This is a genomic window from Sphingopyxis sp., from assembly GCF_035944815.1.
Lineage (GTDB): Bacteria > Pseudomonadota > Alphaproteobacteria > Sphingomonadales > Sphingomonadaceae > Sphingopyxis.
In genome coordinates this window covers 1-57501 of sequence record NZ_DASZAU010000010.1, presented here as the reverse complement: position 1 = coordinate 57501, position 57501 = coordinate 1, and the positions used below count along the sequence as shown (strand labels likewise).

At 63.7% G+C, this 57501-nt stretch carries 54 protein-coding genes and 2 tRNA genes (1 of these 56 only partly in view); 43 read left to right on the top strand and 13 right to left on the bottom strand.

The window, feature by feature from the left end; genetic code table 11:
* The 3 genes from VGU00_RS15180 to VGU00_RS15170 all read right to left on the bottom strand — a co-directional run.
* Window positions 1-418: the 5' portion of an autotransporter assembly complex protein TamA gene (locus tag VGU00_RS15180; protein ID WP_327469973.1), read on the bottom strand. 1832 nt of this gene lie to the left of the window's left edge; the window shows 418 of its 2250 coding nt (coding positions 1-418); its start codon is at window positions 416-418; its stop codon lies off the left edge, out of view.
* 251 nt (window positions 419-669) lie between these two features.
* A complete protein-coding gene (locus tag VGU00_RS15175) occupies window positions 670-1854 on the bottom strand; it encodes a nucleotide sugar dehydrogenase (RefSeq protein ID WP_327469971.1) in 1185 nt (394 codons plus the stop codon).
* 91 nt (window positions 1855-1945) lie between these two features.
* Window positions 1946-3409, bottom strand: coding sequence for a protein adenylyltransferase SelO (locus tag VGU00_RS15170; RefSeq protein WP_327469969.1), 1464 nt, complete (start codon window positions 3407-3409; stop codon window positions 1946-1948).
* A 308-nt stretch (window positions 3410-3717) separates the two neighbouring features.
* Between VGU00_RS15170 and VGU00_RS15165 the strand changes: the two genes are divergently transcribed.
* The 25 genes from VGU00_RS15165 to VGU00_RS15045 all read left to right on the top strand — a co-directional run bounded on the left by VGU00_RS15165 (window position 3718) and on the right by VGU00_RS15045 (window position 31031).
* Complete coding sequence (locus VGU00_RS15165; protein ID WP_327469967.1) at window positions 3718-4731, top strand: NAD-dependent epimerase/dehydratase family protein; 1014 nt, start codon at window positions 3718-3720, stop codon at window positions 4729-4731.
* A gap of 105 nt (window positions 4732-4836) precedes the next feature.
* Window positions 4837-6099: an exopolysaccharide biosynthesis polyprenyl glycosylphosphotransferase gene (locus VGU00_RS15160; RefSeq protein WP_327469965.1), complete on the top strand. Its 1263-nt coding sequence runs from the start codon at window positions 4837-4839 to the stop codon at window positions 6097-6099.
* Between the two features lie 18 nt (window positions 6100-6117).
* Window positions 6118-7137, top strand: a complete 1020-nt coding sequence (gene pseB, locus VGU00_RS15155; RefSeq protein WP_327469963.1) for a UDP-N-acetylglucosamine 4,6-dehydratase (inverting) — start codon at window positions 6118-6120, stop codon at window positions 7135-7137.
* Window positions 7124-8290: a UDP-4-amino-4,6-dideoxy-N-acetyl-beta-L-altrosamine transaminase gene (gene pseC / locus VGU00_RS15150; protein ID WP_327469961.1), complete on the top strand. Its 1167-nt coding sequence runs from the start codon at window positions 7124-7126 to the stop codon at window positions 8288-8290. The genes pseB and pseC overlap by 14 nt, the downstream gene beginning before the upstream one ends.
* Window positions 8287-9156, top strand: coding sequence for an aldo/keto reductase (locus tag VGU00_RS15145; RefSeq protein ID WP_327469959.1), 870 nt, complete (start codon window positions 8287-8289; stop codon window positions 9154-9156). Before pseC ends, VGU00_RS15145 begins: the two co-directional genes overlap by 4 nt.
* 4 nt (window positions 9157-9160) lie before the next feature.
* A complete protein-coding gene (locus tag VGU00_RS15140; protein WP_327469957.1) occupies window positions 9161-9691 on the top strand; it encodes a GNAT family N-acetyltransferase in 531 nt (176 codons plus the stop codon).
* A 30-nt stretch (window positions 9692-9721) separates the two neighbouring features.
* Window positions 9722-11065 (top strand): hypothetical protein, encoded by a 1344-nt coding sequence (locus VGU00_RS15135; RefSeq protein ID WP_327469955.1) that lies wholly within the window; start codon window positions 9722-9724, stop codon window positions 11063-11065.
* A complete protein-coding gene (locus VGU00_RS15130; protein WP_327469953.1) occupies window positions 11062-11829 on the top strand; it encodes a glycosyltransferase family protein in 768 nt (255 codons plus the stop codon). Before VGU00_RS15135 ends, VGU00_RS15130 begins: the two co-directional genes overlap by 4 nt.
* A gap of 37 nt (window positions 11830-11866) precedes the next feature.
* Window positions 11867-12607 carry a class I SAM-dependent methyltransferase gene (locus VGU00_RS15125; RefSeq protein WP_327469951.1) on the top strand — a complete coding sequence of 247 codons (741 nt, stop codon included), beginning with the start codon at window positions 11867-11869 and terminating at the stop codon, window positions 12605-12607.
* Between the two features lie 139 nt (window positions 12608-12746).
* Window positions 12747-13604 (top strand): hypothetical protein, encoded by an 858-nt coding sequence (locus VGU00_RS15120; RefSeq protein WP_327469949.1) that lies wholly within the window; start codon window positions 12747-12749, stop codon window positions 13602-13604.
* On the top strand, window positions 13601-14569 hold the full coding sequence (locus tag VGU00_RS15115) for a GNAT family N-acetyltransferase (RefSeq protein WP_327469947.1): 969 nt from the start codon (window positions 13601-13603) through the stop codon (window positions 14567-14569). Before VGU00_RS15120 ends, VGU00_RS15115 begins: the two co-directional genes overlap by 4 nt.
* Window positions 14570-14638: 69 nt before the next feature.
* The gene (locus tag VGU00_RS15110) at window positions 14639-15925 is read left to right on the top strand and encodes an aminotransferase class III-fold pyridoxal phosphate-dependent enzyme (RefSeq protein WP_327469945.1); all 1287 of its coding nucleotides are present in this window, start codon (window positions 14639-14641) and stop codon (window positions 15923-15925) included.
* A gap of 2 nt (window positions 15926-15927) precedes the next feature.
* Entirely contained in the window at window positions 15928-17472 is a 1545-nt protein-coding gene (gene pseG / locus VGU00_RS15105; protein WP_327469943.1) for a UDP-2,4-diacetamido-2,4,6-trideoxy-beta-L-altropyranose hydrolase, read from the top strand.
* 4 nt (window positions 17473-17476) lie between these two features.
* Entirely contained in the window at window positions 17477-18523 is a 1047-nt protein-coding gene (gene pseI / locus VGU00_RS15100) for a pseudaminic acid synthase (protein ID WP_327469941.1), read from the top strand.
* 71 nt (window positions 18524-18594) lie between these two features.
* Complete coding sequence (locus VGU00_RS15095; RefSeq protein ID WP_327469939.1) at window positions 18595-19341, top strand: class I SAM-dependent methyltransferase; 747 nt, start codon at window positions 18595-18597, stop codon at window positions 19339-19341.
* A gap of 3 nt (window positions 19342-19344) precedes the next feature.
* Window positions 19345-20664 (top strand): oligosaccharide repeat unit polymerase, encoded by a 1320-nt coding sequence (locus tag VGU00_RS15090; RefSeq protein ID WP_327469937.1) that lies wholly within the window; start codon window positions 19345-19347, stop codon window positions 20662-20664.
* Window positions 20665-20666: 2 nt separating this feature from the next.
* On the top strand, window positions 20667-21194 hold the full coding sequence (locus VGU00_RS15085; RefSeq protein ID WP_327469935.1) for an acyltransferase: 528 nt from the start codon (window positions 20667-20669) through the stop codon (window positions 21192-21194).
* A complete protein-coding gene (locus VGU00_RS15080) occupies window positions 21194-22117 on the top strand; it encodes a hypothetical protein (protein ID WP_327469933.1) in 924 nt (307 codons plus the stop codon). The genes VGU00_RS15085 and VGU00_RS15080 overlap by 1 nt, the downstream gene beginning before the upstream one ends.
* A gap of 35 nt (window positions 22118-22152) precedes the next feature.
* Window positions 22153-22812, top strand: a complete 660-nt coding sequence (locus VGU00_RS15075; RefSeq protein WP_327469931.1) for a hypothetical protein — start codon at window positions 22153-22155, stop codon at window positions 22810-22812.
* Window positions 22813-22832: 20 nt separating this feature from the next.
* Window positions 22833-24101, top strand: coding sequence for a hypothetical protein (locus VGU00_RS15070; RefSeq protein ID WP_327469929.1), 1269 nt, complete (start codon window positions 22833-22835; stop codon window positions 24099-24101).
* Window positions 24102-24129: 28 nt separating this feature from the next.
* The gene (locus VGU00_RS15065) at window positions 24130-25284 is read left to right on the top strand and encodes a glycosyltransferase (RefSeq protein ID WP_327469927.1); all 1155 of its coding nucleotides are present in this window, start codon (window positions 24130-24132) and stop codon (window positions 25282-25284) included.
* A 97-nt stretch (window positions 25285-25381) separates the two neighbouring features.
* On the top strand, window positions 25382-26137 hold the full coding sequence (locus VGU00_RS15060) for a polysaccharide biosynthesis/export family protein (RefSeq protein ID WP_327469925.1): 756 nt from the start codon (window positions 25382-25384) through the stop codon (window positions 26135-26137).
* A gap of 6 nt (window positions 26138-26143) precedes the next feature.
* Window positions 26144-28339, top strand: a complete 2196-nt coding sequence (locus VGU00_RS15055; protein WP_327469923.1) for a polysaccharide biosynthesis tyrosine autokinase — start codon at window positions 26144-26146, stop codon at window positions 28337-28339.
* A 68-nt stretch (window positions 28340-28407) separates the two neighbouring features.
* Window positions 28408-29637: a hypothetical protein gene (locus VGU00_RS15050; RefSeq protein ID WP_327469921.1), complete on the top strand. Its 1230-nt coding sequence runs from the start codon at window positions 28408-28410 to the stop codon at window positions 29635-29637.
* Window positions 29634-31031 (top strand): O-antigen ligase family protein, encoded by a 1398-nt coding sequence (locus VGU00_RS15045; RefSeq protein WP_327469919.1) that lies wholly within the window; start codon window positions 29634-29636, stop codon window positions 31029-31031. Before VGU00_RS15050 ends, VGU00_RS15045 begins: the two co-directional genes overlap by 4 nt.
* A gap of 5 nt (window positions 31032-31036) precedes the next feature.
* Here the strand turns inward: VGU00_RS15045 and VGU00_RS15040 are convergent, their stop codons facing one another.
* The gene (locus VGU00_RS15040) at window positions 31037-31810 is read right to left on the bottom strand and encodes a metallophosphoesterase family protein (protein WP_414713549.1); all 774 of its coding nucleotides are present in this window, start codon (window positions 31808-31810) and stop codon (window positions 31037-31039) included.
* A gap of 202 nt (window positions 31811-32012) precedes the next feature.
* Here VGU00_RS15040 and wecB point away from each other — a divergent pair, with 202 nt between their 5' ends.
* The 13 genes from wecB (at window position 32013) to VGU00_RS14975 (ending at window position 44306) form a co-directional block, all read left to right on the top strand.
* Window positions 32013-33149, top strand: a complete 1137-nt coding sequence (gene wecB / locus VGU00_RS15035; protein WP_327469915.1) for a non-hydrolyzing UDP-N-acetylglucosamine 2-epimerase — start codon at window positions 32013-32015, stop codon at window positions 33147-33149.
* Entirely contained in the window at window positions 33139-34434 is a 1296-nt protein-coding gene (gene wecC, locus VGU00_RS15030) for a UDP-N-acetyl-D-mannosamine dehydrogenase (RefSeq protein ID WP_327469913.1), read from the top strand. The genes wecB and wecC overlap by 11 nt, the downstream gene beginning before the upstream one ends.
* A gap of 45 nt (window positions 34435-34479) precedes the next feature.
* The gene (locus VGU00_RS15025; RefSeq protein ID WP_327469911.1) at window positions 34480-35283 is read left to right on the top strand and encodes a class I mannose-6-phosphate isomerase; all 804 of its coding nucleotides are present in this window, start codon (window positions 34480-34482) and stop codon (window positions 35281-35283) included.
* A gap of 47 nt (window positions 35284-35330) precedes the next feature.
* Window positions 35331-35897: an ATP-dependent protease subunit HslV gene (hslV, locus tag VGU00_RS15020; protein WP_327469909.1), complete on the top strand. Its 567-nt coding sequence runs from the start codon at window positions 35331-35333 to the stop codon at window positions 35895-35897.
* A gap of 4 nt (window positions 35898-35901) precedes the next feature.
* Window positions 35902-37203 (top strand): ATP-dependent protease ATPase subunit HslU, encoded by a 1302-nt coding sequence (gene hslU, locus VGU00_RS15015; protein ID WP_327469907.1) that lies wholly within the window; start codon window positions 35902-35904, stop codon window positions 37201-37203.
* 155 nt (window positions 37204-37358) lie between these two features.
* Window positions 37359-37493: an entericidin EcnA/B family protein gene (locus VGU00_RS15010; RefSeq protein WP_327469905.1), complete on the top strand. Its 135-nt coding sequence runs from the start codon at window positions 37359-37361 to the stop codon at window positions 37491-37493.
* A 323-nt stretch (window positions 37494-37816) separates the two neighbouring features.
* Window positions 37817-38683, top strand: coding sequence for a helix-turn-helix domain-containing protein (locus VGU00_RS15005; protein ID WP_327469903.1), 867 nt, complete (start codon window positions 37817-37819; stop codon window positions 38681-38683).
* A 114-nt stretch (window positions 38684-38797) separates the two neighbouring features.
* Complete coding sequence (locus tag VGU00_RS15000) at window positions 38798-39745, top strand: tetratricopeptide repeat protein (protein ID WP_327469901.1); 948 nt, start codon at window positions 38798-38800, stop codon at window positions 39743-39745.
* Window positions 39699-40703: a tRNA lysidine(34) synthetase TilS gene (gene tilS / locus VGU00_RS14995; RefSeq protein ID WP_327469899.1), complete on the top strand. Its 1005-nt coding sequence runs from the start codon at window positions 39699-39701 to the stop codon at window positions 40701-40703. Before VGU00_RS15000 ends, tilS begins: the two co-directional genes overlap by 47 nt.
* 84 nt (window positions 40704-40787) lie before the next feature.
* Window positions 40788-42731 (top strand): ATP-dependent zinc metalloprotease FtsH, encoded by a 1944-nt coding sequence (gene ftsH / locus VGU00_RS14990; protein WP_327469897.1) that lies wholly within the window; start codon window positions 40788-40790, stop codon window positions 42729-42731.
* Between the two features lie 58 nt (window positions 42732-42789).
* Window positions 42790-43176 carry a hypothetical protein gene (locus tag VGU00_RS14985; protein ID WP_327469895.1) on the top strand — a complete coding sequence of 129 codons (387 nt, stop codon included), beginning with the start codon at window positions 42790-42792 and terminating at the stop codon, window positions 43174-43176.
* A 35-nt stretch (window positions 43177-43211) separates the two neighbouring features.
* Window positions 43212-43691, top strand: a complete 480-nt coding sequence (locus tag VGU00_RS14980; protein WP_327469893.1) for a hypothetical protein — start codon at window positions 43212-43214, stop codon at window positions 43689-43691.
* A gap of 9 nt (window positions 43692-43700) precedes the next feature.
* On the top strand, window positions 43701-44306 hold the full coding sequence (locus VGU00_RS14975; protein WP_327469891.1) for a DUF3800 domain-containing protein: 606 nt from the start codon (window positions 43701-43703) through the stop codon (window positions 44304-44306).
* A 56-nt stretch (window positions 44307-44362) separates the two neighbouring features.
* Here the strand turns inward: VGU00_RS14975 and rpoZ are convergent, their stop codons facing one another.
* On the bottom strand, window positions 44363-44707 hold the full coding sequence (gene rpoZ / locus VGU00_RS14970) for a DNA-directed RNA polymerase subunit omega (protein ID WP_327469889.1): 345 nt from the start codon (window positions 44705-44707) through the stop codon (window positions 44363-44365).
* A gap of 138 nt (window positions 44708-44845) precedes the next feature.
* Here rpoZ and VGU00_RS14965 point away from each other — a divergent pair, with 138 nt between their 5' ends.
* On the top strand, window positions 44846-46036 hold the full coding sequence (locus VGU00_RS14965; RefSeq protein WP_327469887.1) for a phosphatidylserine/phosphatidylglycerophosphate/cardiolipin synthase family protein: 1191 nt from the start codon (window positions 44846-44848) through the stop codon (window positions 46034-46036).
* Here VGU00_RS14965 and VGU00_RS14960 read toward each other — a convergent pair.
* Window positions 46033-46671 (bottom strand): class I SAM-dependent methyltransferase, encoded by a 639-nt coding sequence (locus VGU00_RS14960; RefSeq protein WP_327469885.1) that lies wholly within the window; start codon window positions 46669-46671, stop codon window positions 46033-46035. The two genes, VGU00_RS14965 and VGU00_RS14960, sit on opposite strands and share 4 nt — an antisense overlap.
* A 146-nt stretch (window positions 46672-46817) precedes the next feature.
* On the opposite strand from VGU00_RS14960, the gene VGU00_RS14955 reads away from it, so the two are divergent.
* The gene (locus VGU00_RS14955) at window positions 46818-48116 is read left to right on the top strand and encodes an MFS transporter (RefSeq protein WP_327469883.1); all 1299 of its coding nucleotides are present in this window, start codon (window positions 46818-46820) and stop codon (window positions 48114-48116) included.
* Here VGU00_RS14955 and VGU00_RS14950 read toward each other — a convergent pair.
* Complete coding sequence (locus tag VGU00_RS14950; RefSeq protein ID WP_327469881.1) at window positions 48113-50434, bottom strand: CDC48 family AAA ATPase; 2322 nt, start codon at window positions 50432-50434, stop codon at window positions 48113-48115. The genes VGU00_RS14955 and VGU00_RS14950 overlap by 4 nt on opposite strands.
* A 143-nt stretch (window positions 50435-50577) precedes the next feature.
* Between VGU00_RS14950 and VGU00_RS14945 the strand changes: the two genes are divergently transcribed.
* Window positions 50578-51456, top strand: coding sequence for a LysR substrate-binding domain-containing protein (locus VGU00_RS14945; RefSeq protein WP_327469879.1), 879 nt, complete (start codon window positions 50578-50580; stop codon window positions 51454-51456).
* A 52-nt stretch (window positions 51457-51508) separates the two neighbouring features.
* Here the strand turns inward: VGU00_RS14945 and VGU00_RS14940 are convergent.
* Window positions 51509-51583: transfer RNA gene (locus VGU00_RS14940), tRNA-Thr, on the bottom strand.
* 101 nt (window positions 51584-51684) lie between these two features.
* On the opposite strand from VGU00_RS14940, the gene VGU00_RS14935 reads away from it, so the two are divergent.
* Window positions 51685-51831 carry a hypothetical protein gene (locus tag VGU00_RS14935; RefSeq protein WP_327469878.1) on the top strand — a complete coding sequence of 49 codons (147 nt, stop codon included), beginning with the start codon at window positions 51685-51687 and terminating at the stop codon, window positions 51829-51831.
* Here the strand turns inward: VGU00_RS14935 and VGU00_RS14930 are convergent.
* Entirely contained in the window at window positions 51821-52135 is a 315-nt protein-coding gene (locus VGU00_RS14930) for a DUF1905 domain-containing protein (protein WP_327469876.1), read from the bottom strand. The genes VGU00_RS14935 and VGU00_RS14930 overlap by 11 nt on opposite strands.
* Before the next feature lie 5 nt (window positions 52136-52140).
* Entirely contained in the window at window positions 52141-53154 is a 1014-nt protein-coding gene (locus VGU00_RS14925; protein ID WP_327469874.1) for a peptidylprolyl isomerase, read from the bottom strand.
* Window positions 53155-53228: 74 nt separating this feature from the next.
* Between VGU00_RS14925 and VGU00_RS14920 the strand changes: the two genes are divergently transcribed.
* Window positions 53229-53319 (top strand) — tRNA-Ser (locus VGU00_RS14920).
* Window positions 53320-53354: 35 nt separating this feature from the next.
* Here the strand turns inward: VGU00_RS14920 and VGU00_RS14915 are convergent.
* From VGU00_RS14915 to VGU00_RS14905, 3 genes are all read right to left on the bottom strand, one after another.
* The gene (locus tag VGU00_RS14915; protein WP_327469872.1) at window positions 53355-54713 is read right to left on the bottom strand and encodes an HlyD family type I secretion periplasmic adaptor subunit; all 1359 of its coding nucleotides are present in this window, start codon (window positions 54711-54713) and stop codon (window positions 53355-53357) included.
* Window positions 54710-56467 (bottom strand): type I secretion system permease/ATPase, encoded by a 1758-nt coding sequence (locus VGU00_RS14910; RefSeq protein WP_327469870.1) that lies wholly within the window; start codon window positions 56465-56467, stop codon window positions 54710-54712. The genes VGU00_RS14915 and VGU00_RS14910 overlap by 4 nt, the downstream gene beginning before the upstream one ends.
* 100 nt (window positions 56468-56567) lie before the next feature.
* A partial coding sequence (locus VGU00_RS14905; protein WP_414713547.1) for a calcium-binding protein occupies window positions 56568-57501 on the bottom strand: 934 nt, incomplete at its 5' end.

Below are 57501 nucleotides of genomic sequence, written 5' to 3'. Positions count from 1 at the left end.
CGAGTGGCGGAAGCGGTGCGGCCAGTTCGCTGTCGCTGATGGGCGCGTCGCCGATCGCTTCGACGGCATCGCCGTCGGCAAGCGCGGGTACGGGGACGCCGTCGACCTTTGGCGGCTGGGCTTCGACGGTCGCCTCGCCGCTGGTCGCGGCGCTCTTGGCCGCCTCGGCGGCCTGTCTCTTTTCGAAATCCGCGATCGATTCGAGCGGGCGATCGAGCTCCGCATCGTCCTCGGCGCTGATCGGCGGAATCGCCTTTTCGAACTCGTCGTCTTCGATGATCGGCTCGACGGCCGGCAGCTGCGCGTCGGGCGGCGGCGGCGTGGGCGTCGCGATCGGCTCATCGATCGCGGTTGGAAGTGTCCGAACGACGGCCGGCGGTTCCACCTGCTGCGCCTGCGCCGACGCAGCCCAGCCCATGCCCAGAACGGAAGTTGAAACGATCAGCAAACGCCGCGCCTGGTGCGACCGGCGGGAGTGGCTTTCACAGGGTGTTTCAAGATCATGCATCTGTGGCCCGCCAATGATGCGTGTGTGGCTTGCCCGCTGCGATGGCGCAACCCGTTTCTATGGCTGAAAGGTCCCCGAGCCCCATCATTTCGTCGCATTTCCCCTGCCCGCTCGATGGGTTACCCATCCTCAACGAGCCCGCGGCGATCAAGTTCCACCGATCAGGAATCGACCCCGAACAGGTCGCGGCTGTAAACCTTGTCGATCACATCGGCCAGTTCGTCACCCACCCGGTTGGCGATGATCACATCGGCCTCGACCTTGAATGCGGCCAGATCGTTCACGACCCGAGAGTTGAACAGCGTCGGTTCGTCGAGCAGCGGTTCATAGATGATGACCTCGATGCCCTTGGCCTTGATCCGCTTCATCACGCCCAGGATGCTGCTGGCACGAAAATTGTCCGACCCGGCCTTCATCGCCAGCCGATGGATCCCGACGACGCGCGGGTTGCGCTTCAACACCTCGGACGCGACGAAATCCTTGCGCGTCGTGTTCGATGACACGATCGCCTGGATCAGGTTTTGCGGCACGTCCTTGTAGTTCGCGAGCATTTGCTTCGTGTCCTTGGGCAGGCAATAGCCGCCATAGCCGAAGGACGGATTGTTATAAAATTGGCCGATCCGCGGATCGAGGCCGACCCCGTCGATGATCTGGCGCGAATCCGCACCGTGCATCGCGGCATAGGTGTCGAGCTCGTTGAAGAAGGCGACGCGCATCGCGAGATAAGTGTTGGCGAACAGCTTGATCGCCTCGGCCTCGGTGTTGCCGGTCTGCAGCACCGTTGCATCGGGCTTTAGCGACGCATTCAGCAGCAGGTTGGCGAATTCCGCGGCGCGCGGATGCGTGTTGCCGATGATGATCCGCGACGGGTGGAGATTGTCGAACAGCGCGCGCCCTTCGCGCAGGAACTCGGGCGAAAAGACGATTGCATCGCTGTCATGCTCGGCGCGCATCCGGTCGGTGAAGCCGACGGGAACGGTCGATTTGACGACGATCATCGCGCCCTGCGCCATTTTCAGCGCATCGGCGATCACCGATTCGACCGATCCCGTGTTGAAATAATTGCTCTCGGGATCATAATCGGTCGGCGTTGCCACGACGACGAAATCGGCGCCGTCATAGGCGGTCCGCCGGTCGGTCGTCGCGACAAGGTCGAGCTCACGGTTCGCCAGATAATCCTCGATCTCCGGATCCGCGATCGGCGACACGCGCGCGTTGATCTGGTCGACCTTGCGGCTATCGATATCGAGTGCGACGACACGGTTGTGCTGCGCGAGCAGCACCGCGTTCGAAATGCCGACATAGCCGGTACCGACGACTGCGATTTTTACCGGAGAGTTCGGCACCTTCATTGTTCCTTCGTCACGCGAGGGCTGCTCCCTAACAGTCGGAACCCGTTCGCTCAACTCCGGCAACCATCAATGCGCGGAGGTTCTTTCAGGTGCCGCAGAAAGTGGTGTACGGCCCCGCATCGGCGGGAGCGGGTTCGGCATAACCGGCCCAGTCGGCCCGTGCGACATAAGGATTGCGGACGACCTCGAGCAATTCGAGCCACGGCGCCATATCGCCGCCCTCCGCAGCAGCCAGCGCAGCTTCGACCTGATGGTTGCGCGGGATATAGAGAGGGTTCACCGCGTCCATCGCGTCAGCGCGCTCCAGCGGCGCGATCGTTTCGCGCTCGAGGTGCGCCCACCAGTCGGCGATCCATGGCGCCATCGCGTCGGCGTTCGGCAGCAACGCCTCCAACATCGAACCGTCGCCGCGCAGCAACTGCGCGAGCGCGCGGAAAAAGGAGGTGAAATCGACCGCATGCTGCTCGAGTTCGGCGAACAGCGCGTCGATCAGCGCGACATCGGCTTCATCGGCCTGCGCCAGCCCCAGCTTGGAGCGCATCCGGGTGAACCACGCGCTCCGGAAGCGCTCGGGGATCGCATCGACAAGCGCCTTGGCGCTATCGACATCGCCAGGATCGACCGCATGGATCGCGGGCAGCAAGGCCTCGGCAAACCGTGCCATGTTCCAGTGCATGATCTGCGGCTGGCGGCCATAGGCGTAGCGGCCGTTCGCATCGATCGAGCTGAACACCGTTTCGACCGCAAAGCGATCCATGAAGGCGCAGGGGCCATAATCGATTGTCTCGCCGCTGATCGCGACATTGTCGGTGTTCATCACACCATGGATGAACCCGGCGCCCAGCCAGTGCGCGACCAGCTCGCACTGCAGTGCGATGACGCGATCGAGCAGCGCCAGATGCGGGTTGGGCGCATCGGCCAGATCAGGAAAATGGCGCCCTATGCTGTAATTCGACAGCTGGGTGACATGCTCGACCCCGAAATGGGCGGCAAAGAACTGAAAGGTGCCGACGCGGATGTGGCTGCTCGCGATCCGCGTCAACACCGCGCCGGGGTGAGCTCGCTCACGCTGCACGCGGTCGCCGGTAGCAACCGCCGCCAGCGAACGCGTCGTCGGAACTGCCATCGCCGCCATCGCTTCCGATACGAGGAATTCGCGCAGCACCGGCCCGATCGCCGCCTTGCCATCGCCATTGCGCGAGAAGGCAGTCGGTCCCGATCCCTTCAGCTGGACATCGAACCGCGCCCCGTCGGGCGCGACGATCTCGCCGATCAACAGCGCACGGCCGTCGCCGAGCTGTGACGAAAAATGGCCGAATTGGTGCCCGGCATAGGCAAAGGCGAGCGGTTCGGCGCCCTCGGGAAGCTCCTGCCCTGAAAAAATGCGCGCCAGCCGTTCGTCGGTTGCGCCCGCCGTATCGATGCCTAGTCGTTCGGCAAGCGCCTGATTGAAAATCAGGAGGCGCGGCGCGGATGGTCGAGCGGCCTCCGCCGGCGCGTAGAAGCCGTCCATCGCATCGTGAAAACTATTATCGAAGGCAAAATCCATCACGGCTCCCCAGACGCCCTATGTCGAGCGTTGATGCCATGAATGCAAGGCCGGACAGGTTGTAGCCAGCCGGCGTCGCGGTTAGCTACGATTCATCTCGGGATCATCCGTCGAGATCGAGACCAAGCGCCAGGCGGCCGCTGGGCTCGCGCTGCGCGGACCCGCCCCCAAATTTGATAGCCCTTTGACAGCGCCGAATTTCGTCTCCAGTGATCCCGATCACAAGGCGATGGCAGGACATCGGCCATTCAGCCTGCCGAAGCGCGTTATCGTGACCGGCAGCGACGGCAACAGGGGACCGAATTGACATGACCGTTCTGGTTACTGGAATCGCAGGCTTCATCGGCATGCACACCGCGGCGCGGCTTCTCGCGCGCGGCGAAACGGTGATCGGGGTCGACAATTTCAACGACTATTATCCGGTGGCCCTGAAAGAGGCACGGGTGGCCGAGCTCGAGCGGATCGCAGACGACCGGTTGACGATCCACCGCGTCGATATCGGTGACGCCGACGCGCTCGACAGCGCTTTGAAAAATGACGAATTTGACCGGATCGTCCATCTCGCGGCACAGGCGGGCGTCCGCTATTCGATTGACAATCCCCGAGCCTATGTCCGCTCGAATGTTGCCGGCCATGTAAATATTCTGGAACTCGCGCGGCATCGGCGCGTTGCGCATCTCGTCTATGCGTCGTCTTCCTCGGTTTACGGCGCCAACAAGGCTATGCCGTTTCGCGTGGAGGATAGAGTTGATCACCCCGTTTCGCTCTACGCCGCCACCAAGCGCGCCGACGAGCTGATGAGCGAAACCTACGCGCATCTTTTCCGCGTCCCGCAAACCGGACTGCGGTTTTTTACCGTATATGGGCCATGGGGGCGCCCCGACATGGCGCTCTGGAAGTTCACTACGAACATCCTCTCCGGCAAGCCGATCGACGTTTACAATCGCGGCGATATGAAGCGCGATTTCACCTATATCGACGACATTATCGACGGCGTGATCGCCAGCCTCGACAGCCCGCCCACAGACGACGGGCAGCCGAAACCGGGCGGCTTCACGACGCCGCACCGCCTCTACAATATCGGCAACAGTCAACCCGAGCCGCTGATGGACCTGATCGCCGCGATTGAACAGGCTTGCGGTCAATCGGCAAAATTGAATCTGCTTCCCATGCAAGACGGGGATGTATATGAAACATATGCAGATATAACCGATATTTCATCGGACCTGGGTTTCGCGCCGCGTGTGTCTATCGTCACAGGAGTGAAAGAATTTCTGCGTTGGTACCTGCGTTATGAAGAACGCGGTGCGGCTCCGAGTTAGCCTGAACGCAGTCGGGGGTATCAATATCTTAAAGTGAAGAATTTCCACGCCCAATCAATCGCTCTGTTTTTCGACACAGCGAGCAAGAGTCATGCGGACTAATTGATGAAACTCGTCGCCAGCATTTTCAGGAACGGCCTTGTACAGGTCGCGGTTGCCATTGCGCTTGGCGCCGTGGTGCCCTCGCTCGCCTATGATGCGCTGTCGCCTACCGTGTCGATCCACTCCGACAACATCGTGAACGCGATGACCTATATCGTGATATCGATCCTTCTCGCGCGCTTCGTCCTGCACGAAATGAAGAAATTCGCTATCGTTCGCGGTGTCGAGGTGATCTTGCCGATCTATTCGGCGAGTTTTGCGACAAGCGGCGCGGTCATCCTCTTTTTCCGTGAAAATTACAGCACCATCATTTTTGCGCTCGGATTCGTGATATCGACGCTGCTCGCGATGCTTTTCGAAGTCTTTTTCAAGCCGAGCGACAAAGGCAAATATATCCTCGTCCCAAGCGAAAAGGTCGACCGGATCAAGAGCGTCCTGCGTGCGCCGGTGATCGCCGCCGACCTGAGCCGCATTCCGGATTCCGACGACACGATCATCGTCGCGGACCTGCACGCGCAGCACCCGGCGAGCGTTGACGACTATTTCGCCAAGGCCGCGCTCGGCGGCGTAAAGGTCTATCATTACAAGAATTTGATGGAAACGCTCACGGGCCGCGTCCGCGTCGAGCATCTGTCCGAGAATAGCTTCGGAACGCTGACGCCGAACAGCATCTACGCCCGGGGCAAGGATGCGGTCGACCGCGTCGTCGCGCTGATCGCCCTCGTCATCCTCGCCATTCCCATGCTGCTGGTCGCGGTGATCATCCGCCTCGACAGCCCCGGCCCGGCGCTCTTCACGCAGCAGCGCATCGGCTATCGTGCGCGGTCGTTCAAGGTCTACAAGTTCCGCACCATGTATCATGGCGCGCCTGCGGCCGACGAACAGGAATCCGCCGCGGTCACGCGCGACCGCGATCCACGCATCACCCGTCTGGGCTCGTTCCTGCGGCGCAGCCGCATCGACGAACTGCCCCAGCTCATCAACATCCTGAAAGGCGAGATGAGCTGGATCGGGCCGCGGCCCGAGGCCATCGAACTCTCCGAGCTTTACCAGCAGCGTATTGCCTTTTATGCGTACCGCCACATCATCAGACCGGGGATTACCGGCTGGGCGCAGGTCCATCAGGGGCACGTGACCGAACTCGACGCGATCCAGAGAAAGCTCGAATACGACTTCTACTACATCAAGAATTTTTCGCTGTGGCTTGATGCGCTGATCGCGATCAAGACCCTGCAAGTCATGCTCAACGGCTATGGGGCCAAATAAGTGGGTGATCCTGTGAATATGTCGAAATTCAACTACAAGTCGATTTTGGTGACCGGCGGGACCGGTTCGTTCGGCAAAGCCTTCATCAAGCGTATCCTCGAGACGACCGACGTCCAGCGCGTGATCATCTTCAGCCGCGACGAGCTGAAGCAGTTCGAGATGGAGCAGCTCGACTGGGTGAAAACGCATCGCAAGCGCCTGCGCTTTTTCATCGGCGACGTGCGCGACGCCGAGCGGCTGCGCCTTGCTTGCGAAGGCGTCGACGTCGTCATTCACGCCGCGGCGCTGAAGCAGGTTCCGGCGGCCGAGTACAACCCGTTCGAATGTATCAAGACGAATGTTCTCGGCGCGCAGAATGTCATCGAAGCGGCACGGGCCAACGGCGTGAAGCGGGTCGTGGCGCTGTCGACCGACAAGGCCGCAGCTCCGATCAACCTCTATGGCGCGACCAAGCTGTGCTCGGACAAGCTGTTCGTCGCCGCGAACAACTATGTCGGTGGACGCGACCTGCGCCTTTGCGTCGTCCGTTACGGCAATGTGATGGGCAGCCGCGGCAGCGTCATTCCCTTTTTCCGCGAAAAGGCGCGCGCCGACAGCCCGGTCATGCCGATCACCGACGAAGCGATGACGCGTTTTTCGATCACCCTCGAACAGGGTGTCGACTTCGTTCTCAACTCGCTCGACTGCACCTGGGGCGGCGAAATCTTCATTCCCAAGATCCCCTCCTACCGCATCCTCGACGTCGCCGAAGCCATCGCGCCGGGCGTGCCCACAAACATCGTTGGCATCCGTCCGGGCGAGAAGCTGCACGAGGAGATGATCACGGTCACCGACGCGTTGAGCACGGTCGAATTCGACAATTATTATGTGATCCTTCCGGCAACGCCGCTCTGGGATGTCGAAAAGTTCATCGGCGAGAGCGCGACGAACGCCGGAAAGATGGTCGCGCCCGATTTCCATTATGAAAGTGGGTCGAACCCGGACTTCCTGACCGTCGAAGAAATCAGGGCGCTGGCCGACGAACATGCACCCGACTGAGACGTTCATTCCCTATGGACGGCAGGCGATCTCGGACGACGATGTCGCCGCGGTCGTCGCAGTTCTCCAGTCCGACTGGCTGACGCAGGGACCCGCGATCGAGCGGTTCGAGGCGGCGCTCAAGGACGCGACAGGCGCGGCGCACGCGATTGCCGTGTGCAACGCGACCGCCGCGCTGCACATAGCCTGCCTCGCGCTTGGCGCAGGCCCCGGCGATACGGTCTGGACGTCACCGAACAGCTTCGTCGCATCGTCCAATTGCGCGCTCTATTGCGGTGCGCGCGTCGACTTTGTCGACATCGATCCCGTGTCGCTCAACATGAGCGTGAGCAAGCTGGCCGGGAAGCTCGAAGCGGCTAAGCGCGACGGCACGCTACCCAAGATCGTCATCCCCGTGCATTTCGCCGGTGAGCCGGCCGATATGGCCGAAATAGGCGCGCTCGCGAAGCGATATGGCTTTCGCGTGATCGAGGATGCCAGCCACGCGATCGGCGGCAGTTATGGCGCAAAAATGATCGGCGCCTGCGAACATAGCGACATAGCGGTATTCAGCTTCCACCCGGTAAAGATCGTCACGACGGCCGAAGGCGGCGCGACGATGACCAACGATCCCGATCTGGCGGCTAAACTCGCACGCCTGCGTACGCACGGTATCACGCGCAATGCCGCCGAGATGAGCGGGGAGTCCGAGGGCGCCTGGTATTACCAGCAGATCGATCTTGGCCTGAACTATCGCATGACCGATATGCAGGCCGCGCTTGGCGCGTCGCAGATGAACCGGCTTGCCGAATTCATCGATCGGCGGCATCGCATCGCCGATCGCTATGGCACGGGTCTTGCCGGTCTTCCGCTTCGCACGCCCGTTCGGGCATCGGGGCGGCGCAGCGGGCTTCATCTCTATCCAGTACAACTCGACGATGCGAGCCGGCGCAAGGCGGTATTCGACGGCATGCGCGCCGCGGCCATTGGGGTGAATATCCACTATATTCCGATCCACACCCAGCCCTTCTACCTTCAGCAGGGCTTCCGACCGGGCGATTTTCCTGCGGCGGAGGACTATTACGCCCGTGCGCTCTCGCTCCCGATGTTCCCGACGCTCACCGATGCCGATCAGGATCGCGTGATCGCGACCTTGGCCGCTTTGCTGGCATGAAGCTGGCGCTCGGCACGGTCCAGTTCGGGCTCGATTACGGCGCCTTCAATCCGGGCGGCCAGGTGGGCGACGACGAAGTCACTGCCATCCTGCACAGCGCCGAAGAGTCGGGTATCGACACGCTGGATACGGCGCGGGCCTATGGCACCAGCGAAGCGGTTCTCGGTCGTCACGGTGCACCCAGCCGGTTTCGCGTCGTCACCAAGATCCGCGCGCTGGCTGGCGAACCCGATGTCCCCGCGGCGGTCGCGGCAAGTATATCCGCCAGCCGCAACGCGCTCGGTACCGACCGCCTCGATACGCTGCTGTTTCATTCGGCACCGGACCTCCTTGGCGAGACGGGAAGCGCGGCATGGCATGCAGCGGAAGCCGCACGGGATCGCGGCGAGGTACGCGCGCTCGGCGTATCGGTTTACGATCATGAAGAGGCGCTCGCGATCGCGGCCCGTTTTCCGATCCGTGCCGTGCAACTCCCGGTCAATATCTTCGACCAGCGCGCCATTTCGACCGGCGCCCTCGCCCGGCTGAAGGACCAGGGTGTCGAAATCCACGCGAGGTCGATATTTCTGCAGGGCTTCGCATTGTCGAGCCCCGATAGCCTTCCGGAGAATCTGCAGCGGTTTCGCCCGGCTCTGGAACAATTTCGCGAATTTGTGGCAAGATGCGGAACCACGCCGCTTGCTGCGGCGTTGGAGTTCGTCCTCGGGCAGGACGCCATCGACCGGGTGGTGGTTGGCGTCCAGAAAAAGTCCGAGCTCGACGAGGTTGTCGCGGCATCGCTGCGACACCCGGAATTGATGGGGGCTCATCATATCGGTTCGAACGATCCGATCCTGATCAATCCGGCCAAATGGGGGACTATTTAAGAAAATGACCGATTCAAATCGCGTTTCGCTGCGCCTGATGACCGAAGACGATATCACCGAGGAATATGTCAGCTGGTTTCGTGATGCGACCGTCACCGAATACCTCGATTCGCGCGGATTTTCGGTACAGGACGCCCGTGACTATCTGCGTCAGGGCTTCGAAACCCGCGCCTATTTCATGTATGCCGTGATCGACAACGAAAGCGGCCTGCATATCGGAAATGTCAAACTCGGCCCGATCAGCTGGATGCACGGCACCGCCGATCTCGTCACCGTGATCGGTCGCCGCGAATTCTGGGGCAAGGGCCTTGCAACCGAGGCGATCAAGGCGGGTAACCAGATCGCCTTCAAGGAATATGGAATCCGCAAGCTCAGCGGCGGCATCGCCGACGGCAACGAAGGATCGGTCAAGGCCTATACCCGCGGCGGATGGGTGATCGAAGGGCGGCTGAAGGGGCACCATATGATCGACGGGACCCCGCGCGATCGCATCGTGGTGAGCTGCTTCAACCCGGACTTCTTTCCCGACGCGTGACAGCGATATCGACCCCGCTATAGCGGCGCCATGCGAATCCTATTTATCGAGAATCGGGAAAAGACCCGCTTCTGGTCCGCCATCGCGGCGCGGCTGGAAGCCAACGGGCATGTCGTGGCGTGGGCGGTCCAGAACCCGATGTTCGCCGACGGCCTGCCGGGGCAGGTTTTCGTCATGCCCTTCCCCGCCCCGGCCCCGGCCGTTGCGGCATGGGACCCCGAGGAATGGCCGCTGCTTGCGACCGATCGCGGCCGTCAGTATTTCGAGAGCGGTCACGCGCATTATTCGCATTACGAAGCGCAGTATCGGGCCATCTTCGACAGCTTTCAGCCCGGGCTCGTGCTTGGTGAAGGAACCTTGTTCCACGAACTGCTCGCCGTGGCCGAAGCCCGGCGGCGCAGCATTCCCTATTTCCATCCCTCCGCCGAACGCTATCCGCAGGACCGCTTCTGCTTTTTCCGCGATGTGACGCAGGAAGCCTATGCAGGCGAGGGCTACCAATATCCAGAAGAAGAGGCGCTGAGCTACGCGCAGCGCGTCGCCGAAGGTCGCGAAGCATTGGTCTACATGCGCAAGCGCGGCCGTATCGGGCTCATGCTGCGCAAGCTCGAGTGGGCGTGGACGCGGGGCCGCGTCTTTTTCGCGCGGCTGCGCGGCGAACGCTACAACACGCCCGGCCCTCTCCTCAAATGGCGTCTCGAACGGCGAGTCAAGCAGCGGCTGGCGCAGTGGCACTCGCTCGAACGGCCTGTGGAGGCGGGCGAACAGGCGATACTCTATCCGATGCAAATGGCGCCCGAAGCCAATATCGATGTCTGGGGCCGCCCCTACAACGATCAGGTCGACGTCATGCGCCGGATCGTCGCGGCGGCACCCGCGAACGTGAAGCTCGCGATCAAGTGCAACCCGAAGCCGAAATATGAGATGTCCGACGAGCTGCTTGCGTTTGCGCGCAGCGAACCGCGCGTCATCCTGCTCCCCGCCGCGATGCGCATGCCCGACGCGATGGCCCAATGTATCGGCGCGATTACCATTTGCGGGACCGTCGGCTTCGAGGCCGTTTTCGGTCGCGGGAGATGCATTTCCGTGCGCCATCCGGTGATCACCGAAAATTGTCCGGACCATGCCGCGGCGACCCCCGAAGAGGCGGTTCGAAAACTTCTCGGCGAACCCCGGTCGGGCATTGGTTCGCCGGTATTGGGCGCGCGCTTGCTGCAAGCGATCGCCCGCCGTTCCTATCCAGGCTACATCAGCGATCCCTTTTCGTCCCGTGCATGTCTGGCGCCCGAAAATGTCGCAAAGGTGGCGCAGGGGGTCGAGCAGCTTGTGATACATATCGAACGTGCCGAAGCTCCAGGAGCAAACCCGTCATGACCGACGTCACCCGCCCACGCAGCGTTGCCATATTGCAGGCGCGCATGTCGTCGAGCCGGCTGCCGGGAAAGGTCCTGATGCCGCTCGCGGACCGGCCGTTGATCGCATTCATGATCGAACGCGTCCGGCGCGCTACCGCCATCGACGAACTCGTCGTCGCGACCAGCGTCGAGGCATCCGACGATCCCCTGGTAGATGCCGTCGAACGGCTTGGCGTTCGTGTGGTTCGCGGCCCGCTCGACGACGTCCTTGCCCGGTTCGGCATGGCCGCCGAACTCGCAGGTGCCGATATCGTCGTGCGGCTAACCGGCGATTGCCCGTTGATAGATCCGGTGCTCATAGACCGGGTGGTCGCGAAAATTGCTTCGGGCGAAGCGCTCTATGCGTCGAATTGCGTGCCGGCGACCTATCCCGACGGGCTCGATTGCGAGGCGTTCGGTGCCGACCTGCTGAACCGGGCGGTAAGGGAAGCGAAGCTTGCGTCCGAACGCGAGCATGTGACGCCGTGGATCAGGCAGTTCGCCGGCGACCGCTCGGCCAGTATCGAATGCGCGATCGATCTCTCGGGGCTTCGCTGGACGGTGGACTATCCGGAAGACCTGCAAACCGTTCGCGCGATGGTCGATTATCTGGGCCGCCAGGCCTTGTCTGCCGACCTCTTCGACCTGTTGCGCGCCTATGATGCGCTGGGTGGCGCGACGACCGGTCACGATCGCAACGAGGGCTACGCCAAGTCGCTGGCAGCGGACAATAAAAACGTCTAATTGCCGGGGCAACGGGGCGATAGAAACGGGCGATTCGATGGCGCAAGCCTTTAACAGTTCTCAGGAAGTTTTCGGGACAATTGCGGGGCAGGCGGAGGATCGGACGATCCGTGCCGGGCGCTACAGCTATCAGAAAGCAGCCGAACGGCGCATTCTGGGGGACCTTTTGCCCAAACTGCAGCTCCAGCCGCATCACCGCGTCCTCGATATCGGGTGCGGGTCGGGGCTGCTGGTGATCCCGTTCGCCCAGCTTGCCGAACAAGTCGTCGGTCTCGATCATCCCGATGTGGTCGCCGCGCTGGGTCGGACGATCAACCTTCCCAACATCGAACTGATCGGCGGCAGCTTCCCGGCAACCATATTGTCTGGAACGTTCGACCGGATCGTCGCTTATTCGGTCATGCAGTGCAATCCCGACTATGCGAGCGCGCTCGCGTTCGTTCGTGCCGCCGCCGGGTTGCTTTCGCCCGAGGGGCGGCTCGTCATTGCGGATATCCCCAACGCCGATCGCCGCAGCCGCTTTCGCGCCAGCGCGCGGGGGCAGGCGTTCGAGACCGAATGGATCAAGCTTCGCGACAGCAGCGAGGCAACCGCCGAAGAAACCGAAGCTTTCGGGACCCTTGCGACGGCGGGCATGCTCGGCCAGCTGACCGATGCGCAGATCTTCGATATGGCATCGACCTTGCGCGCCGATGGCTATGATGTGTGGATCATGCCGCAGTCGCCGGACCTGCCCTTCGGCAATACCCGCGAAGACATGGTCATCGTCAAGCCATAGCCCGGCAATGAGCCCCATCGGATTCTCTCCGCCCGTCGCAACGCCGGCCCGATCGTCCCTGTCGGTCGCCGAAGGCGAAGCCCTGCTTGGCGAATGGTTCGGCCGCCCCGTCGTGCTCACTTCTTCGGGGCGCGCGGCATTGCTGCTCGCGCTGCGCCATTCCGGGCTGAACCGCTATCGCAGCCGCGTCGCCATCGCGCCGCGCACTGCGCAGTGCGTGCTCGATGCGGTGATCCGCGCCGCCTTCCCCGTCGACCCGGTCACCGACCGAGGCGAAACACAGGCAACGGTGCTGATCCATCAATATGGCTTTATTCAGATCGGCACGCCGGAAGGTCCGGTGATCGAGGATATCTGCCACAGCTTTTTCGCAGATCCGGCAAGCGGAAAACGCGCATGGCGTTCGCCGATGGCGATCTTCAGCCTGCCCAAATTCCTGGGTATGACGGGCATGTGCGGCGGCCTCGCCGTCGAAAGCGATGCCCTGGCCGTCGCGCTTCGCGAGCAGCGCGATCAGGCCGCGGCCATGTCTGACGCGGCAAGGGAGGATGACCGGCAGGGCTGGCTGTCCGGAGCAGCCGAACAACTCGAAGAAATCTATCTTCGCGCGCTTCTCCACCCGGCCTGCAATCCGGCCGCACTAACCGGCCTGCCCGACACGGTCGACGGCCTCTCGTCGATCGGCGAGAGTCGCGCCGAATCCACCCGCCGCCTTGTCGACTCGATCCCCGAGGCCTGGCTCGAACCGGGCTGGCGGGCGATGTGCCGCGGAACGCTGCCCTATGCACTGCCGGTCTTCGCCGACGTAGAAGCGGCGAAGCAACTGGTGGGCGCCGCGGCGGCCCTGGGGTTCGAAACCGGCGTCTATCAGGTCGACCGGAACCGGAACATGTTCGATCCGCGATGGGAACAGGCAGTGTTGTTGCCGTGTCACCACGCCATATCCGGACAATCGATCGACGATCTGGTCGTCGTCATTGCCGGAGCGCGCCGATGAAACTGGTCCATCCCATCAACGTCGTGACCAGCCTGCCCGATTTCGCGCATACCGGTTTCGGCCTGCCTTTTTCGAAGCGCGGTGTCCGCTATTATCAGGCGGCGATCGATCGCGAGATCGACGACCTCAGCTTCGGCTTCGCCGACCATCAGGGACTCGCGGCGGTCGTTCCGTGCAATACGGCAAAGGCGGATGTCCTCAGCTGGTATGAGTTCGCGATCGAGCTGTGGATCCGCCAGGGGTTGTCCGACGAGGTACAGCGCCGACTGGCGGGCGACCTGCTGGGAACATTGTTCGAACGGGCGCGCGAAGCGGGCGCGAAAAAGATCGTGCTGCGTCAGGCCGGCGATGCCCGGTTCAACGCATTCCTGACCGCGCGCCTTCTCGAACGGGGCGTCTGGCCCGAAAGCAGCTTTCCTATTCTGGTCGACCTTGCGCATGACGATGCAACCCTGATGGGGGCGCTGCGGAGCGGTCACCGGCAACAGGTCCGGCAAGGCAGCCGGATCCTCGACCTGGCCTTTGTCGATCAGTCGCGACCCGATGCGGCCGCCTTCAACAGTTTTCGCGAATTGCACGCACGCGTTGCGGGGCGTGCGACGCGGTCACGCGAAAGCTGGGACCGGATGTTCGACCTTGTCGCGGCGGGCGAAGGCGACCTTGCGCTCGCTTATTGGCAGGGCGAACTGCTCGGGGGCACGCTCATGCTCGATGCCGGGCAGATGTCCTATTATGCTTCGGGCGCCTACCTGCGCGAGCATTTTGACAAGCCGATCACGCATTTCCCGTTGTTCCAATGTATTCTGCGTGCGCGCGAACGCGGCCGAACCCATGCCCACCTCGGCGAAATCCTGCCGCTCAGCCTCGCAGATTCCAAAAAGGAACTGTCGATCAACAATTTCAAGCTGGGTTTCGCGAACAGCGTAACATCGAGCCGCATCTGGACAATTCCGGTCGGCGAGTGATAGGCGACTGTCGCCTTCATGAAACAGAGCGCGTATAGCGCCCCCCTCCCCCGACAGACCGAGGCATTGATGCGAGATTTTACCAATTCGACGGCGTATCTGGAACGAGCCGAAGCCGTGATTCCGCTCGGCAGCCAGACTTTCTCGAAAAGCCGCACCCAATTTCCCGTCGGCGTGTCGCCGCTCTTTCTCGCACGCGGCAAGGGTGCGCGGGTGTGGGATATCGACGACAATGAATATGTCGATTTCATCAGCAGCCAATGCTCGATCACGCTCGGCTATGCCGACCCCGATATCGACGGCGCGGTTCGCGATCAACTCGACGGGGGCGTGATCCTCTCGCTTCCGCATATGATCGAGGCGGAAGTGGCGGAGCGCATATGCGCCATGGTTCCGTGCGCCGAAATGGTGCGCTTCGGCAAGAACGGCTCTGACGCCACGGCGGGCTGTATCCGCATCGCGCGTGCCTTTACCGGGCGCGAGCATGTCGCGGTGTGCGGCTACCACGGCTGGCAGGACTGGTACATCGGATCGACCGCGCGCAATCGCGGCGTGCCGCAGGCGACGCGCGACCTGACCCATGGCTTCGCCTATAACGACCTTGGGTCGCTTGAACGCATATTCGCCGAAAATCCCGGAAAGATCGCTGCCGTCATCCTCGAACCGATGAATGTCGAATGGCCGGCTCCGGGCTTCCTCGAAGGTGTTCGCGAGATATGCGACCGCGAAGGCGCCGTACTTGTTTTCGACGAGACGATTACCGGCTTTCGCTACGCCAACGGCGGGGCGCAGGCCCTGTTCGGCGTCACGCCCGATCTCGCCTCGTTCGGCAAGGGCATCGCGAACGGTTATCCCGTGTCCGCCGTCACGGGGCGCCGCGACATCATGAAGGAAATGGAGGAGGTCTTCTTCTCCTTTACCTTCGGCGGGGAATTGCTCTCGCTCGCGGCCGCGAATGCCACGCTGCAAAAGCTGGAACGTGAACCGGTGCTGGCGAAAATCGCGCAGACCGGCGAGAATGTGATCGAAGGCGTGCGCGCACTCGTCGCCGAAAACGGCCTCGACGAAGTTTTGTCGGTCAAGGGGCACCCAAGCTGGTCTTTCCTGATCATGACCGACCAGCCGAATGCCAGCGCATTCGAGATGAAGACGCTGATGATGCAGGAGTTTCACCAGCAGGGCGTGCTCGGATACGGAACGCACAACATCAGCTATTCGCACGGGGCGGCCGAGGTCGCGGCGCTGATCGAGGCCTATCGGCAATTCCTGCCGATGCTGCGCCGCACGATCGAGGCAGGCGACATCCGTAAACAGCTGCGCTGCGACCCGTTGGTGCCGCTATTCAAGATCAGGTAGCCATGCGCGTCGCCATTCGTGTCGATGCGTCGGCCGACATCGGCACCGGGCATGTGAAACGCTGTCTGTCGCTGGCCGAAGCGTTGGCGTCGATTGGCGCCGAGGTGCGGTTTATTTGTCGCGATCACGGGCTCTCCTATGAATCGATGTTCGCCGGGCGGCCTGAACCGCTCGTCCTGCTGACGCCGCCCGCGCCGGGCTGGACTCGCGCGGACGGCGATCCGGCGCATGCCGAATGGGCCGGCCTGACCGCCGAAGCCGACGCGGCCGAAACCGTCGCGGCGCTTGAGAATTGGGTGCCGGACTGGATTGTCCTCGATCATTATGGTTTCGATCGCCGCTGGCACGACACGGTGCGCGACGCGCTGGGCTGCAAGCTCGCGCAGATCGACGACCTTGGCGATCGGCCGCTGGCGGTCGACCTGCTCGTCGACCACAATCCGGCGCCCGATCACCGGGCAAAATATGCCGCCAGCGGCCCGATGCTGGGACGCCTGCTCGGCGGCCCGCGTTACGCCCTGCTTGCGCCCGCTTATCGCGACCTCGCGGTTCCGGAAAGGGCACAATCGGTCCGAAGCATCGGGATATTTCTCGGCGGAGTCGATCTCGACAACCGAACCCCCGGCGTGTTGGCGGCGTGCCGCGCTGCAGGCTTCCATGGGCCGGTCGCGATCGTATCGACCTCGGCCAATCCTCACCTTGCCGCGCTCGAAAGCGCGATCGCAGTCGACGGCAGCGCAATCCTGCTGACCGACCTCCCCGACCTCGTATCCTTCTTTCTCGCCCATGACATCCAGATCGGCGCTGGTGGCGGCGCGACCTGGGAGCGGTGCCGGACCGGCGCAGCGGCCATCGTCCTGTCGACGGCGAGCAATCAGCGCATCGTCGTCGACGGCCTGATCGCGGCCGACGCGGCGGTGGGGCTCTACGCCGGGGAAGCGGGCGCACTTCCCGATGCGATCCGCCGGCTGCTCGGCGACCCCGCGCTGCGCGCACGGCTTTCGGTGAACGCCGCCCAGCTCGTCGACGGCCGCGGATGCGAACGTGTCGCGCTGGCGATGGCGGCAGAAAGGGTGGCCGTTCGCCCGGCCACCATGTCCGACGCGCAAAAGATTCTCGTCTGGCGCAACCATCCCGAAACGCGCGCGATGTCCATCGACTCCTCCGAAATCGACCTCCACAACCACCTGGCATGGTTCGAGCGGAGCCTGGCGATGCAAGATGATCGCCGGATCTTTATCGGTATGATCGGCGTTGTCGATGTCGGCGTGGTCCGGTTCGACCGCAGTGGCGCCGGCGAATGGACCGTATCGATTTTCCTAGATCCGGGGCTTCCTGGTCTCGGGCTCGGCACCCGGTTGCTGCGCGCGGGAGAGCAGGCGATGCTCGCGGCGGCTGGACCGCAAATCCGGTTTCATGCCGAAACGCTGCCGGGGAACCTCGCCTCACGGACGATGTTCCTGTCATGTGGCTATCGGGGGGACGTCAACTTCGTTAAGGATGCCGGCACGGATTCGGCGAGCAATGAACGGTCAGGAAATGGTTGATATCATGAAGATTGGCGACAAGTTGATCGGGCCGGGCCACCGCCCGTATCTGATTGCCGAAATGTCGGGCAATCACAATAATTCGCTCGATCGCGCGCTCGAAATCGTCGACGCCGCCGCAGCGTCGGGCGCCGATGCGATCAAGCTGCAGACCTATACTGCCGACACGATGACGTTGAACCTCCGCGCGCCGGGTTTCGTCATCGACGATCCAAAGAGCCTCTGGAACGGCCGCCAGCTCTACGAACTCTACGACGAAGCGCATACGCCATGGGACTGGCATGGCCCGATCATGGAGCGCGCCGCGTCGCACGGCATCCATTGTTTTTCTTCGCCGTTCGACGCGACGGCGGTCGATTTCCTCGAAACGCTGAACGTCCCGGCGTACAAGATCGCCTCGTTCGAAATGACCGACGTCCCCTTGATCCGCAAGGTCGCGGCGACCGGGAAGCCGATGATCATATCGACCGGCATGGCGAGCGCGGCCGAGATCGGTCAGGCCGTTGCGACAGCGCGCGAAGCCGGCGCCGAGCAGATCGTCCTGCTGAAATGCACCAGCACTTATCCGGCGACGCCAGAGAACAGCAATCTTGCGACCATTTCCAACATGCGCGATACCTTCGACTGCGCGATCGGATTGTCGGACCATACGATGGGTTGCGGCGTGGCTGTGGCGAGCGTCGCGCTCGGCGCATGCCTGATCGAGAAGCATTTCACCTTCGCCCGCGCCGATGGCGGCGTCGACAGCGCATTTTCGATGGAACCCGCCGAATTCAGCCTGATGCGTGAGGAAGTCGATCGCGCCGCTATGGCGATCGGCCGCATCACTTATGGCGGGACCAAGGCCGAAGAGGCGTCGAAGCAGTTCCGCCGATCCCTCTATATCGCGCAGGATATGAAGGCGGGCGACGAACTGACAACGAGCAATCTCCGGCTTGTCCGCCCGGGTTTCGGTTTGCCGCCGAGCTTCTTCGATGCACTGGTCGGCAAGCGCGTCGCGCGCGACCTCGTCGCCGGAACGCCCGCCAGCTGGGACATTCTGGTACCATAACGGTGGCATGCCGCGCGCTGCGTGGCTAAGAGAGCCGTGGTTTAGCCGCGATCAGGCGCACAGGGGCCAACATGTCGAATACGAACGAGCATTGGAAACGCTGGGCCGAGCAGGACCCTTATCATGGCGTATTGGGTCGCGGCTTCGGTGTCGGCGACATCGAAAAGCCCGAAGTGCGCGACTTGTTTTTCGCGCAGGGCGAACGGCACATCGACCAGGTGCTGCACACTGCTCGCGAACTGGGTGACGTGCGTATGCAGTCGGCGCTCGACTTCGGCTGCGGCGTCGGGCGCCTGCTTCGCCCGCTGTTACAGCGCTTTGAGGCCGTTGCCGGCGTCGATATCGCGCCGCGGATGCTCGAACTGTCGCGCGAAAATTGCGGAGAGGGCGATAGACTGACACTCGTCGACAATCTCGACGCGCTTGAACGCGAAGGCCGGCAGTTCGATCTGGTCCACAGCTATATCGTCCTCCAGCATATCAAGCCCGCCGTCGGCCTGACGATCATGGAACAATTGATCGGGCTGACCCGACCGGGCGGCGTCGTCGCCCTGCACTTCACCGTCGGGGATATCCGCAAGCGGCGGAGGCTGCTCAACCGGTTCCGCTACCGGCTCCCTCCGCTGCACTGGGCCTATAACATAACGACCGGCAGGCCCTGGAATCTGCCGCTGTCGGAAATGAATGCCTATCCGATGCCCGAAGTGCTCGCACTGTTCCGGAACAAGGTGTCACCCGCTTTCGCCGGATGGTCGGTGGACCAGAACGGACATCAGGGAATGATGATCGTTGCAATCAAGTCGGACGGCGGGACCTGATCGATGCTTTATCGCCCCCTGTTGGTCGGTGCGGCAGGACTGGCCGGATGGTTCTTCATCTGGCTCATCGCCCCCCTCGAAATTGCATTTCCGCTGCGCACGAACACCATGGTGTTCATCGCGCTCAGCTATTTCTTCTTCGCGGTCGGTTGCCTTTGGGCCGAACATAGCCAGGTCGATATCAAGGCGCTGTTGCAGCAGAGCCGTCCTTGGCAGGGCGAGTTGTTGTCCGGATTTTTCTGGCTTTCCTTCATTGTCGGCGCCGCCGCGATGGGACTGCGCTTCTTCGACCGCGTGGTGATCCGGGGGGTGTCCTACACCGCCGATGCCGACCAGGTCCGCGATACGCTGTCGAGCACCGACTTTTCGGGGGCGTCGGCGGTCGCGAGCGTCATCATGCCGTTTTGCTTCATTCCACTGATCCTGCTGCTCGCCTCGAAATGGCGCCCGCAGCACTGGTTCAAGCTCATGCTGGCGGGTATCCTCTTCTGCCTGCCCATGCTCGAGAGTCTGGCACAGGCTTCGCGTTCGATCATGCTGTTGACGATCGTCATGGCCTTCTTCTCGGTCTGCCTGATCAAATTCGACGGGCAGGTTTTTCACCGCCGCCTGATCCTCCCGACCGTCCTCGGCATTTTCCTTACCCTTGCCGCTTCGACGGTGATCTTCTCGTCGCGGCTCGAAAGCTATGGACGCAATCTCGACGAAAGCGTGGTCAACTCGGCTTACGCTGCTGCGTTTACGTTGAACAGCAATGCCAAGGCAGGGCTGTCGTCGCCCAACCCGATCGAAGAGGAATATTATCGCGCGATCCTGCCGAACTCGATGTATTATCTTTCGGGCATCTATGAATTCGACCTGGCGCTGAACCGGCCCGACGAACAGGTGTTTGGCTATGGCGCCTATATCTTCTATCCCTATTCGCGCGTCCTTGCGCTCGCGCTCGGGACCGAAAGCGCCTCGATTTTCGAGGAAGACGAACTCATCTATCGAACGGGCGTCTTCACATCCTTCTTCGGCCCCCTATGGGTCGATTTCGGATATGCGATGTTCCCGATCATGATCCTGATCGGATTCGTCATCCAGCGCCTGTCGCCGATGGTAGCAGCGGGGCAGATAAACATCCTCCCGCTATATCTTTTCTGTCTGGTTGTCGTGTTTTACATGCCGGTGTTCAACTTCCTCGTCAGCGGGTTCGGATTCTTCATTCTGCACGGTTTCGCGATCTTCGCGATCTTCTCGAGCTTTTCGTCCGAGACTGCGGGCAACACCAACGGAACGGCCGCCAACGGTCATGGCGGCATGCGCCCGATCGTGGACTGATCGTGCGGCTCGCTCTTCGCAGGACCATCTTCGGCGTGATCGGCTTCTGGCCGGTGCGCGCGCTCATTCGCCTGTTCGATATTTCGGTGCGGCGGATATTGTGGATGTGGAGCCATCTCCGTCTGGCTGCGCTGATCCGCAATCAGGGCACCGGATGCGTGTGCCACTGGAATGCAGAGATCAAATATCCCGAGCGGATCGAACTTGGCGATCGCGTCATTATCGGGCTGAACGTGACACTCGGCGCCGCGGGGGGCATCCGGCTCGGCAATAATGTCCGGCTGTCGCGGGATGCCATTCTCGAAACCGCGGGGCTCGATTTCAGTGGCGGTGAACCGCCCTACCCGCATATCCACGCCCCTATCACGCTCGAAGAGGGCGTATGGGTCGGCGCGCGCGCTATCATCCTCGGCGGGGTGACGATCGGTCGCAACGCGGTCGTCGCCGCCGGCTCGGTCGTGACAAGGGACGTGCCGCCGGGGGTTACGGTTGCCGGTATTCCTGCCCGGCCCATTGGAAAGCCTGCCTGATGTCACTCCGATTCAAGCTCCACCAGCTCATGCGGATCGCGGGCGATACCCGCTACCTGCCGTTCCTGCTCCAGCGGCGCGTCAAGCGTCCGGCCTGGCGCGACCGGCTCGGTGCGATGGTGGCGAACCGGCGACCGGGCAAGGCTTGGGCTGATCGTCTCGACCCCGCCCTTGCCGCGGATCTCGAAGCGAACGGGATCAGTCAATTCGGCCGCCTCCTGACGCCCGAACAGATCGCAGACGTCCGCCGCCATTTGGAAGCCGTGAAGATCGCGGACCCCTATCAGCCCCAGTCGACGGCCTTTTTCCCGATGGCCAACGACCGACCGCCGCGCACGCACGTCGCTTATCATGAGCCTGCGGATGTCCTGGCCGCGCCGCACCTTCTCGCACTGGCGAACCGCCCCGAGCTTCTGGCGCTCGCCGAGACCTTTCTCGGCTGCAAGCCGACGATCGGCTATTTCGCCGCTTGGTGGAGCTTCGCTGCGCATGACGGCGCACAGGCGGCAGAAATGTTTCACCGCGATGTCGACGACCTTAAATTCATCAAGCTCTTTGTCTATCTGACCGATGTCGACGACCGGCGTGGACCGCACGTCTACGTGCGCGCATCGAGCAAGGTTACCAAACTCGACGCCATTCGCCGTTTCGACGACGCCGAGGTGGAAGAGGCGTTCGGGAAAGAGGCCATCATGGTCCTGAAGGGCGAAGCGGGCGAAGGCTTTCTCGAAAACACCTATGGCATCCACAAGGGGACACCGGTCGAGGAAGGCTATCGCCTGATGTTCCAGGCGGTTTATACGCTTATGCCGCTTCCTTACGCGCCACGCCGCCCGGTTGGCGCGCTCAGCGCGTATCAGCAGATCGCCGGGGTCGAACTCGACCCCTTCGTCAACCGGCTCTATCTGGACGCATCGCGGTGAGGGCCAAGCGGCTGCTGCGCGCGCTGCTGCTGTTCGTGCTGCCCTCGCCGCTGGCGCGGATGGCCGGCAATGCGCTTGGCTACCGGATCGCACCGACCGCAAGGATCGGGCTGTCGTGGATCGATGCCGACGCGCTGACGATGGCTGAGGGCGCCTACATCGGCCATTTTAACCAGTTTCGGGGACCCTTCGCGGTGGAAATGGCCGCGAACGCTAAAATCGGCCACTTCAACACGCTTTCGCGCGCGTCGATGATCGTGTCTGTCGGGCCTTCGACATTGACCCTCGGCATCTGGTCGGCGGTGACCGCGCGACATCGGCTCGATCTCACCACCTCGATCCACATCGGTGACTACAGCACGATTGCCGGCACAGGATGCCAGTTGTGGACGCACGGCTATGTTCACGAAACCGAGGGGCTTGGCCGCTATCGCATCGACGGCGCGATCCACATCGCCGACAATGTCTATATCGGGTCGATGTGTTTCATCTCGATGGGGGTCCGCATTGCCAAGGGTGTGATCGTCGGTGGCGGCAGCTCGGTAGCAAAAAACCTTCTCGAACCCGGGCTATATGTATCGTCGGCGCTGCGCATGCTGCCTCGTCCGGGCGATCCCGACCAGCGGCCGGACCTCGAACGACTCGACGCCTCGCTTTCCTGCGACCAAGTTTACAGAAAGCGCGACGGGGTCTAGCCAGACCTCAACGACCGACCATGCCGCGCACGATATTCTTTCTGGCCAATTTCGGCCTGTCGAAGGTCGCAATCTATGCGATCCCGCTGCTCATTGCCGCGGTCGCGCCGCCCGAAGTCTATGGTGCGATCGAATTTGGCTGGGCGTTCGCGCTCCTCGCCGCGGCGCTCCTGTTCAGCGCACCGCTCGGCGGCATCAACCAGCGCTATATCGTTCAGAAGGATCGCCGTGTCTCCGACGAGTTGGCGCTCACTGCCTTTATCGGCGGCGCAATCGCGATCCTGCTATGGGGCGGCGCCGAGCCTCTGGGCGCACGCCCCGAATGGGCCGTCGCGCTGGCGTCGCTAGGCGTCGCGACGCTTCACAATGTCGCCTCGACCCTGTTCCGCATGCGCGGCGACCGGACGCTGACCGCATGGTTCGATGGCACCGCCACGATTGCCGCAGCGCTGATTGTCGGCGCATTATGGTTGGCGCAGCCGGCGATGACGGTGCATGGCCTAGGCGTGGCCTATGCCTTCGCGGCCGCGGGGATCGCAGCGGGCGGGCTGGCGCTTTTCCTTTGGCTCCGCGAAGCGGGACTGATGGGCCGGATCGCGCGGTCGTGGACGATCGGGCTTCCGATGCTCGTCGGCGGCATTCTTGCGATGTGGCTCGGCGTCGGCGGGCGCATGATCGTCGGCTTCGTCGACGCCAGCTACGTCGCCGCCTATAGCGTCATGTTCCGCGTCGCAGGACTGGCGCTCGGCATCCACCAGCTCGCCATCACGGCGCTTTACGCCCGGCTTTATGGGGCGCGCACGCGCGAGGCTGATCGCCTGCTGCTGCCGTTTCTCGCAGGGGTCGGCGCGCTGACCGTCCTGATCGCGCTTGCAGCGCCGCCGCTGGTCCACGTCATCGGATTCAAGGCGCTGCACGACGGCGGCGAAGCGATGTTCCGCAAGGCATTGCCCATCGTCTGCATCCAGGTCTTTTTCTGGATCGCCTTCGCGATGCTGCAGATGCGCATCAACCGATCGGGGCTGGCAGGTCGCGCGATCTGGCCGGTGCTCTGGGTCACGCTCATCGGAACCGCCGCCATCCTGGCGAGCGCAAAGCTGTTTTCGTTGGGGCTGGTCGGTCTGTGCTGGGGCATTGCCCTGCACAGTGCGGCCTATTTCGTCGCCGAATGGCTGGTTCTGGTCCGGGCGCGGCTACCGCATCGCAAGGTCGGGCAATGCGCTTTGGCGTTCGGCCTGCTTCTCGCCGTCATCGCGCTCGTCAACCAGATGCTGCAGCCGGCCATCTGAACGCGGCAATCCCCGCGAAGGAGTTCATGTGAAAATCGTCCAGTGGGCCAAATATTATCCCCCCGAATGGGGCGGAATGGAGCGGGTTACCTACGACCTCGCCGCCGGCTGGGCGGCCGACGGGATGGAATCGGTCGTCGTCGCCTTCACCAAGGGGGCGTCGGCGGGCTCTCGGGTCGACGAGGGCGTCCATATTCATCGCCACCCGCTGAGCGTGAAGCTCGACACGCAGCCCGTGTCGGCAGGATGGATCGCCAATGCCGTGCGGCAGGCACGCGATGCCGACGCGATCATCGCGCACGCCCCCAATTTGCTGATCCTTTTTCCCATGCTTTTTCTCTGGCTCACCGGATTGTTCGGTGCGCGGCGTCCGCAGCGCATATTGTTCTGGCACAGCGATATCGTCGGCAAAGGGGCGCTGGGATGGATCGCGCGTCCGATCGAGCTTCTTCTCGTCGCGATTTCGGACGATATCATCGCGACCTCGCCCCCTTATGCCGAATATTCCCCTATCCTGTCGCGTCATGGACAGAAAACGAAGATCGTTCCGCTGGGAATCGACGATCCGGCGCCGGAAGATGACGAAACCGGACCGGCGATTTCCGGGCAATTGGCAGATTTCATAGGGGATCGTCCGCTCGCCCTGTCGGTCGGGCGGCTCGTTCCCTACAAGGGCTTTCATGTGCTGATCGAGGCATTCGCCAAACTGCCGCCGACTAGGTCCCTCGTCATCGTCGGCGAAGGACCGCTTCGTGCGGACCTGCAAAGCGCCATCGATCGCGCCGGTGCGGCCGACCGGATCTTGCTCGTCGGCTCGCTGGCGCATCGCGAACTCGCCGCATTATATCGCCGCTGCGACTGTTTCGTGATGTCGTCGCTCCAACGCTCCGAGGCGTTCGGAATGGTCCTGCTCGAGGCCATGAGCTACGGCAAGCCGGTCGTCGCTTGCGATATAGAGGGATCGGGCGTTCCGTGGGTCGCGGGCGACGACGGGGCGGCGGAGGTGGTGCCGATAGAAAGCCCCGACAAAATGGCCGTGGCGATCGAGAAAATCTTGTCCAACAAGGAACTCGCTGCAGACATGGCGCGTTGTGCTCGCCAGCGTTTTGAACGGCTTTTTACCAAGGAACAAATGCTGCGCGGGGTGACATTGCTGTTGACCCGAAATGCGGCTAACGGCTAACGGAGCGCTCCAGGGTGCCATCAAATGAAGACTATCGACGCAGCCCGGATATTTCCGACATCTGTTTATTTTTGAATAGAAAAGAAGGGGAAGTTGGTTGACCCCATCAACCACCGCTGATGCAGATAGCAAGCAGCAGGCACGCTCTTTTTACCCGTATCTGACCGCGCTCGGCCTCGCGCTGAGCCTGACGGGATGCGCCGGGCAGAAGCTGAAGGTCGATCCGGCGGTGACCGTCGCACCCGAAGCGCTCGCGCCGTCCAACCAGGCGGAGGTCGTCGGCGAAGGCGTGGGCGAATCCTACCTTATCGGCGCGCTCGATATCCTGACGGTCCGGGTCATCGGCTATCCCGAATTCGACGCGCCCGAAGCGCAGGTCGACTTCAGCGGGCATGTCCAGTTGCCGCTGGTCGGATCGATGCCCGCACTCGGCCGGTCGCCGCAACAACTGTCGGGCGAACTCACCACCGCTTTCGAGCAGACCTATCTGCGCAAGCCGAAGGTGTTCGTGACGGTCAAGGAGATCAAGAGCCGCTTCATCACGATCGAGGGCGAGGTCAAGAATCCGGGGCTGATCCCCATACCGACCAACCTTACCCTGACGCGCGCGCTGGCGCTCGGGCAGGGCATGACCGAATTCGCTGCGCCGAACAAGGTGGCGGTCTTCCGCAAGGTCGACGGTAAGCAAATGGCGGCGATCTTCGATATTCAGGATATCCGGCGCGGGGCCTATGCCGATCCGCTCATTTATCCCAATGACGTCGTCGTGGTCGGCACGTCGCAGGTTCGCCGCATCTTCCGTGACATCATCCAGATTGCGCCCTTTGTCGCAGTTTTCCGTCCTTTTGGATAATCAGACATGACATCCTCGACAAAAGGCGCCGCAGCCGGCGCCGCGGCTCAGCCCACCCAGGCGCTGGAATTCGGCGGGGTTGCCGGCAACGCGCTGCGCAACCTGCTCCATCTGCTTTTCAAGCGGCTCTATCTCGTGCTGTCGGTCTTTGCGTTCTGCATTCTCGCCGCCATCGCCTATATGCTGCTCGCGACGCCGACCTATCGCGCGGTCGCGCTGATCGAAGTGTTTCGCGACAGCTCCGACCAGCCAACCGCGACCAGTTCGGACCAGCGGCCGGTCGTTGCGATCGACAATGAATTCTACGAAACGCAATATGGCCTGCTGCGCAGCCAGGCGACCGCACGCGCTGTGGTCCGCAAGCTCCGCCTGAAGGACAATAAGGACTTCTTCCCCGACGCCGGGACGAAGGTCACCTCTGCGAGCGAACTCGCGGCGCAGGAAATCGCGCTGACCGAGAAGTTGCAGAAAAACCTGCAGATCGTTCCCGGGCGGCAGTCGCGACTGGTGGAAATCCGCTATCTCGACCCGAACGCGAAGCTCGCGGCCTCGATTTCGAACGCCGTCACCGACAGCTATATCCAGGCGAACTTCGACCGCCGCGTCCAGCGCAGCGAATATGCCCGCTCGTTCCTGACCAAGCGGATCGACGACCTGCGCCTCCGCCTCGAGGAGCAGGAGCGGCGCCTGATCGAATATGCCGCCAATGCCCAGATCGTTTCGCTGCCCTCCAGCCGCTCGACGGACAAGGGCGAAGGCGCGACGCAGACCGCGGGCCAGTCGCTCGCGGGATCGGAACTGCAAGCGCTCAGCGACGAACTCGCGAAGGCGCGCGCGGACCATGCGGCGGCGGCGGGCCGGCTCCAGGCGCTCCGCGCTGCGGGCGGCAAATCCTCGCCGGAAATTTTCTCGAACAACGCCGTGAACGGCCTGCAACAGCAGCGCGCCCTGGTTTCGAGCGAAATCGCGCGCATGTCGGTCCTGTTCGACGATGATTATCCGCCGCTGGCGTCGAAGCGCGCCGAACTGCAACAGATCGACAACCAGCTGAACGGCCTGTCGTCGCAGATCCTCCGCGGCGTGCAAACCGAAGCCGAGGGCGCGGCCGCCCGCGAGCGTTCGCTCGAGGCGCGGGTCGACGAGCTGAAGTCGCAGCTGATCGGCGTGACCCGCTCCAGCGTCGGCTACAATATCCTGCAGCGCGAAGTGGACACCTCGCGCATCCAGTACGACAGCCTGCTCCAGCGGTTGAAGCAGCTCAGCGTCGAAAACGATATCGGCGCGTCGAACGTCGCCATCATCCAGCGCGCCGATCCGCCGCTCAAGCCCTTCGCGCCGAACAAGCAGCAGATCCTCGTGATCGGCATCCTGCTCGGCCTTGCGCTGATGTGTGTCGCCGCGATCGCCGCCGAACTGCTCGACACGAGCATCGCGTCGCCCGAAAGCGTCAAGACCCGCTTCACCGATCCGCTCATCGGCATCCTGCCGCCTGCAAAGATCGACGATACGGTCGGGCTGCTCACCGATCCAAAGGCGGCGCTCACCGAAGCCTATGTCTCGATGGTCGCGAACTTGCGCTTCTCGACCACCGAGGGCGCGCCGCGCACCATATCGGTGACGAGCTCCAAGCCGTCGGAAGGCAAGTCGACGACCTCGATCGCGCTCGCGACGCTGTTTGCCCGGCAGAACGAACGCGTCCTCCTGATCGACGCCGACCTTCGCAAGCCGAGCCTGCACAAGAAGCTCGAGCTTCCGAACAAGGCGGGCTTCGCGAACCTGCTGACGGGCGACAAGGACATCGACCGCCTGCTGACCAACCTCGACCGGGTCCCCGGGCTGCAGGTCCTCACCTCGGGCCCGATGCCGCCGAACCCGGCCGAGCTCGTGTCGGGCGGCAAGCTTGTCGAACTGATGAACGAGCTGGGCCAGCAGTTCGACCGCGTGATCGTCGACTGTCCGCCGGTACTCGGTCTCGCAGACGCTCCTCTGCTTGCGCGCTCGACCGAGGGCACCGTCTTCGTCGTCGCCGCGGGCAGCACCCGCTTCGGCGAAGCGTCGCGCGCGATGGAACGCATCCGTTCGACCGGTGCGCATATCGTCGGCATCGCGCTGTCGAAATTTGCACCGCGCACCTCGCGCTTCGACGAATATGGCTACGGCAGCTATAGCTATTATACCTATAAATCGTCGGAGAATGATTGATCAGGCGCGCCCGGAACGATCCGGGCGCGACCGTTGCGACAGATGAACCGATCGGCTAGGCAAGCGATATGATGACGAGACGCCTGTCTTCCGCAAGAATCGCCGCATATCTTGCACTTGCGATCGTTGCGGCGCTCACCGTCTGGAACGGCGTCGGGCACTGGCTGTTGCGATCCAACCCTGCCGCCGCGCCCGCGATACTCGGGGGCGAGGAAATCCGGCAGGTTCGTCTTGCCGAAATCGCGCTCGCGCAGGTCGAAACGCAGCCTGCCAACGCGAAGCGCCTGCTGGCGGATGCAAGGGGTCATGCCCGCGACGCGCTGGGACGGTCACCGCTGGTTCCCGGCGGTTTCGGCGCGCTGACCTATGCCGAGGCGCTCGGCGGGAACCAGAAACAATTGGCAAAGCTCATTGCGGTGCAGCCCGATATCGGCTGGCGCGATCAACTTGCCCTGATCGGCAAGCTGATCCAGCAGGCCCAGTTCGGCGACCGGCGCGGCGTCGGCCAAACGATCGACGTGTTCCTGCGCGGCACGCGGCGCCCCGAACAGCGCGTGTTTCCCTTTTTGGTGCGGCTCGCAACCGATCCGCAATTCAATACGGAACTTGTCGGCTTGCTCGAGGCGCGACCCCACTGGCGCTCGCGCTTCCTCCATCATCTGGGCGGCGAGGCTGCTTTTGCGCCCGTCGCGGCCAATATCTTCGACGGCCTGCTGGCTCGTTCGGACAAGTTGACGGCGAGCGAGACCGAGAATTTTTTCTGGGTCAATCGCTACACCCTTCCCGCACGTGACCAATATCGTCGCTGGCAGGCCATTTTTGCACCGTCGGCAGCGAATAGCGGCATTCGCGATGGCGATTTCGCCCGCCTGACCGGCGTCCCGCCCTTCACCTGGTCAATACGGCAGGACGGCGGAGCCTTCATCCGGCTCGAGGCGGCGGAAGGCGGTCGCCATGTGCTCGCCGCGACGATCGACGGCACCGACGACACGCCTGTCACCGGACAGCAGATGCTGCTCCCCGCCGGGGGCTGGACCGTCAACCTCGTCGCGCGGACCGAAACCAACTCGGGTGCGCCGCAAGCCGTGCAGCTCGGCGTCACCTGCCTCCCGAGCCGGACCAGGATCGCGCAGAAGGATTTCAACATCGGCAAGGACAATGCGCCGATCGCCTTCGCCTTCGCCGTTCCCGCAAGCGGGTGCGACGCGCAGGAGTTCGAGATCACGGCCAAACGCAGCGCCGAAAACTATCCCTATAATCTCTTCCTCCAAAGCGTGAGTGCGAAGAAAAGCTCATGACGTCCGGATCGAAAACCATCGATATCCGAGCCCATTTCCTGGCGCTTTGCTTCGCTGCGATGCTCCTGCTCGGCGGCTCGGCGCAATTTTTCATGTCGAACGACATGCCCGGCCGCCTCGCGGCCTGCCTCGCGCTGTTCCTGATCCTCTGGCATCATCTCCACCTGCGGGTCGATCGCTTTTCGCTCTTGCTGCTGGTCGGGATCGTCGCATTGCCGCTCATCCAGCTCGTGCCGCTCGGCATGGGGCTCTGGGACAATATTCCCGGTCGGCAATCGCTCCATCAGGTGCTGGTCGCGGCTGACGTCGACGCGGCGTACAGCCAGATCAGCCTTGCGCCGGCGCGAACGATCGATGCCGTCCTGTTCCTCGTAACGGTCGTGGCGGGTTTCGCGCTCGGCAACGCGCTCTTCGGTCTCGACCGCTATATATTGTTCAAATATATCGTCGCGATCGCGCTTCTTTCGGCCGCTTTCTCGGTGGTCCAGCTGATACAGGGCGAAGGCGGCAGCGCCTATCTCTACCGTATCACCAACGAAGGCTCCGCGGTCGGCATCTTCGCCAACCGGAACCACAATGGAACCTTGATGGCCGTCGCGATCGCGAGCCTCATTCCGCTCGTCATTCTGGAAGCGAACAGGCCGCACCCGGCATGGCTCCGGGTCTTGCTGATGCTGGCCCTTTCCTTGACCTTCCTGATCGTCGCAATGGCGACGCAAAGCCGCGCCGGGGCGGCGCTTGCCGCCGGCGCATTCCTCCTCCTGCTCTGGCAGACGCACGCCCTGCGCTTGCTGCGCGGTGCGATGTCCGCGGAAAACCTGACAGGCCGGCGTTCGGCGTCGCCAAAGCTGGTCCGGGCGGTCGTGATCATTTCCCTGGTAGCGATCGCGGCTTTCCTGATATGGGCCATCGCGCTCAGCGGCATTCAGGACCGTTTTACGCGCGCATCGGTCGAAAATTTCAACCGCAGCGAAGTCTATGCGCTTACCGGCAAGGCGATTGCCGACAATTGGCTCACCGGGACAGGGATCGGCTCATTCCAATGGGCCATCCTGCCCTACGAACAATTTTCGCAGATCAGCTTTGCCTACTGGAATCATGCGCACAGCGACCTGTTGCAGCTGCTCATGGAGGGCGGCGTTCTGGCCGCCGTGCTGATGCTGCTGTTCGGGCTCTGGCTGGTGCAAACGGTCGTCGCCATCTATCGCGCGACCGAGGCGGGAAGCGCGGCGCGCGTCCACTGCTTCGCGATGACGCTGATCGTCGTCCTCTTGCTCGCGCATTCGCTCGTCGACTATCCGCTGCGAACCGCCGCGTTCGCGGCGATACTGGCGATGGCGTGCGGCGACCTTCTCGCCAGCAAACTCGAACTGCGGGCGACGGCGGCCGCCTGATCGGGTCAGCGTTCGCCGGTCGCGAGAAACCAGCGTGCGTCGTCTTCGAGACCGATCGCGGTCAGTCGCCCCGTCGCATAGGCGCCGGTGTCGATCCCGATGCGGTTGGGCTGTTCGTCGACTTCTTCGCTGATCGTGTGGCCATAAATGACCATCGCACCGAAATCGCCCTTTTCGCGCAGGAAATCGTCGCGAATCCATCGCAGGTCGCTGGCCGACTGGCGGTGGAGCGGCACCCCTGCCCTCAACCCGGCATGGACAAAGACATAATCGCCGATTTCGATATAGTCCTCGCCGGAAGCCAAATAGTCGATATGCGCCTGCGGGACACAGGTCGGCGCGATCTCGGCCAGTTCGCCAAAGCTGGCGCCGTCGTACAGCGTATCGTTGCACAAATAGCTGCGAAGCGTGGCATCGCCGCCGATCCGGACGAAATAGCGCATGCGCTGCACATCGCCCGACAGCGCAGCCAGGAAACATTCCTCATGGTTGCCGACAAGCAGCCGGACGCGGTCGAACGGCGCACCGAGCAGGCGGGCGCGTTCGACGACCTCGCGCGACGAAGGTCCCCGGTCGACGAGGTCGCCCAGCAGGATCAGCGTTGTCCGCGCGGGCCCGCGTCCGGCATTGTCCGCAAGGATGCGTCCGATCAGCTCCTCGAACAGATCGTCGCGGCCATGGATGTCGCCGATGGCATAAACGCGTTCGCCAACCGGAATTCGCGGTTGGCGCAGCGGCGGCGCCACTTCCTTGCGTTTGAACAAACCCAACAAATCCATGTCCTCGCGTCTTCGCGTCGGGTCGAGCCTCGCTCGTCAGTCTTATAAACCCGGACGGCGCGCGCGGTTGCATGCCCAACGAAGCCGGTCAAGCCCGGAATCGCGTCGAAGATGCGAGGTCGCCCGGGCGACAATCGCTTAAATACTCTGCAACCGATTCAGGTTACGCTATTGGACTTGCTCGAAAACAACAGGATTCTCCATGACCTCATCTTCGCCCGGACGCCGTGTTGCGATCGTGTTCGGGACCCGGCCCGAAGCGATCAAGATGTTTCCGGTCGTCCATGCGCTACGCGAAACGCCCGGGATCGACGCGCGGCTCTATGTCACTGCCCAACATCGCGAGATGCTCGACCAGGTGCTCGATATCGCCCGGCTGGAACCCGATATCGATCTCGACGTGATGCAGGCGAACCAGTCGCTCGATGGTCTGCTCGCGCGCCTCGTGACGGGACTTGGCGCGACCTTCGATGCCGAAAAGCCCGATCGCGTGCTCGTGCACGGCGATACGTTGACGACGATGGCGGCGACGCTCGCCGCCTATTTCCGCAAGATACCCGTGGGTCACGTCGAGGCGGGGCTGCGCAGCGGCAATATCTATCACCCCTGGCCCGAAGAGGTGAACCGCAAGGTCACCGGTGCGGTCGCTGACCTGCATTTCGCGCCCACCGAGACGGCGGCGGCGGCGCTGCGCGCCGAAAATGTCCCGGCGGACCATATCCATATCACGGGCAACACGGTGATCGACGCCCTGCTCGCAACGACCGCGCGCATTGCCGAGGAACCCGCGCTCGCATCGGGGCTGGACCCGCTGGTCGAGCGCTTTGCCGGCAAGCGGATCATCGCAGTGACGTCGCATCGCCGCGAGAATTTCGGCGACGGTATGAAAGCGATCGCCGACGCCATCGCTGCCATCGCGGCGCGCGACGACGTCGCGGTCGTGTTTCCCGTCCACCCCAATCCGCATGTCCGCGCCGCGATGGAGCCGATCCTCGGCTCTCTCGGCAATGTCGCGCTGATCGACCCGCTCGACTATCCGCATTTCGTCCGCCTGCTCGCCACATCCGAACTGGTGCTGACCGATAGCGGCGGCGTGCAGGAAGAGGCACCCTCGCTGGGCAAGCCGGTGCTCGTCATGCGCGAGACGACCGAGCGCCCCGAAGGCATCGCGGGGGGCACCGCGCGCCTTGTCGGAACCGACAAAGCGCGTATTGTTTCCGAAATTTTCAAGCTTTTGGACGACAAGGACGCTTATTCGGCCATGGCCCGTGCCCATAACCCCTTCGGCGACGGCACGGCGGCAAGACAGATTGCGGAGATAGTTGCGCGTGCCCATTGATACGGAACAGAAGGTCACGGTCCTCGGGCTCGGCTATATCGGCCTGCCGACCGCCGCGCTGATTGCGCGATCCGGCTGCAAGGTCACCGGCATCGACGTCAGCCAGCATGTCGTCGATACGGTCAACAACGGCAAGGTGCATATCGAGGAGGTCGACCTCGACGGGCTCGTCCAGGGCGTCGTCGCGCGCGGCGCGCTCACCGCGTCGATCGCCGTCGTTCCCGCCGATACCTTCGTCATCGCAGTGCCGACGCCGCATGACGAAGAGCATCGCCCCGACATCAGCCACGTCCTGTCGGCCGCGCGCGCGATCGCCCCGCAGCTTCAGGCCGGCAATCTCGTCATTCTCGAATCGACCTCGCCCGTCGGTACGACCGAGAAGGTCGCCGAGCTGATCGCCGAGCTGCGCCCCGACCTCAAAGTCCCGGGCGCCTGCACCGGCGCCGCGGATATCTTTATCGCCTATTGCCCCGAACGCGTGCTGCCGGGCCGCATCCTTGTCGAGCTGGTCGATAACGACCGCTGCATAGGCGGCATCACCCCGCGCTGCGCCCGCCGCGCGATGACTTTCTATCGCCAGTTCGTCCGCGGCGCCTGCGTCACCACCTCGGCGCGCGCCGCCGAAATGGTGAAGCTCGTCGAGAACAGCTACCGCGACGTCAACATCGCCTTCGCCAACGAACTGTCGATGATGGCCGAGCATATGGGCGTCGATGTGTGGGAGGTGATCCGCCTCGCCAACCGTCACCCGCGCGTCAACATCCTGCAGCCCGGGCCCGGCGTCGGCGGCCATTGCATCGCGGTCGACCCGTGGTTCCTCGTCCATGGCGCGCCCGATCACAGCCGCCTGATCCGCACCGCACGCGAGGTCAACCTTGCGAAGACATCGCATGTCATCGGCGCCGCCGAAATGCTCGTCTCGCAGCACCCGCAGGCGCGCGTCGCTTGCCTGGGCCTGGCCTTCAAGCCGAACATCGACGATTTCCGCGAAAGCCCCGCGGTCGAAGTCGCCGCCGCACTTGCCCGCCGCTTCGGCAAGCAGATCCAGATCGTCGAGCCCTATGCGCGCGGCCTGCCGATGGAATTCGCCGGCACCGGCGCCGAACTGATCGATCTCGACAGCGCGCTTGCCGGCTGCGACCTGCTGATCGTGCTCGTCGATCACGATCTCTTCAAATCGATCCCGCTCGAAGAACGCGGCGACAAGATCGTGTATGATACGCGCGGACTGTGGCTCGACCAGCCAAATGGCAACGGCGGTAATCGTTTGCACCGGGCCGCGTGACGCTCTTCGCTTGACGCTCCAGCGGTCCGCCCGCATTTGGGATCGATGCTGACCCGTCTCGAAACCATCGTCGTCGAAAAGCCGTGGGGCCGCACCGATATCCCGGATGTTTTCGGCGATTTCGGTGGCCGCCGTATCGGCGAGATATGGTTTGCCAACCCCGCTGGCGACGACGCGCCGATCATGGTCAAATTTCTCTTCACGTCCGAACGGCTGTCAATCCAGGTCCACCCCGACGATGCTGCGGCGCAGGCCGCGGGCTATCCGCGCGGCAAGGAGGAATGCTGGCTGATCCTCGACGCGCAGCCCGGCGCCGAACTCGGTGTCGGGCTCAATCGCCATAGCAGCCGTCAGGAACTCCACGCCGCCGCCCTCGACGGATCGATCGTCGACATGATCGACTGGCGCCCGTCGAAGACCGACGACTTCGTCTACAACCGCGCGGGCACTATCCACGCGATCGGCCCAGGCCTCACGGTCGTCGAGGTCCAGCAGAATGTCGACTGCACCTATCGTCTCTATGATTATGGCCGCCCGCGCGAACTTCATCTGAGCGAGGGGCTAAAGGTATCGAACCCGGCGCCGGTCCACGATCCGCGCGATACGGTCGTCGATCCGCAAGCAAATCTCATGCTCGTCGACGGGCCCCATTTTCACCTCACCCAGCTCGCGGGCCCCGTCGACCCGGCGATCGCCGAGCAGGCTACAGGTGAGCTGATCTTCGTCCCGCTCTCGGCTGGCTGCCGCGTCGCAGGCGAGGATGTCGCGCTCGGCGAAGCCGTGCTGCTGACCGATCCGCGGGATATCAGGATAGAGGAAGGCGGCCGCGCTCTCCTGACCTGGACCTGAACCGCCTCCCCTTGCGGCGGGCCGACCCATCGCCCATATCCCGGCGCATGACCAATCCCCATGCGCAAAGTGCCGCACCCTGGCACGGAACCACCATCCTTTCCGCCCGCAGTGCAGACAAGGTCGTCGTCATCGGCGACGGTCAGGTCTCGATGGGCCAGACGGTGATGAAACCAAATGCGAAGAAGGTCCGCCGCCTCCACGACGGCAGCGTCATCGGCGGCTTCGCGGGCGCAACCGCCGACGCTTTCACCCTCTTCGAACGGCTTGAAGCCAAGCTCGAACGCCACAACGGCCAACTGCTGCGCGCCGCGGTCGAACTCGCGAAGGACTGGCGCACCGACAAATATCTCCGCAACCTCGAAGCGATGATGATCGTCGCCGACAAGGAGGTGACGCTCGTCATCACCGGCAACGGCGACGTACTCGAACCCAAGGGCGGGATCGCCGCGATCGGGTCGGGCGGCAATTTCGCGCTCTCGGCGGCCCGTGCGCTCGCCGACTATGAAAAAGACCCCGAGGTGCTGGTGCGGAAGGCGATGGAAGTCGCCGCCGACATCTGCGTTTACACGAACGACCAGTTCACCCAAGAAACCATCGAAATCCGGGCATAATCACATGAACAAGGATCTGACTCCCAAGGCGATCGTCGCTGCGCTCGACACGCATATCATCGGCCAGAGCGCCGCCAAGCGCGCCGTGGCCGTGGCGCTCCGCAACCGCTGGCGCCGCCAGCAGCTTGCACCTGATCTGCGCGATGAGGTGAGCCCCAAGAATATCCTGATGATCGGCCCCACGGGGTGCGGCAAGACCGAGATTTCGCGCCGCCTTGCCAAGCTCGCCGACGCGCCCTTCATCAAGGTCGAGGCGACCAAGTTCACCGAGGTCGGTTATGTCGGCCGCGACGTCGAACAGATTGCGCGCGACCTCGTCGAGGAAGCCGTGCGGCTTGAAAAGGACCGCCGCCGCGAAGCCGTGCGCGCCGCCGCCGAGGAAGCCGCGATGGAACGGCTGCTCGACGCGCTCACGGGCAAGGGCGCGAGCGAGGCGACGCGCCAGAGCTTTCGCCAGCGCATCCGCGAAGGCCATCTCGACGACAATGAGGTCGAGATCGAAATCGCCGACGCGCCGTCGATGCCCTTCGACCTCCCCGGCCAGCCCGGCCAGACGAGTATGATCAACCTGTCCGACATGCTCGGCAAGGCGATGGGCGGACTGCCCAAGAAGCGCCGCAAGCTGAAAGTCATCGAGGCCGCAACGCGGTTGATCGAGGAAGAGCAGGACAAACGCCTCGACCAGGACGATGTCGCGCGCGTCGCGCTCGCCGATGCCGAAGCCAATGGCATCGTCTTCCTCGACGAGATCGACAAGATCGCGGTCAGCGATGTGCGCGGCGGCTCGGTGAGCCGCGAGGGCGTACAGCGCGACCTGTTGCCGCTGATCGAGGGTACGACCGTCGCGACCAAATATGGTCCGATGAAGACCGACCATATCCTATTCATCGCCTCGGGCGCGTTCCATGTCGCGAAGCCCAGCGATCTCCTCCCCGAACTGCAGGGCCGCCTGCCGATCCGTGTCGAGCTCGGCGCGCTGACCGAGGAGGATTTCGTCCGTATCCTCAGCGAGACCAAGGCCGGCCTGCCCGAACAATATGTGGCGTTGCTCGGCACCGAGGGCGTAACGCTGAACTTCACCCCCGACGCGATCGCGCGCGTCGCGAAACTAGCGGCGCAGGTGAACGAGAAGGTGGAGAATATCGGCGCGCGACGCCTCCAGACGATCATGGAGCGGCTGGTCGAGGAAATCAGCTTCACCGCCGAGGATGCCCCCGGCACGACGCTCGATATCGACGCCGCCTATGTCGACAGCCAGCTTGCCGACGTTGTCGGCGACACCGACCTCAGCAAATACGTGCTTTAGGGTCGGGATTCAGTTCATTCTCCCGGCTTGGCGATCATTTTGAACGCTTTGGCTAGCCGACACCGATGAGGCGGGAACAAGCGCTGCAAGCAGCCGTTGCCGAAATATCGGGATGCAAACGGAGGGTGATTGGCCCTCCCCATCGGAGAGAGAGAATGAAAAAGCTTCTGAAAATTTTCGCGATTAGCGGCTCGATATTGATCCTGTCCGCTTGCAACACGGTCGAAGGAGCCGGGAAAGACGTTGAATCGGCCGCCGACTGCGCTGATGGCGTCAAAGGTAACTGCTAAGCCGCCAAGTCGGGCGGATAACCTGGAGCGACCCGAAGCGGTCGAGGGAGATGTGACCCCGGCGAAAGCCGGGGCCCATCTTCCGACAGCGCAACTGCGCCCCAGCTTTCGCCGGGGTGAGCATATACGGGCCGCGTCCTTCCCCAAACCGGACTTTCGCGCACACCGCCGCGAAAATCATCCGCCCGCCCGCGCGCATTCCGGAATCCCCTCCACATCAGCGAGCCGTTTACCGAACTTCATTTGACTTTCGCGCGTTCCCAATGCGATGAACGCTCCGACACGGTCAATCTGGGTTGCAACCGACCGGCACGGAGACAGTAATGGCAGAAGAGGAAGCCGCCCCGGAACAGGGCGAGTTGGCGATCACGCGCACCGGCGATCGGCTTCGGCTGGCGCGCGAGGCCGCGGGATTGTCGCTTGCCGATGTTGCGACGCGGACGCGGATCACCCAACGCCATCTCGCCGCAATCGAAAAGTCCGATTTTTCCGAACTGCCGGGGCGCACCTATGTCACCGGTTTCGCGCGGGCCTATGCGCGCGCGATCGACCTGCCCGAGGCCGAGATCGGGGCTGCGGTCCGCCGCGAACTCGAAGAAGACGCATATGGCTCGCGTCCGCTTTACGAAGCCTATGAACCGACCGATCCGGCGCGGCTGCCGACCGCGCGGCTGACCTGGACACTGGTGATCGTCACCTTGCTGCTGGCGTCGGCCTATGGCGTGTGGCGCTTCCTTTCGGTCGAGCCCGACGAGGCACTGATAGCAGCGCAGAACCGCGCCGCCGACGAATCCGAAGCCCCCGAAGGCGATGCCACAACCGCGCCTGCGACTAAGGCGGGGACGCCCGGCGCTGCCGTCGCCGCCAATGCACCGGTCGTGCTGACGGGCTTGTCCGAAGTCTGGATCGGTTTCGACGATGCGCAGGGCAAGACCGAAAACTGGCGGACGCTCGATGCGGGCGAAGCCTATCAGGTGCCGCCGGCCTATGTCGAACAGTTCACCCTGCGCACGAGTATTCCGCAGGCGCTCAGGGTCACCGTCGGCGGCCGTGACGTCGGACCGATCGGCGCTGCCGATACGCTGGTCAAGAACGTCTCGCTAAAGCCCGCCGACCTGATCGCGCGCGCCGAAAGCAGCGGTGCGACGGGCGCGGCGACAACCCCGGCGATGCCGCAGCCCAAGCGCTAAATCGGCAGCCATTCGGGCGAACGGAAACGGCGGCGCGCCGAAATGGGTTTGCGCTGTCCCGCTTTGCCGCGTTATGAGCAGAAAAATAGTTAACTGGTGGGGACCTATCGGTAGATGAGCATGCGTCAAATCACTTTCTTCGGAGCCGCCACGATCGCCCTCGCCGCAGCGATGCCGGCAGCGGCGCAGGACGGCGCTATCGACAAGCGCGTCGAACGGCTCGAAAAGGAAATGCGTGCCGTCCAGCGTTCGGTTTTTCCCGGCGGCAGCCCGACCTTTTTCGAAGGCGAGATCGCGCCCGACAACACGCCCGGTGAACGCGCGCGCAGCAATGCGCCCGTGATCGACCTGACGGCGCGCGTCGACGCGCTTGAGAACCAGCTTCAGACTCTTACCGGCCAGACCGAACAAAATGCCTTCCAGCTCCGCGAGCTCGAAAAGCAGTTCACAGCCTATAAGGCCGAGATGGAAAAGCGGTTTGCTGACCCCGCCGCCGCAGAGCCCACCGCGACGCCGGCCAGCCTCGCGCCGACGGTCAGGCCGCCCGCTACAACGCCGACGACGACAGCTGCGGCGCCCGCCAAGAAGCCAGCGACGACCCCTGCTGCCAAACCGGCGACCTCCGACGCCGCACGGCTGGCACTGGTCAAGAAGGTCGAGGTGCCGGCAAGCGGCAATGAAACCAAGGACGCCTATGATTACGGCTTTCGCCTGTGGGAGGCCAAGCTCTATCCCGAAGCGCAGGCGCAGCTGAAAACCGTCGTCGCGAAATGGCCGAAAAGCAGCCAGGCGAGCTATGCGCAAAATTTGCTCGGCCGCGCCTATCTCGACGAAGGCAAGCCCAGCCTCGCTGCGGTCGCTTTCTATAATAATTACAAGGATCGGCCGAGCGGAGCGCGCGCGCCGCACAGCCTGATGTATATGGGCGTCGCGCTCGACAAGCTCGGCCGCAAGGCGGACGCGTGCAAGGCGTTCCGCGAGCTTGAGGAAGTTTACGGCGACAAGGCGCCGCAGGATGTCCGGACCGATGCAACCGCCGCAAAAGCAAAAGCAGGCTGCTGATCGCGACAGCGCTGGCAGGCTCGCCGGCGACCTCCTCGCGCGCCTCGGTCCCGAATGGCACCGTCTCCACTATGGCGTCGCGGTGTCGGGCGGACCCGACAGCATGGCGTTGCTCTGGCTGATGGCGACCCTGCTGCCCGGACAGGTCTGGGCCGCGACGGTCGATCACGGGCTGCGCAAGGGGTCGGACGAGGAAGCGCGCATGGTCGCGGGCTTTTGCGAGCGCGAGCATATCCCACACTCGACGCTGCGGCCACCGGCGCCGATCAAGGGGTCGCAGCAAGCTGCTGCGCGAACCGAGCGTTATCGCCTCCTCGAACAATGGCGCGAAGCCAATGCGTTGAATCATGTCGTCACGGCACATCACGCCGACGATCAGCTCGAAACGATCGTGATGCGGCTGAACCGCAGCAGCGGCGTCGGCGGCCTTGCCGCCATTCGGGCGAAAAACGGCATGATCCTGCGCCCGTTGCTCGATTGGCGGCGCAGCGACCTCGTCCATCTCGCTCTCGAGAACGACCTGCCTTTCGTCGAGGATCCCTCGAACAGCGACAATCGTTTCGACCGTGCCCGGCTGCGGCACGCGCTGCAATCGCAGACCGCGATCGACCCCGTCGCGGCCGCCAAATCGGCCGTCTGGCTGGCCGAAGCCGATGAAGCGCTCGACTGGGCGGTCGAGCGGCTGATCGCCTCCTGGCCCGATGCGTCGGACGTCGCGGTGATCCGCGACGACGGCTATCCGCCCGAGCTATTCCGCCGCATCGTCGCGCAGCGCCTGCGCGCCAACGCGCCGCAGCTCGTCCTGCGCGGGGCCTCGCTCGACGGCGTGATCGCCGCGATGCAGCAAGGCCGCCGCGCGATGGTCGGCGCGCTGCTGATCGACGCGGTGCGCGGGCTCGAGGGGACGATCTGGCGCATTTCTGCGGCACCGCGCAGGAAAGTGCCAAAAAAGGCCTGATTGCCTCATTGTCATTTAACCGGATTATCCTATCTTGTCGGGGATCAGCTTCGCATATGTGCGCGACGATAGGAAAGATTCCGAATGCAGGACGACAAGGAACCGCAGGGCAACCCCTGGATGAAGAGCGTGATGATCTGGAGCGGCATCCTGCTTGCCATGCTCCTCGTCGCCTCGATGTTCGGCGGCGCGTCGCAGCCGACGGGTAATCCCCTTGCCTATTCCGAGTTCCGCCAGAAGGTCGAGGAAGGCGCCGTCAAGGACGTCGTTCTGTCCGAAGACAAGGTGATTGGCACGCTGTCGAACGGCGACCGGTTCAGCGCGAACGTCGTCCGCGATCCCGAACTGCTCAAGATGCTCAACGACAATGGCGTCAAATATGACGGCAAGCCGACCGAGGTTCCGAATTTCTGGATGTACATGCTCGTCCAGTCGCTGCCCTTCCTGCTGATCCTCGGCATCGCCTTCTTTGTGTTCCGCCAGGTGCAGAAGAACAACGGCTCGGGCGCGATGGGGTTCGGCAAATCGCGCGCGAAGATGCTCACCGAAAAGCAGGGCCGCGTCACCTTCGACGATGTCGCGGGCATCGACGAGGCACGCGAAGAGCTCGAGGAAATCGTCGAGTTCCTGAAGGACCCGACCAAATTCTCGAAGCTCGGCGGCCAGATCCCGAAGGGCGCGCTGCTCGTCGGCTCGCCCGGCACCGGCAAGACGTTGCTTGCCCGCGCGATCGCGGGTGAAGCCGGCGTTCCCTTCTTCACCATTTCGGGTTCGGACTTCGTCGAAATGTTCGTCGGCGTCGGCGCCAGCCGCGTCCGCGACATGTTCGAACAGGCCAAGCGCAATGCCCCGTGCATCGTCTTCATCGATGAAATCGATGCGGTCGGCCGCCATCGCGGCGCCGGCCTCGGCAATGGCAATGACGAGCGCGAGCAGACGCTCAACCAGCTGCTCGTCGAAATGGACGGCTTCGAAGCGAACGAAGGCATCATCATCGTCGCGGCGACCAACCGTCCCGACGTGCTCGATCCCGCACTCCTCCGTCCGGGCCGCTTCGACCGTCAGGTCGTCGTGCCGCGCCCCGACATCGAAGGTCGCCAGAAGATTCTCGAAGTGCACACGCGCAAGAAGCCGCTCGCACCCGACGTCGACCTCCGCCGCATCGCGCGCGGTACGCCGGGTTTCTCGGGCGCCGATCTCGCCAATCTTTGCAACGAAGCGGCGCTGCTTGCCGCGCGCAAGGGCAAGCGCCTGATCGCCTCGAACGAGTTCGAGGAAGCGAAAGACAAGGTCATGATGGGCGCTGAACGCCGCTCGATGGTCATGACCGAGGATGAGAAAAAGGCGACCGCCTATCACGAGGCCGGCCACGCGCTCGTTTCGCTGCACGTCGAGCATAACGATCCACTGCACAAGGTCACGATCATCCCGCGTGGCCGCGCGCTGGGCGTGACGTGGAACCTTCCCGAGCGCGACCGCTATTCGCAGAATATGAAGCAGATGAAGGCACGTCTCGCGCTCTGCTTCGGCGGCCGCATTGCCGAGCAGCTGATCTATGGCAAGGACGAGCTCAACACCGGCGCATCGAACGACATCCAGCAGGCCACCGACATGGCACGCGCCATGGTCATGGAATATGGCATGTCGGAAAAGCTCGGCTGGCTGCGCTATCGCGACAATCAGGACGAGGTATTCCTCGGCCACAGCGTGTCGCGCGCACAGAATATGTCCGAAGAGACCGCCAAGCTGATCGACGCGGAGGTTCGCCGCCTTGTCGAGGAAGGCGAAAAGGTCGCACGCAAGGTGCTCACCGACCACATCGATGAGCTCCACCTGCTCGCCGGCGCGCTTCTCGAATATGAGACGCTGTCGGGCGAAGAAGCGAAGCGCGCAATCAAGGGCGAGGATATCGGCCGCGAGGATGATGCCGACAAGCGCGGCAAGCCCGTTTCGGGCCATGCCGGCGGCATGCCGCAGATCAAGCGCAAGCCGCGTCCGTTCGGCGACGCCAATCCGCAGGGCGCATAGTCCGCACCCAAGCGTCTGATTCAGGGGCTATTCATTGGCTGAGGGCAAGTTGGGTCGCATGACCAAGTGGAAATGCGTACGCATCGCACCGGCCCTCCTCGCCCTGCCGCTGCTCTGCGGCATGGCACCCGGCGATATGAGCGTCGCCGCCTTTCTCGCGCGCGCGGCTTCACTCGAACGGTTGGGCCCGCTCGCGCTCGCGACGCCGCAGGGCAATCAGCTCAAGGGCGAAGTCGTCGCCGCGGGCAAGCGCTACAAGGCGCGGATCGATGCCCAACGCAAGGCGGGGCTGAAAACGACAAGCTGCCCACCCGAAACGGGTACGCTGACCCCCGATCAATGGCTCGCCCATCTGCGGAGCTATCCCGTTGCCGTCCGCAAAACGGTCAGCATCAACTCGGCCTTCGATGCCCTGATGAAGAAACGCTACCCCTGCCCCGCCTGATACGCCATGAGGGTCGTGGACCAAAGGAGACGGCGATGACCGGCAAGATGTGGAAAGCGTTGGCCCTCGCGGCTTTCGTAACGAGCCTACCCGCCGCGGCGCAGGGCAACGGCAATCTCTCGACCAAGGTCGAAGTCGAAAAAACGACCACGGGCCAGGACGGCCAGCCCGGCGGCAAGACCTATGTCACGCCCGATGTCGTCGTTCCGGGCGACCGTGTGCGCATCTCGCTCGCCTTCACCAACAATGGCGCGGAGCCCGCATCGGGGGTCGTCATATCCAACCCGATCCCGTTGGCCCTGCTATTCGACGGCACGGACGATCCGGCAGGATTCGCTGTCTCGATTGACGGCGGCAAGCAATTCTCACCTCTCTCCGACCTGACTGTGCCCGTCGGCGGGGCGGCGCCGCGGGCCGCGACCGCTGCCGACGTTACACATGTCCGCTGGAACTGGACCGACGCGATTGGCCCCGGCCAGACCCGAACGGTCGCCTTTTTCGGCCGCGTCCGCTAGCGCCCCGAAATGACGATCTATTGCGATGAATCGGGCGGTCTCAACGCTGGCGCGATGACCTTTTCGGCGGTGATGCTGACGCCAAAAGCCGCCAGTGAAATCCATGAGCGCTTTCGCGGCGTCACCGGGCTGCGCGGCGAGCTCAAGGGCAGCCGGATCAGCATCGTCGAGCGGGCCTATCTGCTCGAACTGTTCGACCGTGCCGGCGGCCGCGCGTGGGTTGCGGTCGCCGAGCGCGACAAACTGTCGCAAAACCCGGGCGGCACGCTGCCTAGCGACCTCGCGCTTTATGCAGCGTTGCTCAACCTCGCGATCGGGCGCTGGCTTCCCGAAACCGGCGGCGTGTGCACCGACGTCGTGATCGACGACGGTCGTTACGATCCGAAAATTCTCGGGCATGTCCGTGAGGATATTCAGGCCGGCCTTGGCCAGTGGGGGCGCGCGTCGCTTGCCGACAGTCGCCGTAGCGACGGCGTTCAGATCGCCGACGTCATCGCCAACAGCCTGTTCAACATCACCGTCCAGTCGCAACGTGCGCACCGGATTCAGCGTATTCTCGACCCGATGCTCGCTTCCAGGGCGATCCGCATCGCCGAACTGACGCACGTCGGCTGAAACGGAAAGGGCCGCAGTTTCCTGCGGCCCCCTTGGTGATCGATTGCGATCCGCGCTTATTCGAAGTCGCTGCCACCACCTGCCGGGCTGCGCGGCGGCGCCGCGGCGGTGAGGCGAAGCGCTTCGGCCGAACGGCTGATCGAGCTGATTTCATCGGGCGTATCGTCATCGTCGACGACGACCTTCTGCATCGAACCGACGAGCGTTTCCTGCAGATCCTTCGGACGCACGGTCTGTTCGGCGATTTCGCGAAGTGCAACGACGGGGTTCTTGTCGCGGTCGCGGTCGACGGTCAGTTCCGAACCGCCCGAGATTTCGCGAGCGCGGTGCGCCGACAGCAAAACCAGGTCGAAACGGTTGGGGACTTTGTCGACGCAATCCTCGACGGTAACGCGGGCCATGTTGTTTCCTTAAAAATTAGGAGAGGCCAGCCTTTTCAGGGCATGGCGGCAAGCGCTGCGCGCTAGCAGCCTCGCCCCGCGATGTCAATCAAAGCCCTCCCCTTGCGGCGCGCGCCGCCGCCAGCCTATGACCGGGCGATGACCGAAGCCTGCGCCACCGTCGATCTGTCCCAACGGCTGACGGCGGATGTCGCCGGGCACCGGCTGGAGATGATATTCGACGGTAGCGAGCGGCTGACCCGTTTGCTCGACCTGATCAACGGCGCCGCGCACAGCATCGACATCATCATGTATATATTCGAGGGCGACGGCGCCGGCGTGAAGATTCTCGATGCCCTGCTCGTCGCCGCACAACGCGGTGTTCGCGTCCGCGCGGTGATCGACAGTTTCGGGTCGGGCGATACACCCGACGCGCTGTTCGCTCCGCTGCGCGCGGCGGGCGGCAGCGTGACCTTCTTCTCGCGCCGCTGGCGTTCGACCTATCTGATCCGCAATCATCAGAAACTGATCCTGATCGACGAATATATCGCCGTTACCGGCGGATTTAACATCGCGAACGATTATCTGAGCGCGCCGGGCAGCGACTGCTGGTTCGATATCGGAATGATCGTGAAGGGCCCGACCGTCGTTCGCGCAGCGCAATGGTTTGCCGAAATCCACGATTACACGGTGAACGACGACGGAAAGCTGCTGATCCTGCGCCGCCTGATCCGCGAATGGCCGGTCGACGGCGGGGCTGTATCATGGCTCGTAGGCGGCCCGACGCAGCGGCTCTCCCCCTGGGCGCGCGCCGTGCGCTCCGATCTCGAAAGCGCCCGGCAACTCGACATGGCGATGGCCTATTTTTCACCGGGGCAAGGCATGCTTCGCCGGCTTGGCCGCGTCGCCCGGCGCGGGCGCGCACGCTTCGTCATGGCGGGCAAGTCGGACAATCCCGCGACGATCGGCGCGTCGCGCCTCCTCTACGGCTATTTGCTGCGCAAGACTGCGGACGTGTGGGAATATCGGCCCTGCCGGCTGCATATGAAGCTGATCGTCATCGACGATGTCGTCTATATCGGATCGGCCAATTTCGACGTCCGCAGCCTGTTCGTGAACGTCGAAGTGATGGTGCGCATCGTCGACGCGGGCTTTGCCGAAAAGATGCGCAACTTCCTGACGAGCCAGAGGCCCGATTGCGAGGTCATCACGGCGGATTCGCACAAGGCGCGCGGTAACTGGTTGACGCGCATCCGCTGGACGCTCGCCTGGTTCGTCGTCGGCATCGTCGATTATACCGTGTCGCGAAAGCTCAACTTCGGCCTCGGCGACCCCGATCCGGACGTCTAGTCCTTCCAGCCCCAGAACAGGAAACAGGGCGGAACGTTGACCCATTCGAACGCATTGTCGATGCGGTTGAAATGCGCGGCGAGAAAATCGCGCGCGCGGGCACGGAACTGATAGACGAGGAAGGCCCCGCCGGGGCGCAGCACGCGGTGCGTCGCCGCAGCAATCGCGGGACCGACACCGGCGGGCAGCGTGGAGAAAGGCAGGCCCGACAGGACATAGTCGGCCTTTTCGAACCCATGCGCGCGCACGATTTCCTCGACATCGGCCGCCGAGCCGTGGACCGCGATGAAGCGGCTGTCGCGAATATCCTTGCGCAGATAGTCGATGAAATCCTCGTTCGTGTCGATCGCGATCAGGGTCGCGTCGCCCGCCATCCGTTCGAGCACGGGGCGGCAGAAGGTACCGACGCCCGGACCATATTCGACGAACAGCTTGGTGTTCTTCCAGTCGACCGGACGCAGCATGTGGCGGATCAGCGTCGGCGACGAAGGCACGATCGATCCCACCATGACCGGATGCTTGATGAAGCCGCGGACAAACATGCCCCACGGCCCGAAAAAGCGCTTGAGACCCACGCGCAGCCGACGGGCCAGCGGGGCTTTCGTTTCTTGGGCCTGCGCCCGCGGATTGGTCATGTCGGCTTTCGCATTGTTGCAGTCGCACAAGGCGTGGCAAAATCAGCGCGATGGCGCAAGGAAAGAGTCGGTCTTGACTCTGGACAGACCCGCGCTCGCGTGTAGGGAGAGGCTGCGTTACAGACAATGACAAAGGAGGGGCGGACATGGCGACGACATCGCATTCCATCCCCTCGGACCGCATGGCGGTGCTGTTCGCTGTCATGCTGGTGGCGGCTGCGGGCAACACGGCAATGCAGTCGATCCTCCCCGCAATCGGTGCAAAACTGCACATTCCCGACGTCTGGGTCAGCCTGGCGTTCAGCTGGTCGGCGCTATTGTGGGTGCTGACCGCGCCGCACTGGGCGCGCCAGTCGGACAAACGCGGCCGCAAGGCGCTGATGGCGCTCGGCGTTGTCGGCTTTCTGTCCTCGATGGCGCTTTGCGGGCTCGTCCTGTGGGCCGGCCTGAACGGCCTGATCGGCGCAGGCATCACCTTCGTGGCCTTTGCCCTGTTCCGCAGCCTTTATGGCGGGCTGGGCTCGGCCTCGCCGCCTGCCGTTCAGGCCTATGTGGCGTCGCGTACCGACCCTGCCCAGCGTACGCAGGCCTTGTCGCTCGTTTCCTCTTCCTTCGGTCTCGGTACGGTGATCGGGCCGGCCGTCGCGCCCTATTTCATTCTCCCTGTCGTCGGGCTCGCGGGACCCATGTTCGTTTTTGCGCTGATCGGCCTGATCGTCCTCGTCATGCTGCGCTGGCGCCTGCCCAACGACACGCCGCGCTTTGCCGCGCGCGGTGCAATCGCACCCTATCCGCTTTCCGCCGGACCGGCAGAGCCCACCGGCGAAGAAGAGAATGAGCCCGATGCGCCGGCGCAGGAGGTGCTCGGCTGGCGTGACGGGCGCGTGCGCCCCTGGTTGCTCGCCGGCTTTTTCGGCGGTCAGGCGCAAGCGATGATGCTCGGTGTCATCGGCTTCCTGATCCTCGACCGGCTTCATTTGCGACCGACGCCCGAAATCGGCGCCGACATAACCGGAACGGTCCTGATGTCGGGCGCGGTTGCCACATTGCTCGCGCAATGGGGGCTCATCCCGTTGTTCAAGCTCACGCCGCGCTCGACGGTATTGTGGGGCGCCACGCTTGCAGGCGTCGGCATCCTGATGACGGGGCTCGCGCAGGATCAGCATGCGATTACCATCGGCTTCGCCACCGGCTCGCTCGGTTTCGGTCTGTTTCGTCCCGGCTTTACCGCGGGCGCGTCGCTTTCCGTGCCCCGGCGCGATCAGGGCAGCGTCGCCGGCATGACCGCGTCGATCAACGGATCGGCCTATATCGTCTCGCCCGCTATCGGCGTGCTTCTCTACAATTGGCACCCGATGGCGGCTTACAGCCTGATGGCCGGTTTCTGCGGCTGGCTGGTGGTATGGGGCTGGTCCGCCCTGAAGCAGGACCAGCCCGCGACTTAATCCTTGGGTTCCTCATGCTTTCGTTCGCGCGAAGGCTTGAGCATTCCGGGCGCGAAGAAGCCGATCGGGTCGACGCTCATCGCCGCCTGCTTGATCTCGCCTTGGATCTTTTCATAATCCTTCTCCATCGCCTCGGTCACCGAGGCGCGCGTATCCTTCAGCGCGGTTTCGAAATCCTCCATCGTCACCGAATCGCTGTCGAGCGAGCGCTTCAGCGCGGCAAGGCCAGCCCGGCGGGTCAGGTCTTCAAGGTCCGCTCCGGTGAAACGGTCCGACTTTTCCGCGAGTACCGACAAGTCGACGTCGGGAGCCAGCGGCATCTTGCCCGTCTGGATTTCGAGGATGCGCTTGCGCCCTTCGGCATTGGGCACCGAAACATAGATCAACTCGTCGAGCCGCCCCGGGCGCAGCAGCGCGGGGTCGATCAGGTTCGGGCGGTTCGTCGCGCCGATCACCACGACCGACTGCATCTCCTCGATCCCGTCCATCTCGGCGAGGATCGTGTTCACGACGCGCTCGGTCACCTGCGGCTCGCCCGAGGTCCCGCTGCCGCGCGCGGGCACCAGGCTGTCGAGTTCGTCGATGAAGATGATCGTCGGCGCGACGGCACGCGCCCGCGCGAACAGGCGCGCGATTTGCTGCTCGCTCTCGCCATACCATTTGGACAGCAGGTCCGACGATTTGATCGAGATGAAATTGGCGTCGGACTCGCGCGCGGCGGCCTTGGCGAGCAGCGTCTTGCCCGTGCCCGGCGGACCATAGAGCAGGAAGCCCTTCGCGGGGCGAATGTCCAGCCGGCGGAATGCCTCGGGATTCTTTAGCGGCAGCTCGATCCCTTCGATCAGCTTGTCGCGTGCCGCGTCGAGCCCGCCGATGTCGCTCCAGCGCGTTTTCGGCGCCTGCACCATCACTTCGCGCATCGCCGACGGCTGGACACGTTTCAGCGCATTGTTGAAATCCTCGCGCGTGACGCGAAGCTCTTCCAGCACCTCGGGCGGGATCGTCCCCTCCTCGAGATTCAGCTTGGGCATGATCCGGCGCACCGCCTCGATCGCGGCTTCGCGCGTCAGCGCCGCCATATCGGCGCCGACGAACCCGAAAGTCGTCCGCGCCAGTTCGGCAAGATCGACATTGTCGGCGAGCGGCATGCCCCGCGTATGGATACCGAGGATCTCGCGCCGTCCGCTCTCGTCGGGAACGCCGATCACGATCTCGCGATCGAACCGGCCCGGGCGGCGCAGCGCCTCGTCGATCGCATCGGGGCGATTGGTCGCCGCGATCACGACAAGGTTGGTACGCGGTTCGAGCCCGTCCATCAGCGTCAACAGCTGCGCGACGAGCCGTTTTTCGGCCTCACCTTGCACCTGCCCGCGCTTGGGCGCGATCGAATCGATCTCGTCGATGAACAGGATCGAGGGCGCGGCCTTGGTCGCCTGTTCGAACACGTCGCGCAGCCGCTTTTCGGACTCGCCATAGGCGCTGCCCATGATTTCGGGGCCGTTGATCAGGAAGAATTGCGCGTCGCTCTCGTTCGCGACCGCACGCGCCAGCCGCGTCTTTCCCGTGCCCGGCGGACCATGGAGCAGCACACCGCGCGGCGGGTCGACGCCCAGCCGGCGGAACAGTTCGGGATAACGAAGCGGCAATTCGACCATTTCGCGCAGCTGGTCGATCGTCTCGCCGAGCCCGCCCAGATCGTCATAGGTGACGTCCGTGCGGCGCGCGTCCTGCGGCTCCTGATATTCGGGCAGCAGCTCGATTTCGGTATTCTCGTCGATGAAGACGACGCCCTTGGGGCTCGCCGACACGACGAGCAGGCGCACTTCGGCGAGCGCATAGGCCGGGGCGTTGAGCATCTGGCGAAGCTGTGGGGGCATATTGCCCGATTCGAGCCGCTGTTGGCCGGCGGTCGCCACCGTATCGCCCGCAACGACCGGACGACCGAAGAAGCTGCGCTTCAGCGCATTCGCCGATCCCTGCAAGCGCAGATTTTCCTGCGCGGGCGCAAACACCACGCGCGTCGCCGGGCGCGTCTCGACGCGGCTCAGCGCGACCATATCGCCCGCACCGGCGCCGGCGTTGGCGCGCTGGAGGCCATCGAGCCGGATCACTTCCAGCCCTTCGTCCTCGGCATAGGGCGCGACGACGCGCGACGCGGTCTGGCGCTTGCCGCTGATCTGCACGATGTCGCCCTCGGTGACGCCCAGTTCGATCATCGCCGAACGCGGAATACGGGCGATCCCGCCGCCGCTTTCCTCGGCGCGCGAATTCGCGACCTGCAGTTTCACTTCTTTTTCTTTTACCGCTGCGTCGGCCAAAGCGCGTCTCCCTCAAAAAGGTCAGAATGCGAAAGATAGGGTTGTCGTTCCCGATTTGCGACCCCTGCCCGCACGCCAATTTATGCCGCACCGCACAAAATTCTGGTATGTCGGTCATGGCCATGCCATCATCGGCAACCGATATGCCACGCCTTCCTCCGATCAGCAGCATGGAAGCCTTTCTGGAGGTTGCGCGCCACGGCACGGTCAAGGCCGCGGCGATCGAGCTCGGCCTGTCGATGCCCGCGCTATCGCGGCGGATCCAGACGCTCGAACATGCGGTGGGGCGCCCGCTTTTCAATCGTCACCATCATGGCCTCAGCCTGACCGAAACGGGTCGTGCGCTGCACGAACAACTCTCGCCGATCCTCGATGAGCTGCGCACCGTCATCGGCCAGGTCGGAAGCCCCGACGCGTCGCTTCGCCTGCATCTCAACGTCCTGCCGCTCTTTGCACAGCAACGGCTGTTTCCGCGCTTGCCCGAATTGCGGCGCCAGCATCCCGAGCTTCACATCGATATCGACACCATGTCGCATGCCGAGGCGCGGCTGGGCGAAGGGATCGATGCCGCGATCGCCCTCGCGCGGTCGATCGATCCCGCGCTCTACGCGGCACGGCTCGATCAGGACAAGGTGTTCCCCATCGCCTCGCGAACGCTGGTCGACGACAACCGCCCGATCACCGTGCCCGAACAGATGCAGCGGATGACGGTCCTGCTCCACCGCGAAATGCCCGAAACCTTCACCGAATGGAAAAAGGCGATCGGCATGCCCTATCTGGAGCCTGCCGGTATCGACTATTTCGATTCGGGGCCGCTGATGCTCGAAGCCGCGGCGCAGGGCATCGGCGTGGCCTTCATGCACGGCCATCACCTCGACGATGCCAACGACCCGCGGCTCGTCCGCCTCTTCGATTTCGACGTCGACAGCCCGTACAGCTATTGGTTCGTCTGCCGCCCGCGCGCGCTGCGCCAGCCTGCGGTCAAGCTGTTCCACGACTGGTTGCTGGCGGCCAAAATCTGACCGGGCGGCGCTCGCGTGCCGGTTTTGCTCGATCGACGATGGTCGGAGAAAATGGTGCTGCTGGACAGGATTGAACTGTCGACCTCGTCATTACCAATGACGCGCTCTACCACTGAGCTACAGCAGCAACCGGATCGCCCCCAAACGCGGTGTTTGCCGGGCAGGCGCGGCCTATGGCGGGGCGTCTCTCGCCTGTCAAGGTGCGAGGCTTGACGATGGGGCAATTTCATGGGCAAGACCCGCCGCGTGAGCAAGACGCCTTCCCCCGCCGATCTCGAACGCGAACGCCGTCTCGCGGAGGCGCTGCGCGACAATCTGCGCAAGCGCAAGGCGCAGGCGCGCGAGGCAAAGGGCGAAAATCCGGCTAAAGACTGACCGTTACCGTCACCTCATCGCCCTCGACGATCCCTTCCGCCTTGCGCACCGCCGCCTTGATCGGCAACAGCCAGCCGCCGCTTTCCTTGTGCGGGAAGACCGAGGTGGTCCAACTGGTATCGCCGATCGCCGCGCGAACTTTGGCCGACCCGAAGCCCTTGCGCCCGTCGAGCCACTGGCCGCCGATGGCAGCGAGGCGAATCCCGTCGGCGGCCTCACCCGCGATGGTGACGAAGAACCAGGCCGCAGGCGCCGTCGCTGATTGCCAGCGCCAGAGCGGCGTCGTGACGGTGAAATCCTCCAACGCCGCTATTTCGCCACGACCGGACGCACGGGCACCGGGATATTGCAGATGTCGGCGCCGCCCGCGGGCTTGATGAAGAAGGGATCGCGGCGATTCGCGCGGGCGTCGGCGTAGCGCGCGAAACTGTCGCTTTCGGTCGAGAGATATTCGAACCGCGGCTGCTCCGCCGCGGGCAGATCGCTGGCGATGCGGATCGACCCGATCGGCGTCCGTTCGGCTTCGGTTTTGTAGAATCCCAGTTCTTCGGTCCCGCGCGGCAGGCTCGACAGATATTCGATGCCGCTGACGACGCGGCCGACGACCGCGATATTGCGATCGAGATGGCGCGGCGCGTGACCGATCACGGCATATAGCTCGGCGCCGCTCCCGGTATCGGGCGACATGTTACGGCCGACTCCGACCATGCCGTAGCAGTGGACGGGCCAGACATATTTCCCGCGGTCAAATATTTCGTCGGCCTTCGCGTCGCCGGCCATCGCCACCGGCCAGCCTTTCCAGAACATGCCGGCATCCGCGTAGGAATCGTCGCGGATGATGGGGCCTCCCTCGAAGGCTTCGGGACTGAGCCATACCGCTTTGAGGCGCATCGCATTGGTCTTGGGATTCTCCCAATAGGTGATTCCGTCTAACGCCAGCGAATATGCGTCTTCGCTCAGCGCCGCCAATCCCTGCGGCAGCGGCTTCTTCTCGGTCGCATCGCCCCATTGCGCGACATAATTGTCCTGCACGCGGTTGACGCTCGTCCCATCCCACCAATGCGCAGCGGCAAGCTTGCGGACATTGCCGATCCATCCCTGGCTGAATGGCGCCGGCATCAACTGGATGACGACGCGGCGCGGCCTGCTTTTGGCGTCGGGGGCAAGGTCCATCACCAGCAGGTCCGACGGAGCAATAGCGACCCAGTCGCGCGCTGGAGCTGCCGCCGCAATCTCGCCGGGCGAAGGGGGCGGCGTGGCTTCCTGCGCCAAGGCAGGAACGGCGAGCGACAGGACAGCGACGGTCGGGAGCAGATGTTTCATGCCGAATGTCTGCCACGCCCAATCGGCTTGCGAAAGCCCCGCCAAGCGATTAGGGCGCGCGTTCCAGTGCATGCGGAGCGGTGGCCGAGTGGTCGAAGGCGCTCGCCTGGAAAGTGAGTATACGTCAAAAGCGTATCGAGGGTTCGAATCCCTCCCGCTCCGCCATCCCACCCCAATATTGCTCGCGCATCGGCGGCGCCTCAATTCTCCCGCCCGGCCATCCACAATGTCTGCGTGAGCGGCTCGATCAGGTAGGATAGCGCCGTTCGCTTCCGCAGCGGAATCATGACATCGACCGGCAACCCGGCGCGCAGACCGCCGTCCTCCCTGACCTGCCGCAGCTTGGCGAGTTCGCTCGGCGGTACGAGCAGTTCGATCTTGAAAAACCGCATTCCGGTTCGCTCATCCTCGAAACTGTCGGCCGAAATCTTCGAGATCCGCCCCATCAATATCGGCAGGTTGCGTTCCTGCAGCGCGGTAAACCGAACCTGCGTATCCATACCGGGCCGGAGGTCGTCGGCATCGGTCGGCGAGGCTTTGGCCTCAACCACCAGCGCGCGGTCCTGCGGCACGATTTCCATCACCGTCTCGCCCGCCCCGACGACGCCGCCCACGGTGAAGATCTTGAGCCCGACGACACGCCCGCTCGCCGGCGCGCGAACCGTCGATCGCGCCAGTTGCTCGCGGACCGAAACGAGCTTGGGCTGCAGTTCGTCCAGCCGGATCTGGCCTTCGCGCATCTGGGCCGCGACTTCCTCCATCATCTGCTTGTCGAGCGCGACCACCTGCATCCGCGCCTCGCCGATGGCCTCCGAAGAGCGCGCGATGTCGGCGCGATACGATCCATAGGCGCCATCGAGCTCGGCAGCGGTCCGTTCCATGCCGCGCACGCGATTGATCGAGACAAAGCCCTTGGGGAGCAGTTGTCGCAGCCCGTCGAGCTCCTCGCCGATCAGGCGCTGCTGCTCCTTGTTCGATTGCATCTGATAGGCATAGCCGTTGATCTGTTCCGAATGCTGGCGCATCCGCTGCCCCAACACGCCGCGCTGCGTCTGGAGCGAATTGCGCCGCGCCTCGAACAGCAGGCGCTGTCCGCGCAGCGCCTCGGCGGCGAGCGCGCGATCTTCGGGTGCAAAGGCCGCGAACTCGGCGGGCTCGCCGACCGACGACAGCCGGTTCTGTTCGGCGACAAGCCGCGCGCGCTGCGCGAGCAGCGCGATGATCTCGCCGGTCAGGCCGCGTTCGGTCGCCACCAGTTCGGACGCCGAAATCTTGAGCAACGCCTGCCCTTTCGTGACTGTCTGCCCCTCGGCGACATGCAGCGCCGTGACGATGCCGCCGTCGCGGTGCTGGACCGCCTGCCGGTTCCCCGACACGGCGATGACACCCTGCGCATAGGCTCCGGCGTCGAGCGGCGTCTGCGCGGCCCATCCGAGCAAGCCCAGAAAGAACAGCGCGACGATCGCGCCGCCGATGCGCAGTTCGCGGTGGGGCCGGTCGGCGGCATCTTCCCCATTCGGGTCGGTCATCGTCGGGGGTTTCCACATCATGGCGTTCATGGCCGTCCTCCTTCGTTGATGGGGACAACATTCTGTTTCGCGGCGGACTTCTTCAGCGCAGCGAAAATCTCGTCGCGCGGGCCGATCGCGGCCAACGCGCCTTCGGAAAGGACCGCCAGCCTGTCTGCGCCCGCCAGCACCGCAGCGCGGTGCGCAACGATCATGACCGCGGCGCCTTTCAGCTTCGCCGCCGCGATCGCGCGGCTCAGGGCTTCCTCGCCCTCGCTGTCGAGCGCCGAATTGGGCTCGTCGAGGACAAGTATGCTGGGCTTTCCATAAAGCGCGCGTGCCAGCGCGATGCGCTGTGCCTGACCCGCCGACAGCTTGTGGCCACTGCCCTCGATAGTGGTGTCATAGCCCGCGGGCAGGTGCAGGATCAGTTCATGGACGCCGGCCATTCGCGCGGCCTCCACCACCTCGACGTCGATGATCGGCCGCGGAACGCCGCGTTCGCTCGCGAAGCGTGATATATTTTCGCTGATCGTTCCCGGCAGCAAGCCGCAGTCCTGCGGCACATAGCCGATATGCTGCGCGAGCTGCTCATGGTCCCAGTCGGCCATGCTGGCGTCGTCGACGCGGATTTCGCCGAAATCGGGAGGAAGCGCGCCGGCAACGACGCGCGCCAAAGTCGTCTTGCCTGCACCCGACGGACCGATCACGCCCAGCACTTCGCCCGGCGTCAGCTTGAGCGATATATTCTTGAGCAGGATCGCGCTGCCATCGGCCGTGCGAATGACGATGCGATCGAGTTCGACCGCACCTTTGGGATCGGGCAGGGTCGTGCGGGTCGCGGGCTCGGACGCCGCCTGTTCGAACAGTCGGCCCAGCGTCTGCATCGCCTGACGCGACTGGATGATATTCGGCCAGTGCCCCACCAGTTGTTCGACAGGTTGCAGCGCGCGGCTGAGCAGCACCGACGCGGCAATGATCGCACCCACCGATATCTGGCCGTTGATCGCGAGCCATGCCCCGACCCCCAGCGCCAGCGACTGCATGAACATCCGCACGAATTTGACGAGCGAATTGTAGCGGCTACTCGAAAACTGGAGGTCGGCGGATGCGTCGAGCCCCACGCTACGCTGACGGATATGACGCGAGACGAGCGCGCGCCGCATTCCCAGCGACCGCACGACTTCGGCGCGGCGCAGCATCACCTCCTGCGATTCATAGGCCAGCCCGTTCGCCTGATGCGCCTGCTCGGCCTTCGCCTTGCCGCGCTTCTCGTTGGTGATCGCGAGCGTAACGAGGATGAATCCCGCGCCAAGCACGAGCAGGCCGAGCACCGGATGGATGAGGAAGGCGACGAACAGATAGAGCGGTGTCCAGGGGACGTCGAACAAGGCGGTCATCGCCGGGCCGGCCAGCGACTGGCGCAGCGTATCGAATTCGCGCATCGCCTGCTGGGTCGACGGATCGCCGGGAAGCGCGCGCGACCGGGCAAGCAACTTGTCGAGTATCTCGCCCGCCAACAGCCGGTTGAGCCGGAGCGACGCGCGGGTCATCAGCCGCATTCGCATCGCATCGAGCGCAGACAAGGTCGCAATGGCGATCCCGACGATGATGGTGATGAACAACAATGTCAGGGCACCGTTGGTCGGGACCACCCGGTCGTAGACCTGCATCATATAGATGGTCGGCGCGAGATACAGGATGTTGATCAGCGCGCTGAAGATTGCCGCGAGCGCGAAGTGAGTCCGGCAGGCCCGGACGGCTCCCGCCAGCGCCGGTGGCACCGGCATCCAGAACAAACGCATGCGATACTCCCCCTTGTAAACGTCAGTCTGAAAAAGTGGCGCCGGGACGGGGGGACTCCCGGCGCCGAGCTTGGCTGGGGGGTTCCCGGCGCCATGCTCTTTACGCGAACATATAATCCCATGAATTCTCGAGGACGTGGCGTCCGAGGTCGTGGATGTCGGCATCGAAGCGGATCCCGTGCCCGGTACCGGCAGCGGATGCCGGGCCGGCGAAGCCGCTCCCGTTGACGACATCCTGCGCGCGAAGGTCGCCGAGCACCTGATCGTCGCCGCCGCCCGAGTTGAACACGAGCCGGTGCGCCGAGGTGAGTCCCGAGATATCGACCGTCTCGTCGCCTACGCCGCCGTTCACGGTGATCGTGTTGAAGTTCAGGCTGGTCGGATTGAAGTCGCCGATCACCTGGATGGTATCGCCGCCATCGCCGCCCGATCCACCGGGTGCGACGCCGCCGGGCGACGACACGTTGAGCGCGTTGACGTTGATCTCCTCGACATTGTCGAGTTCGGCGATCACCTGCCCGTTGCGCGTCACGACGATTTCGGTCCCTGCCGAGAGCGAGAGGCCCGCGATCGCGCCTTCGGCCGCCGCCCGGCTGTAGATGACGAACGCCTCCGCCCCGGCCGAACCGTTGAGCTGATAGGTGTCCATCCCGTCGCCGCCGTCGATGATCGCACGGCCGCCCGCCGCACCCGTCTGGACGATCAGGTCGTCGCCGCCGAGGCCGAGCAACCTGTCGTTGCCGCCGCCGCCGTTCAACGTGTTCGCACCGGCATTGCCATAGATCGTATTGGCCAATGCGTTGCCGGTGAGGTTGATCGCCGCTGTCCCGCCATGATTGTCGGTCGAGACCACTTCGACATGCGCGCCGGCGCCAAGCTGGTAGCTCGCGCTCGCGAACACCCGGTCGAGCGTGCCTTCGCTCGCGCCTTCGACGACCTGATCGCCGGCATTGTCGACATAGTGCCAGTCGTCGCCCGCACCGCCGGTGGTCACATCGACCCCCGTACCGCCGAACAGGCGATCGTTGCCGCCG

Excerpts from the sequence above, each read along its gene's own strand:
- VGU00_RS15170 (WP_327469969.1), bottom strand. The coding sequence starts at position 3,409 with ATGGATTTTGCCTTCGATAATAGTTTTCACGATGCGATGGACGGCTTC.
- VGU00_RS15165 (WP_327469967.1), top strand. The coding sequence starts at position 3,718 with ATGACCGTTCTGGTTACTGGAATCGCAGGCTTCATCGGCATGCACACC.
- VGU00_RS15160 (WP_327469965.1), top strand. The coding sequence starts at position 4,837 with ATGAAACTCGTCGCCAGCATTTTCAGGAACGGCCTTGTACAGGTCGCG.
- pseB (WP_327469963.1), top strand. The coding sequence starts at position 6,118 with ATGTCGAAATTCAACTACAAGTCGATTTTGGTGACCGGCGGGACCGGT.
- pseC (WP_327469961.1), top strand. The coding sequence starts at position 7,124 with ATGCACCCGACTGAGACGTTCATTCCCTATGGACGGCAGGCGATCTCG.
- VGU00_RS15145 (WP_327469959.1), top strand. The coding sequence starts at position 8,287 with ATGAAGCTGGCGCTCGGCACGGTCCAGTTCGGGCTCGATTACGGCGCC.
- VGU00_RS15140 (WP_327469957.1), top strand. The coding sequence starts at position 9,161 with ATGACCGATTCAAATCGCGTTTCGCTGCGCCTGATGACCGAAGACGAT.
- VGU00_RS15135 (WP_327469955.1), top strand. The coding sequence starts at position 9,722 with ATGCGAATCCTATTTATCGAGAATCGGGAAAAGACCCGCTTCTGGTCC.
- VGU00_RS15130 (WP_327469953.1), top strand. The coding sequence starts at position 11,062 with ATGACCGACGTCACCCGCCCACGCAGCGTTGCCATATTGCAGGCGCGC.
- VGU00_RS15125 (WP_327469951.1), top strand. The coding sequence starts at position 11,867 with ATGGCGCAAGCCTTTAACAGTTCTCAGGAAGTTTTCGGGACAATTGCG.
- VGU00_RS15115 (WP_327469947.1), top strand. The coding sequence starts at position 13,601 with ATGAAACTGGTCCATCCCATCAACGTCGTGACCAGCCTGCCCGATTTC.
- VGU00_RS15110 (WP_327469945.1), top strand. The coding sequence starts at position 14,639 with ATGCGAGATTTTACCAATTCGACGGCGTATCTGGAACGAGCCGAAGCC.
- pseG (WP_327469943.1), top strand. The coding sequence starts at position 15,928 with ATGCGCGTCGCCATTCGTGTCGATGCGTCGGCCGACATCGGCACCGGG.
- pseI (WP_327469941.1), top strand. The coding sequence starts at position 17,477 with ATGAAGATTGGCGACAAGTTGATCGGGCCGGGCCACCGCCCGTATCTG.
- VGU00_RS15095 (WP_327469939.1), top strand. The coding sequence starts at position 18,595 with ATGTCGAATACGAACGAGCATTGGAAACGCTGGGCCGAGCAGGACCCT.
- VGU00_RS15090 (WP_327469937.1), top strand. The coding sequence starts at position 19,345 with ATGCTTTATCGCCCCCTGTTGGTCGGTGCGGCAGGACTGGCCGGATGG.
- VGU00_RS15080 (WP_327469933.1), top strand. The coding sequence starts at position 21,194 with ATGTCACTCCGATTCAAGCTCCACCAGCTCATGCGGATCGCGGGCGAT.
- VGU00_RS15070 (WP_327469929.1), top strand. The coding sequence starts at position 22,833 with ATGCCGCGCACGATATTCTTTCTGGCCAATTTCGGCCTGTCGAAGGTC.
- VGU00_RS15055 (WP_327469923.1), top strand. The coding sequence starts at position 26,144 with ATGACATCCTCGACAAAAGGCGCCGCAGCCGGCGCCGCGGCTCAGCCC.
- VGU00_RS15050 (WP_327469921.1), top strand. The coding sequence starts at position 28,408 with ATGATGACGAGACGCCTGTCTTCCGCAAGAATCGCCGCATATCTTGCA.
- VGU00_RS15045 (WP_327469919.1), top strand. The coding sequence starts at position 29,634 with ATGACGTCCGGATCGAAAACCATCGATATCCGAGCCCATTTCCTGGCG.
- VGU00_RS15040 (WP_414713549.1), bottom strand. The coding sequence starts at position 31,810 with ATGGATTTGTTGGGTTTGTTCAAACGCAAGGAAGTGGCGCCGCCGCTG.
- wecB (WP_327469915.1), top strand. The coding sequence starts at position 32,013 with ATGACCTCATCTTCGCCCGGACGCCGTGTTGCGATCGTGTTCGGGACC.
- VGU00_RS15025 (WP_327469911.1), top strand. The coding sequence starts at position 34,480 with ATGCTGACCCGTCTCGAAACCATCGTCGTCGAAAAGCCGTGGGGCCGC.
- hslV (WP_327469909.1), top strand. The coding sequence starts at position 35,331 with ATGACCAATCCCCATGCGCAAAGTGCCGCACCCTGGCACGGAACCACC.
- hslU (WP_327469907.1), top strand. The coding sequence starts at position 35,902 with ATGAACAAGGATCTGACTCCCAAGGCGATCGTCGCTGCGCTCGACACG.
- VGU00_RS15010 (WP_327469905.1), top strand. The coding sequence starts at position 37,359 with ATGAAAAAGCTTCTGAAAATTTTCGCGATTAGCGGCTCGATATTGATC.
- VGU00_RS15005 (WP_327469903.1), top strand. The coding sequence starts at position 37,817 with ATGGCAGAAGAGGAAGCCGCCCCGGAACAGGGCGAGTTGGCGATCACG.
- VGU00_RS15000 (WP_327469901.1), top strand. The coding sequence starts at position 38,798 with ATGAGCATGCGTCAAATCACTTTCTTCGGAGCCGCCACGATCGCCCTC.
- tilS (WP_327469899.1), top strand. The coding sequence starts at position 39,699 with ATGTCCGGACCGATGCAACCGCCGCAAAAGCAAAAGCAGGCTGCTGAT.
- ftsH (WP_327469897.1), top strand. The coding sequence starts at position 40,788 with ATGCAGGACGACAAGGAACCGCAGGGCAACCCCTGGATGAAGAGCGTG.
- VGU00_RS14985 (WP_327469895.1), top strand. The coding sequence starts at position 42,790 with ATGACCAAGTGGAAATGCGTACGCATCGCACCGGCCCTCCTCGCCCTG.
- VGU00_RS14980 (WP_327469893.1), top strand. The coding sequence starts at position 43,212 with ATGACCGGCAAGATGTGGAAAGCGTTGGCCCTCGCGGCTTTCGTAACG.
- VGU00_RS14975 (WP_327469891.1), top strand. The coding sequence starts at position 43,701 with ATGACGATCTATTGCGATGAATCGGGCGGTCTCAACGCTGGCGCGATG.
- rpoZ (WP_327469889.1), bottom strand. The coding sequence starts at position 44,707 with ATGGCCCGCGTTACCGTCGAGGATTGCGTCGACAAAGTCCCCAACCGT.
- VGU00_RS14965 (WP_327469887.1), top strand. The coding sequence starts at position 44,846 with ATGACCGAAGCCTGCGCCACCGTCGATCTGTCCCAACGGCTGACGGCG.
- VGU00_RS14960 (WP_327469885.1), bottom strand. The coding sequence starts at position 46,671 with ATGACCAATCCGCGGGCGCAGGCCCAAGAAACGAAAGCCCCGCTGGCC.
- VGU00_RS14955 (WP_327469883.1), top strand. The coding sequence starts at position 46,818 with ATGGCGACGACATCGCATTCCATCCCCTCGGACCGCATGGCGGTGCTG.
- VGU00_RS14945 (WP_327469879.1), top strand. The coding sequence starts at position 50,578 with ATGCCACGCCTTCCTCCGATCAGCAGCATGGAAGCCTTTCTGGAGGTT.
- VGU00_RS14935 (WP_327469878.1), top strand. The coding sequence starts at position 51,685 with ATGGGCAAGACCCGCCGCGTGAGCAAGACGCCTTCCCCCGCCGATCTC.
- VGU00_RS14925 (WP_327469874.1), bottom strand. The coding sequence starts at position 53,154 with ATGAAACATCTGCTCCCGACCGTCGCTGTCCTGTCGCTCGCCGTTCCT.
- VGU00_RS14915 (WP_327469872.1), bottom strand. The coding sequence starts at position 54,713 with ATGAACGCCATGATGTGGAAACCCCCGACGATGACCGACCCGAATGGG.
- VGU00_RS14910 (WP_327469870.1), bottom strand. The coding sequence starts at position 56,467 with ATGCGTTTGTTCTGGATGCCGGTGCCACCGGCGCTGGCGGGAGCCGTC.